This is a genomic window from Sodalis sp. RH24, assembly GCF_047324145.1.
In the GTDB taxonomy this organism is placed as follows: domain Bacteria; phylum Pseudomonadota; class Gammaproteobacteria; order Enterobacterales; family Enterobacteriaceae; genus Acerihabitans.
In genome coordinates this window covers 5210001-5267671 of record NZ_CP178729.1, presented here as the reverse complement: position 1 = coordinate 5267671, position 57671 = coordinate 5210001, and the positions used below count along the sequence as shown (strand labels likewise).

Annotated in this window: 52 protein-coding genes, 1 tRNA gene and 2 pseudogenes (1 of these 55 only partly in view); 14 read left to right on the top strand and 41 right to left on the bottom strand. The window is 58.9% G+C overall.

Annotation, left to right across the window (positions count from 1 at the left end):
* Positions 1 to 321: 321 nt before the first annotated feature.
* Both ACL2XG_RS23980 and yfbR read left to right on the top strand, forming a co-directional pair.
* Complete coding sequence (locus ACL2XG_RS23980) at positions 322 to 1536, top strand: pyridoxal phosphate-dependent aminotransferase (protein ID WP_410016764.1); 1215 nt, start codon at positions 322 to 324, stop codon at positions 1534 to 1536.
* 102 nt (positions 1537 to 1638) lie between these two features.
* Positions 1639 to 2238: a 5'-deoxynucleotidase gene (gene yfbR, locus ACL2XG_RS23975; RefSeq protein ID WP_410014204.1), complete on the top strand. Its 600-nt coding sequence runs from the start codon at positions 1639 to 1641 to the stop codon at positions 2236 to 2238.
* A gap of 48 nt (positions 2239 to 2286) precedes the next feature.
* Here the strand turns inward: yfbR and ACL2XG_RS23970 are convergent, their stop codons facing one another.
* The 4 genes from ACL2XG_RS23970 to yfbV form a co-directional block, all read right to left on the bottom strand.
* Entirely contained in the window at positions 2287 to 4161 is a 1875-nt protein-coding gene (locus ACL2XG_RS23970; RefSeq protein WP_410014203.1) for an SLC13 family permease, read from the bottom strand.
* A 54-nt stretch (positions 4162 to 4215) separates the two neighbouring features.
* Entirely contained in the window at positions 4216 to 4881 is a 666-nt protein-coding gene (locus tag ACL2XG_RS23965; RefSeq protein WP_410014202.1) for a sugar phosphatase, read from the bottom strand.
* 17 nt (positions 4882 to 4898) lie between these two features.
* Positions 4899 to 5393: a YfbU family protein gene (locus tag ACL2XG_RS23960; protein ID WP_410016763.1), complete on the bottom strand. Its 495-nt coding sequence runs from the start codon at positions 5391 to 5393 to the stop codon at positions 4899 to 4901.
* 214 nt (positions 5394 to 5607) lie between these two features.
* Entirely contained in the window at positions 5608 to 6063 is a 456-nt protein-coding gene (yfbV, locus tag ACL2XG_RS23955; RefSeq protein WP_410014201.1) for a terminus macrodomain insulation protein YfbV, read from the bottom strand.
* 363 nt (positions 6064 to 6426) lie between these two features.
* Here yfbV and ackA point away from each other — a divergent pair, with 363 nt between their 5' ends.
* Together ackA and pta are read left to right on the top strand one after the other, a co-directional pair.
* Positions 6427 to 7629: an acetate kinase gene (gene ackA, locus ACL2XG_RS23950; protein ID WP_410014200.1), complete on the top strand. Its 1203-nt coding sequence runs from the start codon at positions 6427 to 6429 to the stop codon at positions 7627 to 7629.
* Between the two features lie 78 nt (positions 7630 to 7707).
* Positions 7708 to 9858: a phosphate acetyltransferase gene (gene pta / locus ACL2XG_RS23945; RefSeq protein WP_410014199.1), complete on the top strand. Its 2151-nt coding sequence runs from the start codon at positions 7708 to 7710 to the stop codon at positions 9856 to 9858.
* A gap of 1661 nt (positions 9859 to 11519) precedes the next feature.
* Here pta and yfcD read toward each other — a convergent pair.
* Both yfcD and yfcE read right to left on the bottom strand, forming a co-directional pair.
* Complete coding sequence (yfcD, locus tag ACL2XG_RS23940) at positions 11520 to 12092, bottom strand: NUDIX hydrolase YfcD (RefSeq protein ID WP_410014198.1); 573 nt, start codon at positions 12090 to 12092, stop codon at positions 11520 to 11522.
* A 91-nt stretch (positions 12093 to 12183) separates the two neighbouring features.
* The gene (yfcE, locus tag ACL2XG_RS23935; RefSeq protein WP_410014197.1) at positions 12184 to 12738 is read right to left on the bottom strand and encodes a phosphodiesterase; all 555 of its coding nucleotides are present in this window, start codon (positions 12736 to 12738) and stop codon (positions 12184 to 12186) included.
* 155 nt (positions 12739 to 12893) lie between these two features.
* Here yfcE and ACL2XG_RS23930 point away from each other — a divergent pair, with 155 nt between their 5' ends.
* Both ACL2XG_RS23930 and ACL2XG_RS23925 read left to right on the top strand, forming a co-directional pair.
* Positions 12894 to 13526 carry a glutathione binding-like protein gene (locus ACL2XG_RS23930; protein ID WP_413723336.1) on the top strand — a complete coding sequence of 211 codons (633 nt, stop codon included), beginning with the start codon at positions 12894 to 12896 and terminating at the stop codon, positions 13524 to 13526.
* Positions 13527 to 13691: 165 nt separating this feature from the next.
* Entirely contained in the window at positions 13692 to 14594 is a 903-nt protein-coding gene (locus ACL2XG_RS23925; protein ID WP_410014195.1) for a TIGR01777 family oxidoreductase, read from the top strand.
* Between the two features lie 619 nt (positions 14595 to 15213).
* On the opposite strand, the gene hisP is transcribed toward ACL2XG_RS23925, so the two are convergent.
* From hisP to pdxB, 14 genes are all read right to left on the bottom strand, one after another.
* A complete protein-coding gene (gene hisP, locus ACL2XG_RS23920) occupies positions 15214 to 15987 on the bottom strand; it encodes a histidine ABC transporter ATP-binding protein HisP (protein WP_410014194.1) in 774 nt (257 codons plus the stop codon).
* Positions 15988 to 16011: 24 nt separating this feature from the next.
* Positions 16012 to 16719 (bottom strand): ABC transporter permease, encoded by a 708-nt coding sequence (locus tag ACL2XG_RS23915; protein WP_410014193.1) that lies wholly within the window; start codon positions 16717 to 16719, stop codon positions 16012 to 16014.
* The gene (locus ACL2XG_RS23910) at positions 16716 to 17402 is read right to left on the bottom strand and encodes a histidine ABC transporter permease HisQ (RefSeq protein ID WP_413723337.1); all 687 of its coding nucleotides are present in this window, start codon (positions 17400 to 17402) and stop codon (positions 16716 to 16718) included. The genes ACL2XG_RS23915 and ACL2XG_RS23910 overlap by 4 nt, the downstream gene beginning before the upstream one ends.
* Before the next feature lie 75 nt (positions 17403 to 17477).
* A complete protein-coding gene (gene argT / locus ACL2XG_RS23905; RefSeq protein ID WP_410014191.1) occupies positions 17478 to 18260 on the bottom strand; it encodes a lysine/arginine/ornithine ABC transporter substrate-binding protein ArgT in 783 nt (260 codons plus the stop codon).
* Between the two features lie 357 nt (positions 18261 to 18617).
* The gene (locus ACL2XG_RS23900; protein WP_413723338.1) at positions 18618 to 19190 is read right to left on the bottom strand and encodes a UbiX family flavin prenyltransferase; all 573 of its coding nucleotides are present in this window, start codon (positions 19188 to 19190) and stop codon (positions 18618 to 18620) included.
* A gap of 132 nt (positions 19191 to 19322) precedes the next feature.
* Positions 19323 to 20840, bottom strand: a complete 1518-nt coding sequence (gene purF / locus ACL2XG_RS23895) for an amidophosphoribosyltransferase (protein ID WP_162368015.1) — start codon at positions 20838 to 20840, stop codon at positions 19323 to 19325.
* Positions 20841 to 20861: 21 nt separating this feature from the next.
* Entirely contained in the window at positions 20862 to 21362 is a 501-nt protein-coding gene (gene cvpA, locus ACL2XG_RS23890) for a colicin V production protein (RefSeq protein WP_410014189.1), read from the bottom strand.
* A gap of 642 nt (positions 21363 to 22004) precedes the next feature.
* Positions 22005 to 22838 (bottom strand): cell division protein DedD, encoded by an 834-nt coding sequence (gene dedD / locus ACL2XG_RS23885; protein ID WP_413723339.1) that lies wholly within the window; start codon positions 22836 to 22838, stop codon positions 22005 to 22007.
* Positions 22828 to 24096 (bottom strand): bifunctional tetrahydrofolate synthase/dihydrofolate synthase, encoded by a 1269-nt coding sequence (gene folC, locus ACL2XG_RS23880; protein ID WP_410014187.1) that lies wholly within the window; start codon positions 24094 to 24096, stop codon positions 22828 to 22830. The genes dedD and folC overlap by 11 nt, the downstream gene beginning before the upstream one ends.
* Before the next feature lie 11 nt (positions 24097 to 24107).
* A complete protein-coding gene (gene accD, locus ACL2XG_RS23875) occupies positions 24108 to 25028 on the bottom strand; it encodes an acetyl-CoA carboxylase, carboxyltransferase subunit beta (RefSeq protein ID WP_410014186.1) in 921 nt (306 codons plus the stop codon).
* Positions 25029 to 25260: 232 nt separating this feature from the next.
* On the bottom strand, positions 25261 to 25914 hold the full coding sequence (locus tag ACL2XG_RS23870) for a DedA family protein (protein ID WP_413723340.1): 654 nt from the start codon (positions 25912 to 25914) through the stop codon (positions 25261 to 25263).
* Positions 25915 to 25954: 40 nt separating this feature from the next.
* On the bottom strand, positions 25955 to 26776 hold the full coding sequence (truA, locus tag ACL2XG_RS23865; protein WP_410014184.1) for a tRNA pseudouridine(38-40) synthase TruA: 822 nt from the start codon (positions 26774 to 26776) through the stop codon (positions 25955 to 25957).
* Complete coding sequence (locus ACL2XG_RS23860; RefSeq protein ID WP_410014183.1) at positions 26776 to 27786, bottom strand: aspartate-semialdehyde dehydrogenase; 1011 nt, start codon at positions 27784 to 27786, stop codon at positions 26776 to 26778. Before ACL2XG_RS23860 ends, truA begins: the two co-directional genes overlap by 1 nt.
* Before the next feature lie 108 nt (positions 27787 to 27894).
* On the bottom strand, positions 27895 to 29031 hold the full coding sequence (pdxB, locus tag ACL2XG_RS23855; RefSeq protein WP_410014182.1) for a 4-phosphoerythronate dehydrogenase PdxB: 1137 nt from the start codon (positions 29029 to 29031) through the stop codon (positions 27895 to 27897).
* Between the two features lie 222 nt (positions 29032 to 29253).
* Here pdxB and ACL2XG_RS23850 point away from each other — a divergent pair, with 222 nt between their 5' ends.
* The gene (locus ACL2XG_RS23850) at positions 29254 to 30156 is read left to right on the top strand and encodes a DMT family transporter (RefSeq protein ID WP_410014181.1); all 903 of its coding nucleotides are present in this window, start codon (positions 29254 to 29256) and stop codon (positions 30154 to 30156) included.
* Positions 30157 to 30286: 130 nt separating this feature from the next.
* Complete coding sequence (gene flk / locus ACL2XG_RS23845) at positions 30287 to 31321, top strand: flagella biosynthesis regulator Flk (protein WP_410014180.1); 1035 nt, start codon at positions 30287 to 30289, stop codon at positions 31319 to 31321.
* Between the two features lie 134 nt (positions 31322 to 31455).
* On the opposite strand, the gene fabB is transcribed toward flk, so the two are convergent.
* The gene (fabB, locus tag ACL2XG_RS23840) at positions 31456 to 32667 is read right to left on the bottom strand and encodes a beta-ketoacyl-ACP synthase I (protein ID WP_410014179.1); all 1212 of its coding nucleotides are present in this window, start codon (positions 32665 to 32667) and stop codon (positions 31456 to 31458) included.
* 155 nt (positions 32668 to 32822) lie between these two features.
* Here fabB and mnmC point away from each other — a divergent pair, with 155 nt between their 5' ends.
* Positions 32823 to 34841 carry a bifunctional tRNA (5-methylaminomethyl-2-thiouridine)(34)-methyltransferase MnmD/FAD-dependent 5-carboxymethylaminomethyl-2-thiouridine(34) oxidoreductase MnmC gene (gene mnmC, locus ACL2XG_RS23835; RefSeq protein ID WP_413723341.1) on the top strand — a complete coding sequence of 673 codons (2019 nt, stop codon included), beginning with the start codon at positions 32823 to 32825 and terminating at the stop codon, positions 34839 to 34841.
* A 7-nt stretch (positions 34842 to 34848) separates the two neighbouring features.
* Here the strand turns inward: mnmC and ACL2XG_RS23830 are convergent, their stop codons facing one another.
* From ACL2XG_RS23830 to prmB, 7 genes are all read right to left on the bottom strand, one after another.
* A complete protein-coding gene (locus ACL2XG_RS23830) occupies positions 34849 to 36921 on the bottom strand; it encodes a TonB-dependent copper receptor (RefSeq protein WP_413723474.1) in 2073 nt (690 codons plus the stop codon).
* 306 nt (positions 36922 to 37227) lie between these two features.
* Complete coding sequence (locus ACL2XG_RS23825) at positions 37228 to 37524, bottom strand: YfcL family protein (protein ID WP_410014177.1); 297 nt, start codon at positions 37522 to 37524, stop codon at positions 37228 to 37230.
* Positions 37525 to 37533: 9 nt separating this feature from the next.
* Complete coding sequence (locus ACL2XG_RS23820) at positions 37534 to 38109, bottom strand: elongation factor P hydroxylase (protein WP_410014176.1); 576 nt, start codon at positions 38107 to 38109, stop codon at positions 37534 to 37536.
* A gap of 16 nt (positions 38110 to 38125) precedes the next feature.
* On the bottom strand, positions 38126 to 38923 hold the full coding sequence (locus tag ACL2XG_RS23815; RefSeq protein WP_410014175.1) for a sulfite exporter TauE/SafE family protein: 798 nt from the start codon (positions 38921 to 38923) through the stop codon (positions 38126 to 38128).
* Between the two features lie 101 nt (positions 38924 to 39024).
* Positions 39025 to 39855 carry a penicillin-insensitive murein endopeptidase gene (gene mepA, locus ACL2XG_RS23810; RefSeq protein WP_413723475.1) on the bottom strand — a complete coding sequence of 277 codons (831 nt, stop codon included), beginning with the start codon at positions 39853 to 39855 and terminating at the stop codon, positions 39025 to 39027.
* Positions 39856 to 39859: 4 nt separating this feature from the next.
* Positions 39860 to 40945: a chorismate synthase gene (gene aroC, locus ACL2XG_RS23805; RefSeq protein WP_410014174.1), complete on the bottom strand. Its 1086-nt coding sequence runs from the start codon at positions 40943 to 40945 to the stop codon at positions 39860 to 39862.
* A gap of 37 nt (positions 40946 to 40982) precedes the next feature.
* Positions 40983 to 41915 (bottom strand): 50S ribosomal protein L3 N(5)-glutamine methyltransferase, encoded by a 933-nt coding sequence (prmB, locus tag ACL2XG_RS23800; RefSeq protein WP_413723342.1) that lies wholly within the window; start codon positions 41913 to 41915, stop codon positions 40983 to 40985.
* A 205-nt stretch (positions 41916 to 42120) separates the two neighbouring features.
* Between prmB and smrB the strand changes: the two genes are divergently transcribed.
* A complete protein-coding gene (gene smrB / locus ACL2XG_RS23795) occupies positions 42121 to 42651 on the top strand; it encodes an endonuclease SmrB (RefSeq protein WP_410014172.1) in 531 nt (176 codons plus the stop codon).
* A gap of 6 nt (positions 42652 to 42657) precedes the next feature.
* Here smrB and sixA read toward each other — a convergent pair whose 3' ends face one another.
* The 12 genes and pseudogenes from sixA to ccmA form a co-directional block, all read right to left on the bottom strand.
* Complete coding sequence (gene sixA, locus ACL2XG_RS23790; RefSeq protein ID WP_410014171.1) at positions 42658 to 43140, bottom strand: phosphohistidine phosphatase SixA; 483 nt, start codon at positions 43138 to 43140, stop codon at positions 42658 to 42660.
* Positions 43141 to 43659: 519 nt separating this feature from the next.
* The gene (locus ACL2XG_RS23785; protein WP_410014170.1) at positions 43660 to 43956 is read right to left on the bottom strand and encodes a YfcZ/YiiS family protein; all 297 of its coding nucleotides are present in this window, start codon (positions 43954 to 43956) and stop codon (positions 43660 to 43662) included.
* Between the two features lie 110 nt (positions 43957 to 44066).
* A complete protein-coding gene (gene mlaA / locus ACL2XG_RS23780) occupies positions 44067 to 44828 on the bottom strand; it encodes a phospholipid-binding lipoprotein MlaA (protein ID WP_410016760.1) in 762 nt (253 codons plus the stop codon).
* Between the two features lie 34 nt (positions 44829 to 44862).
* Entirely contained in the window at positions 44863 to 46077 is a 1215-nt protein-coding gene (gene ccmI, locus ACL2XG_RS23775) for a c-type cytochrome biogenesis protein CcmI (protein ID WP_413723343.1), read from the bottom strand.
* Positions 46074 to 46532: a cytochrome c-type biogenesis protein gene (locus tag ACL2XG_RS23770; RefSeq protein ID WP_410016759.1), complete on the bottom strand. Its 459-nt coding sequence runs from the start codon at positions 46530 to 46532 to the stop codon at positions 46074 to 46076. The genes ccmI and ACL2XG_RS23770 overlap by 4 nt, the downstream gene beginning before the upstream one ends.
* An 8-nt stretch (positions 46533 to 46540) precedes the next feature.
* Positions 46541 to 47092, bottom strand: coding sequence for a DsbE family thiol:disulfide interchange protein (locus ACL2XG_RS23765; RefSeq protein WP_410014168.1), 552 nt, complete (start codon positions 47090 to 47092; stop codon positions 46541 to 46543).
* Entirely contained in the window at positions 47089 to 49056 is a 1968-nt protein-coding gene (locus ACL2XG_RS23760) for a heme lyase CcmF/NrfE family subunit (protein WP_413723344.1), read from the bottom strand. The genes ACL2XG_RS23765 and ACL2XG_RS23760 overlap by 4 nt, the downstream gene beginning before the upstream one ends.
* 140 nt (positions 49057 to 49196) lie before the next feature.
* Positions 49197 to 49646, bottom strand: a pseudogene (gene ccmE / locus ACL2XG_RS23755) (cytochrome c maturation protein CcmE); the annotation flags it as partial.
* A complete protein-coding gene (gene ccmD / locus ACL2XG_RS23750) occupies positions 49643 to 49876 on the bottom strand; it encodes a heme exporter protein CcmD (protein ID WP_410014166.1) in 234 nt (77 codons plus the stop codon). The pseudogene ccmE and the gene ccmD, both read right to left, overlap by 4 nt.
* Positions 49873 to 50610, bottom strand: coding sequence for a heme ABC transporter permease (locus ACL2XG_RS23745; RefSeq protein ID WP_410014165.1), 738 nt, complete (start codon positions 50608 to 50610; stop codon positions 49873 to 49875). Before ACL2XG_RS23745 ends, ccmD begins: the two co-directional genes overlap by 4 nt.
* Before the next feature lie 60 nt (positions 50611 to 50670).
* Complete coding sequence (gene ccmB / locus ACL2XG_RS23740) at positions 50671 to 51330, bottom strand: heme exporter protein CcmB (RefSeq protein ID WP_413723345.1); 660 nt, start codon at positions 51328 to 51330, stop codon at positions 50671 to 50673.
* Positions 51318 to 51965, bottom strand: a complete 648-nt coding sequence (gene ccmA / locus ACL2XG_RS23735) for a cytochrome c biogenesis heme-transporting ATPase CcmA (RefSeq protein ID WP_413723346.1) — start codon at positions 51963 to 51965, stop codon at positions 51318 to 51320. Before ccmA ends, ccmB begins: the two co-directional genes overlap by 13 nt.
* Before the next feature lie 299 nt (positions 51966 to 52264).
* Between ccmA and ACL2XG_RS23730 the strand changes: the two genes are divergently transcribed.
* The 4 genes from ACL2XG_RS23730 to ACL2XG_RS23715 all read left to right on the top strand — a co-directional run bounded on the left by ACL2XG_RS23730 (position 52265) and on the right by ACL2XG_RS23715 (position 57358).
* Positions 52265 to 53206: a formate/nitrite transporter family protein gene (locus ACL2XG_RS23730; protein ID WP_413723347.1), complete on the top strand. Its 942-nt coding sequence runs from the start codon at positions 52265 to 52267 to the stop codon at positions 53204 to 53206.
* Between the two features lie 150 nt (positions 53207 to 53356).
* Positions 53357 to 53431 (top strand) — tRNA-Arg (locus tag ACL2XG_RS23725).
* A gap of 653 nt (positions 53432 to 54084) precedes the next feature.
* On the top strand, positions 54085 to 56823 hold the full coding sequence (locus tag ACL2XG_RS23720) for a hypothetical protein (RefSeq protein WP_413723348.1): 2739 nt from the start codon (positions 54085 to 54087) through the stop codon (positions 56821 to 56823).
* A gap of 1 nt (position 56824) precedes the next feature.
* Positions 56825 to 57358 (top strand): contact-dependent growth inhibition system immunity protein, encoded by a 534-nt coding sequence (locus ACL2XG_RS23715; RefSeq protein WP_413723349.1) that lies wholly within the window; start codon positions 56825 to 56827, stop codon positions 57356 to 57358.
* Between the two features lie 28 nt (positions 57359 to 57386).
* On the opposite strand, the pseudogene umuC reads toward ACL2XG_RS23715, so the two are convergent.
* Positions 57387 to 57671 (bottom strand): annotated as a pseudogene (umuC, locus tag ACL2XG_RS23710) (translesion error-prone DNA polymerase V subunit UmuC); it runs 982 nt beyond the window's last position.

Below are 57671 nucleotides of genomic sequence, written 5' to 3'. Positions count from 1 at the left end.
ACCGCCGCCCACCGCCTTTCATTTAGCAGAGTAACCTTTATCAGGTCCAAGTAGTATAAAAAATACGCAAAAAATCGCAAATTAACTGTTCTTATAGGATTTTAAAGCATTAAAATCTTGACATGATGGTGTTTTAATAGTTTTTTAATCTAAAAAATTAGCGAAGAAAATAAATTTTTAACTGTTTCTTATTTTCCATCTTAACATTCGATGCGCATCCACCCGTTATCCTTCAAAAAATCAGAGCGGAAGAGTACATTATGCAGAACGCGTGATTCCATGGTTGGAATACGTTTACCTGTGAGAAGGCCTAATATCGTGATTTCACCTGTAGAAAAATCCAGCAAACTGGAAAATGTTTGTTATGACATTCGTGGTCCGGTGCTGAAAGAAGCCAAGCGCCTGGAGGAAGAAGGCAATAAAGTCCTCAAATTGAATATCGGTAATCCCGCCCCGTTCGGCTTCGATGCGCCGGAAGAGGTACTGGTGGACGTTATCCGCAATCTGCCGACCTCGCAGGGCTATTGCGATTCCAAAGGCCTTTATTCGGCGCGCAAGGCGATTGTGCAGCACTACCAGGCGCGCAATATGCTCGACCTGACCGTCGAGGACGTTTTTATCGGCAACGGCGTATCGGAGCTTATCCAGCAATCCATGCAGGCGCTGCTCAATACCGGCGACGAAATGCTGATCCCGGCGCCGGATTATCCCCTGTGGACCGCCTCGGTGTCCCTCTCCGGGGGCAATGCCGTGCATTACCTGTGCGATGAAGAGGCCGGCTGGTTTCCGGATCTGGACGATATCCGCCGCAAAATCACCCCGCGTACCCGCGGCCTGGTGATTATCAATCCCAATAATCCGACCGGGGCGGTATACAGTAAGGAAATGTTGCTGGAACTGGTGGAAATTGCCCGCCAGCATAACCTGATCATCTTCTCAGACGAAATCTACGATAAAATCCTTTACGACGCGGCGCAGCACCACTCCATCGCCGCATTGGCGCCGGATCTGCTGACGGTCACCTTCAACGGACTGTCCAAGACCTACCGCGTCGCCGGTTTTCGCCAGGGCTGGATGGTGCTGAACGGGCCGAAAAAACACGCCCGGGGCTATATCGAGGGGCTGGAAATGCTGGCGTCGATGCGCCTTTGCGCCAACGTCCCCATGCAGCACGCCATCCAGACCGCGCTTGGCGGCTACCAGAGCATCAGCGAGTTCATCGCGCCGGGCGGCCGGCTGTATGAACAGCGCAACCGCGCCTGGGCGCTGATCAACGATATTCCCGGCGTGTCATGCGTCAAACCCAGCGGCGCGCTGTATATGTTCCCGCGCATCGACGCCCGGCGCTTCAATATTCTTGATGATCAGAAGCTGGTGCTCGATTTGCTGCTACAGGAAAAAGTGCTGCTGGTCCAGGGCAGCGCCTTCAACTGGCCGTGGCCGGATCACCTGCGCATCGTGACGCTGCCGCATGTCGACATCCTGGAAACCGCCATCGGCAAACTGGGGCGCTTCCTGCAGCATTATCATCAGTGACCCACGCCGTTCGGGCCAGCCCGGCACGGAACCGGCGGATTTGCATAATCCGCCGGCTGTGCGCACAATAGATCCCTTATTCACCTGCCGTAAGGGCGCATCATGACCCAAAGCCACTTTTTTGCCCATCTTTCCCGTTTGAAACTGATTAACCGCTGGCCGCTGATGCGCAACGTCCGCACCGAAAACGTCTCCGAGCACAGCCTGCAGGTGGCGTTTGTCGCCCACGCCCTGGCGGTGATCAACAACCGTAAGTTCGGCGGCGCCCTGAACCCGGAGCGCATCGCGCTGCTGGCGATGTACCATGACACCAGCGAAGTATTGACCGGCGATATGCCGACGCCTATCAAATATTTTAACGCGCAGATGGCCCACGAATATAAAAACATCGAGAAGATCGCCCAGCAGAAGCTGATTGACATGTTGCCGGCCGAGCTGCGGGACGACTACCGCGCCCTGCTTGACGACGATTATTACCAGCCAGAGGAAAAAGCGGTGGTGAAACAGGCGGATACCCTGTGTGCCTACCTGAAGTGCCTGGAAGAGATCTCCGCGGGCAATAATGAATTTACCATGGCGATGGCGCGGCTGGAAAAAACCCTGGAGCAGCGGCGCAGCCCGGAGATGGAGTACTTTATCCGGGTGTTTGTGCCCAGCTTCAGCCTGTCCCTGGACGAGATCAGCCAGGACACGCCGCTCTAGCCCCGTACCTCCGTCCGGATACAGTCGTGCCGGGCGCACGCCGTGAGATCAAAACGGGTAGAGTATCGGCACCAGCACCACGCTCACCACCATCACCAGCAGGGTAAACGGCACGCCGATACGGACAAAATCGCCGAACTTATAGCCTCCCGGCCCCAGCACCAGGGTATTGACCGGCGACGAGACCGGGGTCATAAACGCCGAGGACGCGGCGATGGCGATAATCATGGCGAAGGGATAGGGCGACACCGCCATCTCGTTGGCCGCGGCGACCGCGATCGGCGCCATCAGCACCGCGGTGGCGGTATTGGAGATAAACAAGCCGATAACCGCGCAGAGGATAAACAGGCTCAGCAGCATGATATGCGCCCCCGCCCCGCCCGAGATATCCATCAGCAGCCGCACCACCAGGTCCACCCCGCCGGTTTTCTGCAGCGCCAGCGCAAAGGGCATCATGCCGACGATAAGGATAAGGCTCGGCCAGTGGATGGCGCGATAGGCGCTTTCCATATCGATACAGCGGAACTTGCCCATCAGCACGCAGGCGATGAGGGCGGCGATGGGGTTGGGTATCTCCTCCGTCAGCATCATGGCCACCATCAGCGCCAGGCAGAAGAGCGCGTGGGGCGCCTGACTCACCGCCGGCGCCACGTCGTCCACCTCGGCCGGCAGGTTCAGTACGATAAAATTGTTTTTCTTCAGCTGCAGCTGGCGAATCAGCTTCCAGTCGCCAATCACCAGCAGGATATCCCCAAGCGTCAGCTCCTCGTCAATCAGCTTGCCCGCCATCGCCTCGCCGTTGCGACGGATGCCCACCACGTTAACGCCGTAGCGGCTGCGAAAGCCCACCTGGCGCAGCGTCTTGCCCACCAATTCGGAATCGGGAATCAGGCTCACCTCCGCCATGCCCACATCCCTGGCCTGTTCGGAGAAATACTCGCCGCGCAGCACCATGGGTTCCAGCTGCTGCTCGCTGCAAAACTGCCGCAGATCCATCTCGGAAGCGGACATATCGATTAATAACACATCGCGCTGGCGCAGTTCGGTATTGCCGCCGGCGCTTACCATTACCCGGCGGAATTTGCGCCAGCGCTCGATGCCGACCACGTTGGCGCCGTAGCGATCGCGCAGCCTGAGGTCGTCCAGGCGCTGGCCGATAAGCGGCGAGCCGGGGCGCAGGGCCAGGCGACGCGCGCGGCCGGTCAGCTTATAATCGCGGATCAGATCGCGGAACGTCCGGCGCTGCCACTGCTCCCGCTCATGGCTGGCCTCGCCGCCGCCCAGCCAGTAGCGCGCCACCAGCATATAGCCGACGCCCAGCGCCAGCACCACCACGCCCACCGGCGTAACGGCGAAGAAGCCGAAGCCCTCGGCGCCGTCGCGCACCAATTCGCTGTTGACCACCATATTGGGCGGCGTCGCCACCAGGGACATCATGCCGCTTATCAGGGCGGCAAAGCTCAGCGGCATCATCATGCGGCTGGGGGAGGTTTTCATGCGCTGCGACACGCTCAGCACTACCGGGATGAATATCGCCACCACGCCGGTGGAGCTCATAATGGCGCCCAGGGCGGCGACGGTGATCATCAGCAGGATCAGCATGCGGGTTTCGCTTTTGCCCGCCACCCGCATCAGCCACTCGCCGACCTGGTAGGCGATGCCGGTACGCACCAGGCCCTCGCCGACGACAAACATGGCGGCGATCAGTAAGACGTTGGGATCGCTGAAGCCGGCGGTGGCTTCCGGCAACGACAGGGTGCCGCTCAGGACAAAGGCGATGATCACCAGCAGCGCCACCACATCCATGCGCACTTTGTTGGTGGTAAAGAGAAAGATAGCGATCAACAGCAGGGCCAGCACCCAGATGAGTTCGTTATTCACAACGTTTTCCCGGATTATAAAGCGGTGTCTGCGGCCAATCATGCCATAAAAAAGCCCCGGAATGGCGGGGCTAAATCATTAAACAGTTGATTTCTCTCAAGCTGTGCGCAGGCTGACGCGCGCACCCTGGCCGTCGCGTTCAATCACCAGTTGTTCCAGGGAGGTCAGGAGCAGGCCGATCGCCTCTTTCTGCGGCGTTTCCGGCGGCGGATTGACCGCGATGACCGGACAGCCGGCGGCCAGGCCGGCCTGGATGCCGGCGATGGCATCCTCCACGACGATGCAGTCCGCCGGCGCAAACCCCAGTTTTTTCGCGCCCAGCAGATAGGCGTCCGGCTGGGGTTTGCCGCGGGCGACCTGCTCGGCGGTGATAAGCCATGCCGGCTGCGGCAGGCGCCCGGCCCGCAGCCGCGCGGTGGCCACCGGCATCGACCCGGAGGTCACGATGGCCCAGGGAATATCCAGCGCGTTGAGCCGGTTAAGCAAATCCACCGCCCCGGGCAGCGCCGTTACCCCGTCGATGCACTCCGCCTCGAACTTTTCCAACGCGCTGAATTCGGACTGGATGCGTTCTTCGCTTTCCCCCGGCATAAAATGGCGCAACGACGTAATAGCCTGTTTGCCGTGGATAAAGTTCAACACCTCGTCGACGGGAACCCCCCGCCGCCTGGCCCAATTTCCCCAGGCTAATTCCACCACCGGCAATGAATCAATCAAGGTTCCATCAAGGTCAAATAAAAAACCTTTACACAGCACAGGCATATCTCCGGGTTAAGCCGTCAGGCATTGATAATTTGCGTAATTTCCACCGCGCTGAGATGATATTGGCGCGGACAGGATTGCCAGACGGCCAGCATTCGCAGATATTTATCCCACATCTTGGTCTGGGCGTTGAAACCGTGGGTGCCGGAATCAAAGTGGGTGTAGCGTCCCTCGGTAAAGACCATAAAGCGTACATAGCCCAGGTAACGCGCCTCGGTGGCGGCGTCAAAGCCAAGGAACGCCAGGCGACGCTCGTCGATGTCCTGTTTTTCCTTCAGGTTCGACCAGGAGACCTGCAGCGCGTGGTGCAGTTCCATGATATCGATAATCGTGCGGCAGACGTCTTCGCTCAACTGGCCGAAATCACGGTCCAGCTCGCGCATCTGCAGGCCGTAGCCGCGTTCCACAATGGTTTGCTGACGGCGATAGCGTTCGCCGTTGTCCGGGTCCAGCATGGACATCATCTTATACTGGTTGGACAGAATTAACCGTTGGGCGTTTGTCATCTCCATCATCCACTCCTGATTGTATACCGTGGGGCGCCGAACTGTTCGCGCCAATGGCGAGCGCCGCCCCGTGGGTGCCTCTAGTCGTCTGGCGCTAGCATCGCATAATGCGTACGATGGCGGTACCGGAAGCCGGCGCTTTTTTGATTTAAGACAGCAGGTGGCGAAATATCGCCCGTCCGCCGCCCGGGAAGGCGGCTGGCGGACAGCGACATAACGCTTATAAATCGTCCAGGAAGGCTTTATCCAGCAGCTTAAACGCACGCTTAAGCACGTCGGCCAGCATTTGATAGGTCGGCACGCCTTCCACCGGCGCCAGCGCCTGACCAGCCTCGTTAAGCTGATGGCGTACTTCATGGAACCAGTGCAAAAGCGTGGGGGGCAGCGGCGTCACGGAGCGTTTACCCAGCCACCACAGCCCCTGCATCGGCAGGCTGCAGGCAAAGATGGCGGTGGCCACCGCCGGCCCAAGCTGGCCGCCGAGGGCGATTTGCCAGGTCAGGGTAAAGACCGCCACCGCCGGCATGTAGCGCACGGCAAAGCGTGTGGCCGCGATCATGCGGTTTTCAGGAAAAAGCGGCGCCAGGCGTTTCTCGGTCGGCCAGGTTTTCATATAATCTTGTCCGCGCTGGAAAATTTTGTACCAGCTTACCGAACCGGAAGGAATTGTCGCCATAGCGGGCCTCAACTTTACGAATAAAAATTAAAATTTTTGTGCAAAATCACAATCAAATTGTATAACTTTTAAATATATTTTGTCTTTACTACCGGCAATCGTTATCCTTATTGCCGCCTTATGGCTGGCCCCTACGCACCGTTTGCGCCGCCTGAGCAGCACGATTCCGTGTAATGTCGCAACGATTAACCGCGATAAGTAAACACGTGTTTCAAAAAAATGTTTAACTTCAACAGTTTTCGATTTCATGTCAAATAAAACGCACTTTGGCATGATGTTAATCATAAATCTCAACGGCGTAATGCGCTACGCTTTATAGCTGATTGATGATTTATTAACCATGCACAACAAATAGGTACTTCCATGTCGAGTAAGCTAGTACTGGTTCTTAACTGTGGCAGTTCATCCCTAAAATTTGCCATTATCGATGCTGCCAACGGTGAAGAACATCTCTCCGGCCTCGCAGAATGTTTCAACCTGCCGGAAGCGCGCATCAAATGGAAGATGGACGGCGGCAAGCACGAAGCTGCGTTAGGAAACGGCGCCGCGCACAGCGAAGCGTTGAGCTTTATTGTTAATACAATTCTCGCTCAAAAACCAGAATTATCAGCGCAGCTCACCGCAATCGGCCATCGCGTCGTTAATGTTGGCGAAAAGTATACCGCCTCCGCCCTGCTCTCGGACGATGTGCTGCAAGCCATCAAGGATTCCATCCCGTTTGCGCCGCTGCATAATCCGGCCCATATCATCGGCATCAACGAAGCGCTGAAGGCGTTTCCAAAACTGGCCGACAAAAACGTCGCCGTGTTCGATACCGCCTTCCATCAGACCATGCCGGAAGAGTCGTTCCTGTATGCCCTGCCCTATGCGTTATATGAAGAGCACCGCATCCGCCGCTACGGCGCCCACGGCACCAGCCACTACTTTGTGACGCATGAAGCGGCGCGCATGCTGGATAAACCGGTGGAAGACGTCAACCTGATCACCTGCCACCTGGGCAACGGCGGTTCGGTTACCGCAGTGCGCAACGGCAAGAGCGTTGACACCTCCATGGGCCTGACCCCGCTGGAAGGCCTGGTGATGGGCACCCGCAGCGGCGATCTCGATCCCGCCATTATCTTCTTCTTGCATAATGCCATGGGCATGTCGGTTGAACAAATCGATAAACTGCTGACCAAGGAATCCGGCCTGCTGGGCCTGACCGGCGTCACCAGCGATATGCGCTGGGTTATCGACAATTACGATACGAAACCTGAAGCCAAGCGCGCCATGGATGTCTTCTGCCACCGCCTGGCGAAATATATCGGTTCCTATACCGCCCTGATGGACGGTCGCCTGGACGCGGTGATCTTCACCGGCGGCATCGGCGAAAACGCCGCCAAGGTGCGCGAACTGACCCTGGGCAAACTGGCCCTGCTGGGCTTTGAAATCGACCAGAAGCGCAACGAAGCGGCCCGTTTCGGCAACAGCGGCGTGATCACCACCGACGCCAGCCGTCCGGCGATTGTCATCACCACCAATGAAGAACTGGTCATTGCCCAGGATGCCGCCCGTCTGACGGCGTAACAGTATCTCCGTTCCGCCGGACAAGCGCCGGCGGAATACTTGTTTGACTAACGAGCAACCGTTGAAAGAGGTTTAGCCGTGTCCCGTACAATCATGTTGATCCCAACCGGCACCAGTGTCGGCCTGACAAGCATCAGCCTGGGTGTCATTCGCGCCATGGAGCAGAAAGGCGTGCGCCTGAGCGTGTTCAAGCCGATCGCGCAGCCCCGTGCCGGCGATGACGGTCTTGACGCCACCACCAATATTATCCGCGCCAACTCCACCATTCCATCCGCCGAACCGCTGCGCATGAGCTATGTGGAGTCGCTGCTGGGCTCCAACCAGCAAGACGTGCTGATGGAAGAGATCATCGCCCGTTATCATGACAATACCAAAGACGCGGAAGTGGTATTGGTGGAAGGCCTGGTGCCGACCCGCAAACATCAGTTCGCCAACGCGCTGAACTATGAAATCGCCAAGACGCTGAATGCGGAAATCGTCTTTGTGTTGTCGCTTGGCAACGATTCGCCCGATCAGCTGAAGGAACGCATCGAGCTGGCCCGTTCCAGCTTCGGCGGCAGCAAGAATAAAAGCATCGTCGGCGTTATCGTCAATAAACTGAACGCGCCGGTGGACGAACAGGGCCGCACCCGTCCGGACCTGTCGGAAATCTTTGACGACACGCCCAAGGCCAGCGTCGCCAATATCGATCCGAAGCAGCTGTTTGAAAACAGTCCGCTGCCGGTACTGGGTTGCGTACCCTGGAGCTTTGACCTGATTGCCGTGCGCGCCATCGACATGGCCAGGCATTTGGGCGCCACCATTATCAACGAAGGCGATATCCAGACCCGTCGCGTGCGTTCGGTGACCTTCTGCGCGCGCAGCCTGCCGAACATGCTGGAGCATTTCCGCCCGGGTTCGCTGCTGGTGACTTCCGCCGATCGTCCCGACGTGTTGGTTGCCGCCTGTCTGGCGGCCATGAACGGCGTGGAACTGGGCGCCATCCTGCTGACCGGCGGCTATAAGGTGGATGAACGCATCCAACGCCTGTGCGATCGCGCCTTCCTGACCGGCCTGCCGATGTTCACCGTGCAGACCAATACCTGGCAGACCTCGCTCAGCCTGCAGGGCTTTAGCCTTGAAGTGCCGGCCGACGACCATAGCCGGGTGGAAAAAGTGCAGAACTACGTTGCCGGTCATATCGACAACAACTGGATCGAGTCCCTGACCGCCAGCTCCGAGCGTTCGCGTCGCCTGTCGCCGCCGGCGTTCCGTTATCAGCTGACCGAGCTGGCGCGCCAGGCCGGCAAGCGTATCGTGATGCCTGAAGGTGATGAACCCCGTACCGTGAAAGCGGCGGCTATTTGCGCTGAACGCGGCATCGCGCATTGCGTGCTGTTGGGCAATCCGGACGAAATCCATCGCGTTGCCGCCGTGCAGGGCGTGGAATTGGGTAAAGGCATCGAGATTATCGACCCGGAAGTGGCCCGCGAACGTTACGTGGCCCGTCTGGTGGAGCTGCGCAAGAGCAAAGGCATGACCGAAGTGGTCGCGCGCGAGCAGTTGGAAGATAACGTCGTGCTGGGCACCCTGATGCTGGAACAAGGCGAAGTTGACGGCCTGGTATCCGGCGCGGTTCACACCACCGCCAATACCATCCGCCCGCCGCTGCAGTTGATCAAGACCGCGCCGGGCAGTTCGCTGGTGTCCTCGGTGTTCTTTATGCTGCTGCCGGAACAGGTGCTGGTGTATGGCGACTGCGCCATTAATCCGGACCCGACCGCGGAACAACTGGCCGAAATTGCCATTCAGTCCGCTGATTCCGCCGCGGCCTTCGGCATCGAACCGCGTGTGGCGATGATCTCCTACTCCACCGGCACGTCCGGCGCCGGCAGCGATGTGGAAAAAGTGCGTGAAGCCACCCGTCTGGCGCAGGAAAAACGTCCTGACCTGGTGATTGACGGTCCGTTGCAGTACGACGCCGCCATTATGGCCGATGTGGCGCTGTCCAAAGCGCCGAATTCGCCGGTTGCCGGTAAAGCCACCGTGTTCATCTTCCCGGATTTGAACACCGGCAACACCACGTACAAAGCAGTGCAGCGTTCAGCCGATCTGATCTCCATCGGGCCGATGCTGCAAGGGATGCGCAAGCCGGTTAATGACCTGTCGCGCGGCGCGCTGGTGGACGATATCGTTTATACCATCGCCCTGACCGCCATCCAGTCCAAACAGGCTGAAACGGCTAAATAATAAATAAGCCCGCTGGCCCTGTCAGTAGTAAGCACAACGCCGGCGCAAGCCGGCGTTTTTATTTGTGCGGGTAGCCTTGATACGCCTTGTCTGGGATGGGTGGTTACGCGCCTGCCGCGCCAGGGGACTTCGGTCGGGTGGTAAATCCGTGTCCGGTTCCCCTCCTGTTGGCATGCACTTCCCTTAACACGCCGGGTGTAGGTTCCGCGATCGCGGCCCCGGGTCCTGGCGGGCTATGGGAGTCCTAGGGTCGGGCCCTCTTGGGCATCCGTGAAGGTCAACGTCGCCACGTCGATGTCGCCGGGGCGGGGGTTGCGCTGGCGGCGTGCGGGAGATGTAGGTTGCTGTGGCGGGGGTTGCGCTTGCCGTGCGTTCGGCGGTTATATGGAATGCCGGGTGCCGGCAAGCGACAAAGAGGCCGTACCGCGACGGCCTCCTTGACCTCCGCGCGCCCGGCAGGTCGCGCGTCGCTGCGCGATGCCTTCCGTCGCCCATGCTCCCGTGATGCACCGGCCCGGTTAGCGCGCTTTATGCCGGGGCATATGTCGCTGTTGGTAATGTATTTTTTTAAGCGATAGCGGCGCTGTTGTGTTGGATAGGGTCTGGCGTCGGGATAGGTTAACCTGCTTGCGGGGAGGTTTATGTTGCCGTGGCGGGGGTTTCGCTTGCCGTGTGTTCGGCGGTTATATGGAATGCCGGGTGCCGGCAAGCGACAAGGAGGCCGTACCGCGACGGCCTCCTTGACCTCCGCGCGCCCGGCAGGTCGCGCGTCGCTGCGCGATGCCTTCCGTCGCCCATGCCCCCGTGATGCACCGGCCCGGTTAGCGCTCCCGGCGCCACCGGGCCTTTCGCCGCTCCCGGCGGCTCATGCCGGGGACACAGGCGCCGTCAGCGCGCTTTATGCCGGTCCACATGTCGCTGTTCGCACGGCATATTATGTAGCAATAGTGGCGCTGTTGTTTTGGATAAGGTCTGGCGTCGGAATGCGGTTGACGGTTCTGGAATACAACGGGTATGGAATGTCTCTGGCACAGCGAAAAGTTGGACATGCAGTCATGCAGTCATGCAATAAGACATTCATCATTCAGTTTTAAGTTTTAAGTTTTAACAGTAAGCGGTAAGCCATCAGCCATCAAACTGTAAACTTTAGCGCAAAATGTATACTGATACCTTTCCCGGTAATCACATACCGCGATGGACCCCAAAACGCTGTTTTTCTCACAGGCGATGGTGTTGACCTGGTGCCGGCATAGAGTGCGCCGGCGGCGCGCAGCGCGGCTGGATGAGCCGCCGGGAGCGGCGAAAGCCCGGATTGCGCTTGGAGCGCATATCGGGCGGTCCAAAAGCCGGGATGCGGCGTTGCCGGGAACCGCGCAGCGGCGCACGATCTGCCGGACGCGCGGAGGTCAAGGAGGCCGTCGCGGTACGGCCTCTTTGTCGCTTGCGGGCACCCGGCAATACCTATGAACACCTCACGCACGGCAAGCGAAACCTTCGCCGTGGCGACATATACCCGGCCACAAGCCAACCAAGCCATGGCAAGCAAAACCCCCGCCACGGCAACACAAATCACCCCGCACGGCAAGCGAGACCCACGCCCGATTCAGCCGCCAAGACAGGTATTACCTTTAACATGCCCAGATTAGCCTTGAGGCAGACAGTTACTCTTCTGCGGTTTTTTGCTCCGGGGCGGAGGGAGGTAAAGGCTTGCCGTGGCTTTGCTGGTTATTGCGGCTCATCCAAAGCGAAAGCGCCTTGAGGGAGTCCGGGGTGAATTCATCGCAGCGGGCGGTGATTTCCTCCGGGCGCAGCCATTTGACCGCCTCCACTTCTTCAGCCTGTAGGGCAAACGGACCGTGGGTGACGCAGCTGAACAGCGCGCCCCAGACCCGGCAATGGTCGTTTTCAAAGTAGAACAGCCCGTGCTCAGCAAACGGCACGCCGGCGATGCCCAGCTCTTCTTCTGCTTCCCGGCGGGCGGAATCAAGCATATTTTCACCGCTTTGCACCACGCCGCCGGCGGTGGCATCCAGATAACCCGGGTAAAAATCCTTGGTGGCGGTACGGCGCTGCACCAGGATATTGCCCATGCCGTCATGGACCACGATGTAGCTGGCGCGGTGCCTGAGACGTTCTGCGCGCATCTGCTGACGGCTGGCCTGGGCGATGACTTCATTCTCTTCGTTGACGATGTCAACCCATTCCACGCCAGCAGCCTGACTCTGTTCCACCATCTTTCGAATCCCTTGTTAACGAGACGCGGGAGAGCCGCGCACCTTAATTGTAATAAAATAAAAAAATTTGCACGAGTGGATCCGTCATAACTTAGTGGTTAATCGCCACTTGCGCAATAGTCTCGCTCGTTTCCAATGACACAACTCGTAATATTTCCTGTTCCAGGAGACCGTAGCTGGCGGCGAAGCCGCCTTTGGGGAGACTGACCGAGCCGGGATTGAAACACAGGATATCCTCCCGCCGCTCCGCCTGCGGAATATGAGTATGGCCGTAGACCACCACGTCGCCACGCCGCAGCGGGGGATGGCTGGCGGGATTGAAAAGATGCCCGTGGGTGACGAACAGCCGGGTATGATTCTCCAGCAGGACCTGCTGCCAGGGCGCGGTAATAGGGAACGTTAACAGCATTTGATCCACCTCGCTGTCGCAGTTGCCGCGCACCGCGATGATACGATCGGCATAGCCGTTCAGGAGCTCCGCCACCGCCGCCGGCTGGTATTCCTCCGGCAGGGCGTTGCGCGGGCCGTGATAAAGCAAATCGCCCAGCAGCACCAGCCACTGGGCGCCGCTGGCGTCATAGGCCGCCAGCATACGGCGGGTAGCGGCAAGCGAGCCGTGTATATCGGCGGCAAACATCAGTTTCATGGCAGCATCCTCTGGTTGTTCATCATCTCTCAAGCTTAACAAACTTACCGGCGCCGGTAACGGCGCTATGATGCGGCGGCCGGAACGGGTGGTGATTTCAACGGGCATTTGTTCTAGAGTGTCATCACGCGGCTATACATTCACAAGGAGCTTCTATGATTGACCTCTATTACGCGCCCACGCCCAACGGCCATAAAATAACGATTTTCCTGGAAGAAACCGGCCTGCCTTATCAAATCCATCCGATCAATATCTCCGCCAACCAACAGTTCGCGCCGGAATTTCTCGCCATCTCGCCCAACAATAAAATACCGGCGATCGTCGACCAGCAGCCCGCCGACGGCGGCGCGCCGTTAAGCCTGTTTGAATCCGGGGCGATTTTGCTTTATCTGGCGGATAAAACCGGCCAGCTTATCAGCAAGGATTTCCGCGAGCGCCAGGCCACGCTGCAATGGCTGTTCTGGCAAATGGCGGGTTTTGGCCCCATGCTGGGCCAGAACCACCATTTCAGCCATTACGCGCCCAAGCCGGTGCCTTACGCCATCGAGCGCTACCAGCTTGAGACCGTGCGCCTGTACGGCGTTTTAAACCGGCAACTGGCCCGCCATGCCTATATGGCCGGCGACAACATCAGCATTGCCGATATCGCCACCTATCCCTGGGTCGTTTCCCACGAGCGCCAGCATATCGATTTAGCGGATTTCCCGGCGGTGCGGCGCTGGTTCGACAGCATTCGCTCCCGCCCCGCGGTCGAGCGCGCCTATCAGATACCCGCGCAAAAAGCCTAGCCCACGCGCCGCGCCGCCCAGCCGGCGGCGCGGTTTATTTTACCGGTTTAATTGTCAATTTATTGTCAGTTCAGGGGTTTTGTTCACTCATTTTCCCGCAAAAATGGCCTATGCTTGTAACCAAGCTGTTAATTGACGTGCGCATTGCGGGAAGCGAGGGCAAATATGAAAATTTTGATCACCGGCGGAACCGGGCTTATTGGACGGCACCTGATCGCCAGGCTGCTGACATTGTCGCACCAGATCACGGTACTGACCCGCGATCCCCAGCGTGCCCAGCAAAAACTGGGTACCCACGTGACCACCCTGACCACGCTGGCCTCATGTCCCCACCTGGATGCGTTTGACGCGGTATTCAATCTGGCGGGCGAACCTATTGCCGATAAGCGCTGGACCGAGGAACAAAAAGATCGTCTTTGCCGCAGCCGCTGGGACGTGACCGAACGCCTGAGCCAGCTGATACGCCAGGGGGACGATCCGCCCCGCGTATTTATTTCCGGATCGGCGACGGGTTTTTACGGCAACCAGGATCAGATCCTGGTCACCGAGGACGAACCGCCGGTCGCCGAATTCACCCACACCTTATGTCAGCGCTGGGAAGAGCTGGCGCTGAGCGCGCAAAGTCCGCGCACGCGCGTCTGCCTGTCGCGCACCGGCGTGGTGCTGGCGGCGGACGGCGGCATACTGGGCAAACTGCTGCCGCTGTTTAAACTGGGGCTGGGCGGACCTATCGGCAACGGTCGCCAGTTCCTGTCCTGGATCCATATCGACGACATGGTGGATGCGCTGATCTTCCTGCTGAACACCGACGGGTTAAGCGGCCCGTTCAACCTGGTGGCGCCCTACCCGGTGCATAATGAACAATTCGCCGCCACCCTGGGCGAGGCGCTGCACCGCCCGGCCTTAATGCGCGCTCCGGCGGCGGCGGTAAAGCTGATGATGGGCGAAGGCGCCACGCTGATGCTGGGCGGCCAGCGGGCGGTCCCCAAACGCCTGGAAGCGGCCGGATTTACCTTTCGCTACATGGAGCTCAGGGACGCGCTGGCCGATATCGTTAAAGACGAATAAATCCCGAGCGCCCCATGGCACGGTATGCCCGCCAACACTTATCTCAACGCAGACGTGTTCAAGGGAGAGCGTGCCTATGGGGTCGAATCGGGCATGATTTTCCCGACCGACCGAGGCCCCGTGGCATGGTAGGCCCGCCAACACTTATCTCAAAGCAGACGTGTTCAAGGGAGAGCGTGCCTATGGGGTCGGATCGGGCGTGTTGTTCCCGCCCGACCGAGGCCCCATGGCAGGGTAGGCCCACCAACACTTATCTCAACGCAGTCGTGTTCAAGGGAGAGCATGCCAATGGGTCGAATCGGGCGTGATTTTCCCGCCCGACCGAGGCCCCATGGCATGGTAGGCCCGCCAACACTTATCTCAACGCAGTCGTGTTTAAGGGAGAGCATGCCAATGGGGTCGAATCGGGCGTGATTTTCCCGCCCGACCGAGGCCCCATGGCTGGGTAGGCCCGCCAACGCCGAACTCAACGCAGACGTGTTCAAGGGAGAGCGTGCCAATGGGGTCGAATCGGGCGTGGTTTTCCCGCCCGACCGAGGCCCCATGGCATGGTAGGCCCGCCAACACTTATCTCAACGCAGTCGTGTTGGAGGGAGAGCGTGCCTATGGGGCGTCCGTTCTATTTGAGGGCGCCGGACAAGAATTGCTGCAACCGGGCGCTCTTCGGGCTCCCGAACACATCGGCCGGTGTCCCCTCTTCCTCGATAACCCCCTGGTGCAAAAATATAACGTGATTGGACACATGCCGGGCAAACTCCATCTCATGGGTCACCACCACCATGGTTTTACCCTCTTCCGCCAGCTTCTGCATAATACGCAGCACCTCGCCCACCAGCTCGGGGTCCAGCGCGGAGGTCGGTTCATCAAACAACAGCACATCCGGTTCCATCGCCAACGCGCGCGCGATGGACACCCGCTGCTGCTGCCCGCCGGACAGATTGATCGGATATTTCGCCTGGGCGCGCGCGTCAATGCCCACCTTATCCAGATACAGCACCGCCCGCTCGCGCGCCTCGCTCTTACTTAATCCCAACACCTGCACCGGCGCTTCCATCACGTTTTCCAGCACCGTCATATGGCTCCACAAATTAAAATGCTGGAATACCATGGTCAGCCGGGTCCGCAGCAGCTGCAGCTGTTTTTTATCGAACACTTTCAGCTGCCCGTCCCGATCCCGCACCATATGGATATCGATATTATTGACGCTTATCGACCCCTCGCTCGGTTTTTCCAGGAAGTTGATACAGCGTAAAAACGTACTTTTACCCGACCCCGAGGAGCCGATAATGCTGATAACATCCCCCGCGCGCGCCTCCAGCGAAACCCCTTTCAGGACTTCCTGATCGCCGTAGCGCTTGTGCAGCTCCTTAATCAACAGTTTGGTATCTTGCATAGTCATATCCTGCGCGTAATGGGATTATTGCGGCTTAACGTGGCGCAGCCAGCGTTTTTCCGCCCGGCGAAACAGCCCTATCAGCACAAAAGAGATCATCAGGTAAATCACCGCCGCGATACCGAAGGCGTAAAAAGGCTGGTAGGTCGCCGCGTTGATGTCGCGCGCAATCTTCAGCACGTCGGGAACCGTGGCGGTAAAGGCCAGGGCGGTGGAGTGCAGCATCAGGATCACCTCGTTACTGTAGGCCGGGATGGCGGTACGCAGCGCGGAGGGCAGGATGATGCAACGGTACAACTTAAACCAGGTGAACCCATAGGCCCGCGCCGCCTCGATTTCGCCGTGCGGCACCGCGCGAATGGCGCCCGCGAAGATTTCAGTGGTATAGGCGCAGGTATTCAGCGTCAGCGCCAGTATGGTGCAATTCAGGCCGCTGCGAAAAAAAGCGTTAAGCATATCCGTGCCGCGCACAATCTCCAGACTGTACATGCCGGAATAAAATACCAGCAGTTGCACATACAGCGGCGTACCGCGAAAGATATAGGTAAACAGCCAGACCGGGAAACGCACCCAGGGACGCGGCGACACGCGCGCCACCGCCATAAAAACCGCCAGCACCCCGCCGATAACCACGGAAGAAATCAGCAGCCACAGTGTTACCGCCAGTCCGGTAAAACGATAACCGTCGCTCCATAACAAAGCCGGACCATATTGCCGCAGGATCTCAATCATAACTCGGCCTTCTTAACGCCCATGGAATAACGCCGGGTCAGCCATAACAGCACCCCGTTGGACAAGGTGGTGAAAATCAGGTAGACCACCCCCGCCACGATGGCGAAATAAAAGGGTTGATAAGTACCCTTGCCGGCCAGCTGCGTGGCCTTGACCACATCGTTAAGGCCCAGCAGCGAGACCAGCGCCGTGGCCTTGAGAATAACCTGCCAGTTGTTGCCGATGCCGGGCAGCGCGAAACGCATCATGGCCGGAAACATGATGCGGCGGAAAATCTGCGCGCCGGAAAAACCAAAGGCGGTGGCCGCTTCTATCTGGCCGCGCGGCACTGCCATAAACGCGCCGCGAAAGGTTTCGGTAAAATAGGCGCCGTAGATAAAACCGAGGGTAATGATGCCGGCCGCCATGGGGTCGATATCAATCTGGTCCATGCCGATGGCTTCGGTCAGGCTGTTCAGGGCGATTTGCAGGCCGTAGAAAATCAGCAGCATCAGCACCAGATCGGGTACGCCGCGAATGAGCGTGGTATAGCCGTCAAAAATGCCTGCCAGGGTACGGCTGCGGGAAAGTTTTGCGCCGGCGCCGATCAGGCCGATGATTACCGAGAGCACCACCGACGTAAGCGCCAGCTCAAGGGTAACTAGGGCACCGTTAATGATGAGTTGCGAATAACCATAAAGCATCGATCATATCCTGTCCTGGCGGAGGATAACAACTATTCGCCCGCGCAAGGCGCGGGCAAACACAAAATGACAGGATTAACCGCCGTACACGTCAAAATCAAAATACTGCTTGGCAAATTTATCGTAGGTGCCGTCTTTGCGCATCTCGGCAAAGGCTTTGTTCAGCGCGGCCTTCAGATCGGTTTCATCTTTACGCAGGCCCATGCCGGTGCCGACGCCGAAGAATTTATCGTCTTTAACCGCCGGACCGGCGAAGACATAGCCTTTACCGGCAGGCTGTTTCAGGAAACCTTCGCTGGCGGCCACTTCATCCTGGAACGCGGCGTCGACACGGCCGGCGGCCAGATCGGCATAGATCAGATCCTGGTTGGCATAGGCGACGACGTCAATGCCCTTCGGCGCCCAGTTGGCGTTGGCATAGGCTTCCTGGGTGGAGCCTTGCAGCACGCCGACGCGTTTACCCTTCAGGGCATCCAGGGTCGGGGTAATGGTGGTGCCGGCCTTGGCGATCAGGCGGGCATTGGCGGCATACAGCTTATCGGTAAAGTCGATTTCCTGTTCGCGTTTTTCAGTGATGGACAGCGAGGAGATGATGGCGTCGATTTTTTTCGCTTTCAGCGAGGGGATCAGGGCGTCGAAATCACTTTCCACAAAGGTGCATTTAGCCTGGATGCGTTTGCAAAGCTCTTTGGCGAGGTCAATATCAAAACCAACCAGTTCGCCGCTGGCATTTTTCGATTCGAACGGCGCATAGGTGGGATCGGTGCCGATTTTAATATTTTTGGGCACGGCGGCATACGCGCTGCCGGCAGCGGCCAGAGCAAATACCAGAGGAAGGACTTTAACCAGCTTATTCATACATTACCCTCGGAATAATTTTAATTAGGCACACACCGTGATGTTTTCAGCGGAATGAGTTGCACTTTTCGTGCCATTTCAGCGCAAGTGGCCAATAGCCCGACCACCTGCGCACAAAACCGGCTGACCTGCTTATTTACTACCCGGGCCGGGGCGAACCCGCGCCGTTTCCAGCCTGAGGGCATAGCGTCAGGGCGGGTGCCGCGGGGCGGCTGCACCATAAAAAAACACAGCCTGATCACTATTGGTGCAATGTTATCAGAACGCGCCATCAGGTTGCGTCGCTATGCTGGAAACAACCTATAAAAATGCCGGCGGCTTCACATCCCGCGAATAAATCCGGCAGGATTTTCACCGTCAGTTAGCGCCCTGCCAGCGCTGGAACAGGTCCTGCGGCAGCGCGATATCGAATTGGTCCAGCACCCGGTTGACGGTCTGGTCGACCACGTCGTGCAGGGTGACGGGACGGTGATAAAACGCCGGCACCGGCGGCATGATGACGGCGCCCATTTCCGCGGCGGCGGTCATCAGCCGCAGATGGCCCACGTGCAGCGGCGTTTCGCGCACGCCCAGCACCAGGGTGCGCCGCTCTTTTAACACCACGTCGGCCGCACGCGTGAGCAGGCCGTCGCTGTAGCTGTTGACGATGGCCGACAGGGTTTTCATTGAACAGGGCAGAATCACCATGCCGGCGGTGTGGAAGGAGCCGGAGCTGATATTGGCGGCAATGTCGCGGCAATCGTGGAACTCATCCGCCAGGGCCTGCAAATCGCGCACGCTGTAATCGGTTTCAAGCGCCAGCGTCTGGCGCGCGGCGTTGCTTAGCACCAGATGGGTTTCAATGCCGTCCAGCGCCTTGAGCACCTGCAGCAGCCTGATGCCATAAATGGCGCCGCTGGCGCCGGTAATACCGACGATCAGTCGTTTCATGTCAGTTCTCCCTGTCGCGGACGCCGGATGGATCGGCGCCGCCCATAATAAAAACACCCGGCGCGTGTTACCGCCCGGGTGCATATATCGTCTACCGGTTAACCGCCGGGGGATCGGTGCGGGTTGCGCCCCTCACCCTTCGTTATACATCTCCAGGTTTTCGACTTCGTTTTGGCGCTGGACGGCTTTGACGTCGTCGTTGCGTAACGATTCAAGATAGTCGAGATAACGCTGGTCGACATCCTTGGTGACGTAAATACCGTTAAATACCGAGGATTCAAATTGTACCACATCCGGGTTATCTTCCCGCACCGCCGCCTCGAGGTCGCCGAGGTCCTGGAAGATCAGCGCGTCCGCGCCAATCAGCGCGCGGATTTCGTCCACTTCGCGGCCGTGGGCAATCAGTTCGGTGGCGCTTGGCATATCAATGCCGTAGACATTGGGGAAACGGATTTCCGGCGCCGCGGAGGCCAGGTAGACATTACGCGCCCCGGCTTCGCGCGCCATTTCCACGATCTGTTCGGACGTGGTGCCGCGCACGATGGAGTCGTCCACCAGCAGTACGTTTTTATCGCGGAACTCGGCGCGGTTGGCGTTGAGTTTGCGGCGTACCGATTGGCGGCGCACCTGCTGGCCGGGCATGATAAAGGTACGGCCCACGTAGCGGTTTTTTACAAAACCCTGGCGGTAAGGCAGGTTGAGGATGCGGGCGATTTCGAGCGCGATATCGCAGGATGTTTCCGGGATGGGGATCACCACGTCGATATCCAGGTCTTCCCATTCACGGGCGATTTTTTCGCCCAGTTTTTGCCCCATGCGCACGCGGGCGCTGTAGACCGAAATTTTATCGATAAAGGAATCCGGGCGGGCAAAATAGACATATTCGAACAGGCACGGATGGCTTTGGGGGTTTTCGGCGCACTGGCGGGTGAACAGTTGGCCCGCTTCAGTGATATACACCGCCTCGCCCGGCGCCACGTCGCGCAGGAACTCAAAGTCCAGCGTATCAAGCGCCACGCTTTCGGAAGCCACCATGTATTCGTTGCGTCCGTCGGCGAGGGTGCGCTTGCCGATAACCAGGGGGCGGATGCCGTTCGGATCGCGAAACGCAATCAGGCCATGGCCGATAATCATGCCGACCACGGCATAGGCGCCGCGGATCTGCTGGTGGGTGGCCGCAACCGCCGCGAAGATATCATCGGCTTCCAGCGGGTAGTCCGGAAAGCGGTCCAGTTCGCTGGCCAGGATATTCAGCAGGATTTCCGAATCGGACGTGGTATTGATATGCCGGCGTCCTTTTTCGAATAATTTTTTGCGTAATTCGTGGGCGTTGGTCAGGTTGCCGTTATGCGCCAGGGTGATGCCGAACGGGGAATTGACATAGAAGGGTTGCGCCTCGGAGGCGCTGGAACTGCCGGCGGTGGGGTAACGTACATGGCCGATGCCCATGTTCCCCTGCAAACGCTGCATGTGGCGTGCTTCAAATACATCCTTCACCAGGCCATTGGCTTTGCGCAGGCGAAAGCAATCCAATGCATCAATGGTGACGATGCCTGCGGCATCCTGCCCACGGTGCTGGAGCACCGTTAACGCGTCATAAATCGACTGGTTGACCGGCATAAATCCGGCGATACCGACAATACCGCACATAATGTCATTTCCTCATCAGCGTTACCGAAGCGTGAGATGCTTGGGTAAGAAACTCGACGTGCTTTGCAGATAGTCGAAGAACCATCTGATAATACCGCTGAATTGCGGTATAAGCTGGGACTGCTGCCAGTCCGCGCTCTGGGAGAAGCCGGTGAAGGTATCCAGGAAGAATAGCATGGCCGATACGACCAGTATGCCCCTGAGTGCGCCGAAACAGACGCCCAACACGCGGTCGGTGCCGGATAAACCGGTCCGCTCCACCAGAGAGCCAATCACGTAGTTGACGATTGCCCCGACGATCAGGGTAGCCACGAACAGCAAGGCAATCGCGATACCGTTACGAACCAGCTGATCTTCAAAGCGGGTAAAATAGATAGCAAGATAAACATAATAGTGGCTGGCCACAAAAAACGCACATGCCCATGTCACTAATGATAATGCTTCACGTATAAACCCGCGAATCAGACTTATCAGAGCAGAAAATACGATGATGCCAATAATGACGTAATCAACCCAGATCATGCATGCATCCCTTGGTCATCCGCCCCGAAGCTGGTTCGCGGCGAATTCTATCAGAAAACGAAAACGTTTGCGCAGCGGAATTCCTGCCCAAAGTTAAATAAATAACGGCGATTAAAAAAAGCCAATCGCCGCAGGAAGATAGGCCGGCGACGGCACGCTCTCCCTTTAACACGCCTTGTGCAAGGACGGTGCTAGCGGGCCTACCGCGCCATGGGGCGCTCGGTCGGGCGGGAACACCACGCCCGATTCGACCCCATTGGCACGCTCTCCCTTTAACACGCCCTGTGCAAGGACGGTGCTAGCGGGCCTGCCGCGCCATGGGGCGCTCGGTCGGGCGGGAACACCACGCCCGATTCGACCCCATTGGCACGCTCTTCCTTTAACACGCCTTGTGCAAGGACGGTGCTAGCGGGCCTACCGCGCCATGGGGCGCTCGGTCGGGCGGGAACACCACGCCCGATTCGACCCCATTGGCACGCTCTTCCTTTAACACGCCTTGTGCAAGGACGGTGCTAGCGGGCCTGCCGCGCCATGGGGCGCTCGGTCGGGCGGGAACACCACGCCCGATTCGACCCCATTGGCACGCTCTCCCTTTAACGCGCCCTGTGCAAGGACGGTGCGAGCGGGCCTGCCGCATATCTATTACCGGGGCTGGTAAGCCCGCAGCTGGCCGCTCAGGCCGCTGAGCTGGTTCATTTCAGGCAGCGAGCTTTGCAGCTTTTGCTTCGATGCGTCCGGCCCGACGAAAATGCGTGTAATCTGCCCCGCCACCGGCGTCGACGGCACGGTATAGACCCGGTAACCGGACAAGCGCAGCTTGCCGACAATTTCCGTTACCTTGGTCGCGTTTTTCAGCGCCCCGAGCTGCACTACCCAGGCTTGTCCCTGTGGCGCCTGTTCCGGGGTTTCCTTTTCCACCGGCTTAGGCGCGGCGACCGGTTTGGCTTCAGGGGCCGCGTCCGTGCGCGGCGCAACGGGTTTGGCCTCGGCGATTTCCGTGCGGGCCTCGGGTTTCGCGGCCGGCTTGGCCGGTTCCATGCGCGGCGCGGGCGCGGCGACGGGTTTGGCTTGCTCAGGTCGCGCGGTGGGTTTGACCGGCTCCTGGCGGGCGGCGGCGGTGGGTTTGGCCGGTGCGGCCTTTACCGTCTCGCGCGGCGGGGCCTTGGGCGCTGCCTTCACCGGCGGCGACGCTGGCTGCGGGGCGTCCGGCGTGTCGGAGTCGTCCGCATCCGGCGCCTGGCTGGCCTGCTCTACCGCCGCCCCCGCGCCTTCCGGCGGCTGGCTGGGCAGGGCCTGGTTGGCCTGCGGCGAGGCATCCGCCTCGTCGCTGTCGCCGGGTTTAGGCACCAGGGGAATAGCGGCAAACTCGTCCTGGTAGTGCTTTTTTTTGCCATCCAGCAGCCCGGGCAGGACAATAACCCCCAAGGCGACGATGATGATGGTTCCCACCAAGCGGTTTTGAAACTTACTCGCCACGTTCTTTCTCCGGGTCTGTTATCGCAACGATCGGCGCCACGGTATGAAATGAACCAAACACCAGCACGCAGTCATCGGCGTCGGCATCCTGCAACGCCTGTCGCCAGGCCGAGGCCACATCGTCAAATTGCCGGGCATGATCGAGATGGGCCGCCAGCTGCGCCGCGGTGGCGCCGCGCGCATCAATCAGGGTGGCGCAATACCATTCAGCCACCTGCCCGCGCAGGCAGCCCAGGGTGCCGGCAATATCCTTGTCGGCCAGCATGCCCACCACGGCGCGCACTTTCCCCCGGATTTTCAGGGTTGCCAGCCGTTGCGCCAGATACCCGGCGGCGTGTGGATTATGCGCCACATCCAGGATGCGCAGCGGCCGTTGGCCGACGACCTGGAAACGGCCCGGCAGGGACGCCTCGGCGAGTCCCCGGCGGATGGCCTGGTCGGAGACCGGCAGGGGAAAACGCCGGAGCGCCGCAAGGGCGGTGGCGGCATTTTCCAGCGGAATCAGCGGCAGCGGCAATCCGGTCAGCGCCGACTGCTGGTCGCGCCAGTCCCAGGTATCGCCGTCCCGGCTGAAGCGCCAGTCGCGATCGCGGCAGTACAGCAGCGCGCCCACGGCGAGCGCCGTGCTGTCGATTGAGGCGGGTCGATCCGGTTCGCCGACCACAGCCGGGCGGCCCGCCCGCAGGATACCGGCTTTTTCCCGGCCGATACTCTCGCGATCCGGCCCCAGCAGTTCGGTATGATCAAGGGCGATGCTGGTGATCACCGCCACATCGGCATCAACGATATTGGTGGCATCCAGCCGCCCGCCCAGGCCGACCTCGAGCACCGCCACGTCCAGCCGTGCCTGCTTGAACAGCCAAAAGGCCGCCAGGGTGCCGAACTCGAAATAACTTAGGGAAGTGGCGCCGCGCCCCGCTTCAACCGCCGCCATGGCCGCGCTGTGCTGCGCCTCGGGCAGTTCCCGCCCCTGGATGCGCACCCGTTCGGTATAATGCAGCAGATGGGGAGAGCTGTAGACGCCGACCTTGAATCCCGCGGCCAGCAATACCGCCTCGATCAGCCGGCAGGTGGTGCCTTTGCCATTGGTGCCCGCGACGGTAATAACCCGGGGGGCGGGACGCAGCAGGGCCATATCGGCGGCGACCAGGCCTACCCGATCCAGGCCGAGGTCGATGGTCTTGGCGTGCAGGCGTTCAAGATAATGCAGCCACGCCGCCAGCGGCGAGGTGGCTTGTGGAGCAACAAGGTTTTCCATAGGCCCCGTCCTCAGACTTCGTCCGGACGCTCTTCGTGGATCGTCTCAGGCCTCGCCTCATGGGAATGTTCCGCTTCCGGCTGCGGCCTGCCGGTCATTTTGGCCAGCAGTCCCGCCAGTTTAAGGCGCATCTCCGGCCGGCGGATAATCATATCAATGGCGCCTTTCTCCAGCAGGAATTCGCTGCGCTGGAACCCGGCCGGCAGTTTTTCCCGTACCGTTTGTTCAATGACGCGCGGCCCGGCAAAACCTATCAGCGCCTTGGGTTCGGCGATATTCAAATCGCCGAGCATGGCGAGACTTGCGGATACGCCGCCCATGGTCGGATCGGTAAGCACCGAAATATAAGGCAAACGGCGCGCGCGCAGCTTCGCCAGCGCGGCGCTGGTTTTCGCCATCTGCATCAGCGATATCAGCGCTTCCTGCATACGGGCGCCGCCGCTGGCGGAAAAGCAGACCAGCGGGCATTCGTCTTCCAGCGCCTGCTCGACGGCACGGACAAAACGCGCCCCGACCACCGACGACATAGAGCCGCCGATAAAGGCGAATTCAAAAGACGCCGCGACCACCGGCATAGCGTATAGGGTGCCTTTCATTACCACCAGCGCGTCTTTTTCATCGGTGGCCTTTTGCGCCGCCGCCAGGCGATCTTTGTATTTTTTCGAGTCCTTGAACTTCAGGATATCCCGGGGTTCCAGCTCGCTGCCCAACTCCACCTCGCTGCCTTTATCCAAAAAGGCATGCAGGCGGGCGCGGGCGGTCATGCGCATATGATGATCGCATTTGGGGCAGACCTCGAGGTTGCGCTCAAGCTCGGCACGGTAGAGTACCTGCCCGCAGCTATCACACTTGGTCCATACGCCTTCGGGGATATTCGCCCTGCGCGCCGGGGTGATAGTGCTCTTGTTAAGTATTCGTTCAATCCAGCTCATCGATAACCTTTCTGTTTGAACCTGGCAAGCGCCAGTCCGCTATTCATACCTTGGCCGCGGCGCGGCAGGACGTCCGTCGTTGTCTTGCCGCCGCCTTATTCAACGCGCCTGGACGGCGCGATGAAGAGCCTTTGAAAATGTCGCCCATTAAACCATAACCGCCAACGAGTTGGGATAGAAAACTCTGCCCGTCGCTCACAAATCATCCATGGCGCGGACAAATCCCGCGCGTTTATCTGCGGGCGGCGGCGCGCCTGTGGCGCCATACCTCAATCACCCCGGGCAGGATAGACAGCAGAATGATGGCGACAATCAATAATTTCAAGTTTTCCTGCACCACCGGCAGATCGCCGAACAGGTAACCGGCATAGGTAAACAGGACTACCCATATGACGCCGCCGGTAATATTGAACAGGGCGAAATGGCGATAGGACATATGTCCCATGCCGGCGACGAAGGGCGCGAACGTCCTGACAATCGGCACAAACCGGGCCAGGATAATGGTTTTACCACCGTGACGCGCGTAGAACTGGTGGGTCTTGTCCAGGTAGCTGCGGCGGAAAATCCTGGAATGGGGATTACTGAACAGTTTTTCACCGAACAGCCGCCCGATGGTGTAGTTGACCGCATCGCCCAATATCGCGGCGGCGGCCATCAGCAGCGCCATCAGATGCACATCCAGGCTGCTGCTCGGCAAAGCCGCCAGCGCGCCCGCGACAAACAGCAGCGAATCGCCGGGCAGGAAGGGCGTCACCACCAGACCGGTTTCACAAAACAGAATGAGAAACAGGATGGCGTAGACCCAGATGCCGTACTGCGCCACCAATTCCGCCAGATGGACGTCAATATGCAGAATAAAATCAATAATAAATCTTATAAATTCCATGTTCAGAATTCCGGAAGCGCAAATGATATGTTCAGTACCGTCAATCCAGCAGGAATAACGGTCCCATGGGAGGATACGGCAAATCGAACTGGCCAGGGTAGTCCACCGCCACCAGATAAAGCCCTTCCGCCCTGGCAGTAGCGGCGGCCAGGGCGCGATCCCGTGCTTCCAGTAATTCGTTCATCCACTCCAGCGGACGGTTGCCGCAGCCTATTTCCATCAGGCTGCCCACGATATTACGCACCATATGATGCAGGAAAGCGTTGGCCTTGATATCCACCACGATATAAGCGCCGTGGCGCGTGACCTGCAGATGTTTTAGATTGCGCCAGGGCGTGCGCGACTGGCACTGCAGGGCGCGGAACGATGTAAAATCATGTTCGCCCAGCAGACATTGCCCCGCCCGCTCCATGATATCCGCATCCAGCTGATGGTAATAATGCGTCACGCCCCGGGATAAAATTGCCGGGCGATAAGGATGATTATAGATAATATAGCGGTAACGACGCGCCGTGGCGCTAAAACGCGCGTGAAATTCGCCCGCGACGGCGCGGACCCAGCGCACCGCCACGTCCGGCGGCAGGTTGGCGTTAACGCCCAGGGTCCAGGCGGAGTCTTCGCGCCGCGCGCCGGTGTCGAAATGCACCACCTGGCCGGTGGCGTGCACTCCCGCGTCGGTACGCCCGGCGCACTGCACCGCGATCGGCTCGTTGGCGACTTTGGATAAGGCCTGCTCCAGGCAAGACTGGACGCTGACGACTTCCGACTGGCGCTGCCAGCCGTAGAAACGGCTGCCGTCATATTCAATGCCCAGCGCTATCCTGGACGTTGCCGGCTGACCGGCGAATACTTCCCGGGACATTAATAAAAGTACTCCGCCACCAGCAGCTCCGCGGTCAGCAACGCCATCAGCGCGCCGCCGAAGCGGACATTATCCGCCACCGACCAGAATTGCAGCAGATCCGGCATGCCGTAATCGTTGCGCAGGCAGCCGATGCTAAGGTGCGCCTGTCCCGAGGCATCCTCCACCTGGGTGGGATACTCCCCTTCCTCGCTGACATTGATGCTTTCGCCCGCCGTTAACGCGTCGCGCGCTTCCTCAGGGCCCATCGGCCGCTGGGTTTCCAGATGCACCATCTGGGCGTGGCCGTAAAATACCGGGGCCTGGACGCTGCTGACCGCAATCGGCAATCCCTCGTCCTGCAGAACCTTGCGCACTTCATCCACCAGGCGCCGCTCAACCTGGACGCTGCCCAGTTCGTCCGCCACCAGAGGCAACATATTAAACGCCAACTGGCGGCTGAAGAAGCCCGGCTCGGTGGGCAGGCCGTTCAGCAGCCTGGCGCTTTGGCCCGCCAACGCGTCCACCGCCGCCTTGCCCTGGCCGGAAGCGGAGAGCAGGTTGACGACATGCAGCCGGGCGATGCCGGCCAGGTCGGTAAGCGGCCTCACCGCCAGCAGCAGCTGGCTGGTCAGGCTGTCGGCGACCGCCACCAGGTTGCGGTTGCGATAATCCGCCAGCACCGCGTCATTGACGCCGGGCACCACCAGCGGCACGTCCGGCTCCAGTGCGAACAGGCCGCTGGAATCGATAACCACGCAGCCCGCGGCGGCGGCGGGTTCAGCATAAAGCGCGCTGGCGCCGCTGCCCGCCACGAAAAAAGCCAGTTGCGCCTGAGTCCAGTCAAACTGCGCGGCGTCGGCGACCAGGATACTTTTGCCGTCGTAACGCAGGGTTTCACCGGCGCTGCGCTCGCTGGCCAGTAAAAACAGTTCACCTACCGGGAACTGCCGCTCTTGCAGCAATTCCAGCAGCGCCGTACCGACCGCGCCTGTTGCGCCCAAAAGGGCGATATTCCAGCCGTCAGACATAACAACTCTCCAAAGCAATGCATCATCGGGGCGGGGAGGCAGAGCCTGCCCGCGCAATAAGGTTATACCAGCCATACTTCACGTTAGGGTATAGGTACGGTCGGGTGTCTAGCGGGCGCCGGCCAGCAGGGCGTTAAAACCGAGTTCGCGCAGCGTCGCCGCCGCCGCGGCGTCATCGCTTTCAACACACAGCGACGACCATTCGCGTCGGTCATGGTACTGCCTGCGCAGCCGGTCGAATTCTCCCGGCATGGCCGCCACCCGGCGCAGGGACGCATCATCGCGGCGCACATCATACACCAGATGGACCAACTGGCGGAGCATCGCCTCGTCAAGGCCGCCGTGCAACCGTACCCGCTCTACCGACGGCCGGGGCAACAGCTCGCCGAGCGGCGCCCGCAGCGGCGTGCCGAGAAAAGCGCTGTATGCCTCGAAAACCTGGGTGGTGCCGCGCGCCTTGCCTTCGAGCGTATAGCCGGCAATATGCGGCGTGCCGATATCGACACGAGACAGCAGCGATGGCGACAGCGCCGGCTCCGGTTCCCAGACATCAAGCACGGCGCGCATTTTTTTCCCGTGCTCCAGGGCGGCCAGCAGCGCGGCGTTATCCACCACCGCGCCGCGGCAGGCATTGATTAAAATACGGCCGTCGGGCAGCGCCGCCAGCAGTTCCGCATCCACCTGATGCCAGGTGCGATAAGGCCCGGACATGTTCAAGGGGGTATGGAACGTCAGCACGTCCGCCTCGCGCACCAGGGTTGCCAGCGGATGGAAATCCCCGTCATCGCCCCGATCGGCGCGCGGAGGATCGCACAACAGGGTGCGGATGCCCAGCGCCTTAAGGCGGCGATCGAGCCGCCCACCCACGTTGCCTGCGCCGATAATGCCGACGGTTTTATCACGCAGGGAAAAGCCGTCGCGCTCCGCCAGCATCAGCAGGGAGGAAAAAACATACTCCACCACCGCGACGGCATTACAACCCGGCGCGGCGGAAAAAGCGATGCCGGCCTGCTCCAGCCAGGCTTCATCCACATGATCGGTGCCCGCGGTCGCCGTGCCGACGAATTTCACGCCGCTGCCGGCCAGGAGCCCGGCGTTAACCTGAGTGACCGAGCGCACCATCAGCGCATCGGCGCCCGCAAGCGCTGCGGCCGACAGCTGGCGTCCGGCAACCGGCACGACCTCGCCCAACCGGCTGAACAATTCGTGGGCATAGGGCATGTTTTCATCGACCAGTATTTTCACATCCGACTCCGGAAGCCAGCGGCCTGCGTGTTAAAAAGGGGGAATATTTTGCCACCGAACGGGGAAAAATCCCAATGCTATCGCGCACGGGATTGGCACAACATATTAATACCGTATTATTATTGCCCGCTTATGTTTAGGATGCCCTAAGAAAAACCCTTTTATCCGCCAGGCTACTCTGAGAACCGTATCATGGCGGATTGACGTTAAAAGGACCGTCGCATGACTATTTTTTATCCCCTGCTGGCCGTGCTGATCTGGTCGGTCAACGCCATCGTCAGCAAAATGTCCGCCAGCGCCATCGACCCGGCGGCGATTTCCTTTTACCGTTGGCTGGTGGCCCTGGTGATACTGACGCCCTTTGTCCTGCCCGGCGTGCTGCGCAACCGCCGCGTCGTGCGCGCCCAGGGCTGGCGCCTGCTGGTGCTTGGCCTGCTGGGCATGGTGTTGTACCAAAGCCTGGCTTATTATGCCGCGCACAGCGTGAGCGCACTGTTTATGGGGATACTGAATTCGCTGATTCCGCTGCTGACGGTGCTATTGAGTATCCTGCTGCTGCGCGCCGTGCCGACGCTGGGCGTCTTGCTGGGCACCCTGCTCTCGTTCGGCGGCCTGGTCTGGCTGGTCAGCGCGGGGCATCCGCGGGTGCTGCTGAGCCACGGCATGGGCGGCGGCGAGCTGATGATGATAGGCGCATCCGCGTCCTATGCCCTGTACGGGGTACTGACCCGGCGCTGGACGATACCGCTGCCCAATTGGCAATCGCTTTATATCCAGGTGGCGTTCGGCGTGCTGCTCCTGCTGCCGGGGTTCCTGCTGGCGCCGGACGTTGGCCTGACCGCGCGCAATATTCCGCTGGTGATCTTTGCCGGTATCGCCGCGTCCCTGATCGCGCCTTACCTGTGGATCCAGGGGGTAATGCGGCTGGGTGCCAATACCGCGTCGATATTTATGAACCTGGCGCCGCTGTTTACCGCCGCCATCGCGGTACTTTTTTTACATGAGCGACTGCACAGCTATCACGTCGTCGGCGGTGGGATTACACTGTTGGGAGTTATATTGGCACAACGGCTGCGCATTCCCCTGATACGCAGGCCAGGTAAAGAGCAGAAAATGCCTTCCTGACGCGTGCCGCTACCGCAAGCCACGGCGGCTTGTTATCATTCGCCGCATTGTTGATCTGAGCGCACGATGCCATAACGCAGTTGCTATGGCCGGGCTGGACGACAGCGCCCTATGCTAAAGGATGAGTCATATGCAACCTGTAAGTGGCCCCGGTACACCTTTACAGGGCGATCCGCCCCATGGCGCCGCGGGCAGCGCACCTTTAGGGCCGGAGAGTGAAAAGCCGCTGACCACGGCGCAACGCACCGCCCTGGAACGTCTGATTATCAAGATCATGGCGTTAAGCAACAGCAAGGCCCCGGAGATCTGGGCCGCATTGCGCCATCAATTGAATATCGCCAACGACGGCGAGCTGACGGCGGGCCATTTCCAGCCCGCCGAACAGCTGCTGCAAACCAGGCTGGGCCAGGCACAGCAAACCCACGCCGGGCGCCAGCTTATGCAACAGCTCACCGAACTGCTGCCCCAGGGTAACAACCGCCAGGCGGTCAGTGATTTTATTCGCCGGGAATATGGTCATACCGTGCTAAGCCAGCTTGGCCCCGAGCAGTTACTGCAGGTGGTGGCGTTACTGCAAAACGGCCAGCTGAATATCCCGCAGCCACAGCAGTCCGCCATTACCGATCGCACGCTGTTGCCGGCCGAACATCATGCCCTGAACCAGCAGATTACCCGCCTGGCGGCGGTCACCGGCGAATCCCCGGCGGAAATCTGGCAAAGCGTGATGACCATGATGGGCCTGAAAGCGGGCGATCCTATCCCGGCGCGCCATTTCCAGCTGCTGATGCAATTTCTGCAGGGACATATGACGCTGTCGCAGCAGGCCTCCCCTACCCTGGCATCGGTGCAGGCCACCCTGAAACAGCCGACCAATAGCGATGAACAGCAGGCAATAGAAGCGTACTGCCAACAGCATTTCAACGCGCTGCCCCAGAGCGTGCTGACGCCGGCGCAGGTGGGCGCGGTAATGCAGTTCCTGTTTATCTATCGCCTTACCCGCACGCAAAGCCAGCATCAAACCCCCGACCCCCGTCTGCTGCAGCCGGCCATGAGCCCGCTTATCGCCACCGAACCGATGACGCCGGCGGCAAAAACCATCCGCTCGCGCTGGATCATGGCGATTGCCGTGGCCGGAGTCCTGTTGCTGATCTGGATCCTGATCTGAGCTGATTGGCCGACAAAAAAACCATCCTGCATGCGGACACGCCGGCAGGATGGTTTTTTAATTACGGTCAGGGAGAGGATATTCCCGCATGCCCGATAGACGTTGCCTAACGCACGCCCAAGGGCATCGGCCCGTTAGAGATACTTGCGCATGACCAGGGTGGCGTTGGTGCCGCCGAACCCGAAACTGTTGGTCATTACCGTGGTCAGCCGCCGCTCGGTGGGTACGGTGATGACATTCATGCCTTCGGCCTGCGGATCGAGCTCATCGATATTAATGCTCGGCGCGATGAAGTTATGCTCCAGCATCAGCAGGGTATAGATGGTTTCATGCACCCCCGCCGCGCCCAGGGAGTGGCCGGTCATGGCTTTGGTGGAGGAAAACGCCGGCTGCTGGCTGCCGAAGGTTTCACGGATGGCCCACAGTTCCTTGACATCGCCCACCGGCGTGGAGGTGCCGTGTACGTTGAGGTAATCGATCGGGGTATCGACGTCTTTCAGCGCCATCTGCATGCAGCGGATAGCCCCTTCCCCGGAAGGCGCCACCATGTCGGCGCCGTCGGAGTTGGCGCCGTACCCGATAATTTCGCCATAGATATGCGCGCCGCGCGCCAGCGCGTGTTCCAATTCTTCCACCACGACGATACCGCCGCCGCCGGCGATGACAAAACCGTCGCGGTTGACGTCATAGGTACGGGACGCCCTGGCCGGGGTCTCGTTATAGCGGGTAGACAGCGCGCCCATGGCGTCGAATTCGCAGGCCATTTCCCAGCACAATTCCTCGCCGCCGCCGGCAAACACCACGTCCTGCTTGCCCAGTTGGATCATTTCCACCGCGTTGCCGATACAGTGCGCGGAGGTGGAGCAGGCGGAGCTGATGGAATAGTTGACGCCACGGATTTTAAACGGCGTCGCCAGGCAGGCGGACACGCCGGAAGCCATGGCCTTGGTGACCATATAGGGGCCGACGCCGCGCAGGCCGCGCGCGCGCATGCCGTCGGAACCGGCAACCTGGTTGCGCGGCGAGCCGCCGCCGGAACCGACGATGAGGCCGGTGCGATCGTTGGAAACCTGCTCGGGGCTTAGCCCGGAATCCTGGATAGCCTGCTCCATGGAAAGGTAGGCATAAATGGAGGCATCACTCATGAAGCGCGCAATTTTACGATCGATCAGCCCGTTAGTATCAAGTTTAATATCCCCCCACACATGGCTGCGCATACCGGAATCTTTCAATTCCTGGGAAAAAGTGATTCCGGAGCGGCCTTGTTGCAGAGATGCCAGGACTTCTTTCTGGTCATTACCAATACTCGATAAGATCCCCAGGCCGGTAATCACTGCACGTTTCATTTAATACCTCTTGTATTTATATATAAGATTCTGTGACGCACTTTAGCGTACAGTTGTACGCTGAACAAGTCCGATCAGACGAAGTTTGCAAAATTTGCGCCGCAAAGCACACCTCGTTAAAATCTCAACATTTCTTGACAAAAGAGTCTTACGCCGTGAATCGCGCGCCTATCTGCAACGCCATCCTTAATTGGAATGAAGACGGTACACCTGTATCCCGACAGTTTGATGACATCTACTTTTCCAGCCAGGATGGACTGGAAGAAACCCGCTATGTTTTTTTAGCCGGCAACGGACTGCCGGAGCGGTTTGCACAACATACGCGGGCATCGTTGGTGGTGGCGGAAACCGGCTTCGGCACCGGACTTAACTTTCTGGCGCTGTGGCAGGCCTTTGACCAGTTCAGACGGCGGCGGCCCGACGCGCCGCTGCGACGCCTGCACTTTATCAGCTTCGAGCAGTTCCCCCTGAAAATCGAGGATATGGCGCAGGCCCATGCGCGCTGGCCGGAGCTGGCCGGCTATGCCGCCGGGCTGCGCAGCCTTTGGCCGTTGCCGACGCCCGGTTGCCACCGGCTGATCCTGGCGGACGGCGCCGTCACGCTGGATTTATGGTACGGCGAGATCAACGCGTTGCTGCCGCTTCTGGACGACAGCCTGTCCGGCCGGGTGGATGCCTGGTTCCTGGACGGCTTCGCCCCGGCGAAAAACGCCGGCATGTGGAGCGAAGCCTTGTTTCACGCCATGGTGCGATTCGCCGCGCCGCAGGGGACCTTCGCCACCTTTACCGCCGCGGGATTTGTGCGGCGCGGCCTGCGCCAGGCGGGATTTACCGTCCTTAAGCCGCCGGGTTTCGGCCGCAAGCGGGAAATGCTGGCCGGCAGCCTGGCCGCGCCGCTGGCGACAGCGCCACGCGCGCCCTGGTACGTCCGGCGCCCCGCGCGCGACCCGCTTGAGGTGGCGATTATCGGCGGGGGAATTGCCGGCGCCCTGGCGGCGGAGGCCCTGCAGCGCCGCGGGTCGCGGGTGACTCTTTATTGCGCCGATAGCGGCCCGGCCCAGGGGGCGTCAGGCAATCGCCAGGGCGCCTTATATCCACTGCTGAATAATGAGGATGACGAGCTGGCGCAGTTTTTTGCCATCGCTTTTCCTTTCGCGCACCACTATTACCAGGAGTGCGCACGCCAGGGGGTCATCTTTGAGCACCAGTGGTGCGGCGTCACGCAACTGGCCTATGACGACCGATCCCGGCGCAAGCTGCGGCAAATCCTGGCCACGGACTGGCCCGCGCAGCTCATCAGCGCGGTGGCCTGCGAAGACATGCCCGCGCTGACCGGGCTTGCCACCGGCAGCGGCGGGGTCACCTATCCGCTGGGAGGCTGGCTCAACCCCGCCCAATTCACCGCCGGCATCATCGCGCGCGCGCAGTCCCGCGGCATGGCGGTGCACTACGGCCATGAGGTGCGGGGATTAAACGCCGGCGCGGACGATTGGTTGCTGGATTTCGGCGCGGGGCGCCAGGCCCGCCATGCCACGGTGGTGCTGGCCGCCGGGCACCGCATGCTGCAATGGCCGATTACCGCCCCGCTGCCGTTGACCAGCGTGCGCGGGCAGGTCAGCTATGTTCCCGACCAGCCGGCGCTGCGGACCTTGAAGCAGGTGCTGTGTTATGACGGTTACCTGACGCCCGCAAGCCCCGGCTTTCGCACCCACTGCCTGGGCGCCAGCGCCCGGCGCGACGACGAGGACATGACTTACCGCCCCGATGAGCAGCGGGCCAACCGCGACCGGTTAATCGCCTGCCTGCCCGGGCAATCCTGGGCACAGTGCGTTGATGTCAGCGCCGGCGAGGCACGCGCCAGCATACGCAGCAGCGCCAGGGATCATCTGCCCATGCTGGGCGGCGTGCCGGATTTTGCCGCCACCCAACGCGCGTATGGCGATCTGCCCGGACGCCTGCTGGCCGGCGAGGCGGTGGCGGACGCGCCGGTGTATGCCAATCTGTTTATGCTGGGCGGCCTGGGGTCGCGCGGTTTATGCACCGCCCCCTTGGCGGCGGAGATCCTGGCCGGCCAGATATTCGGCGAGCCACTGCCGCTAAGCCTGGCGCAATCGGCGGCATTAAGTCCCAATCGTTTTTGGCTGCGTAAAGTGTTAAAGGGGCGGCCGCTCTGACGCCTGTTCAGAATACCATATTCACCCTGCCCCACAGGGTCCTGCCCGGCTCGGTAATCGGCCTATCGGCCGCGTAGCCGAAGCCGCTGTTGCCCGCCAGGTTGAGGTGCTCGCTGTAGCGCTTGTCGAGGATATTGTCGACGCCGCTGCTGAGCTTGATGCCTTTGGTTAATCTGTAGGCCACATTGGCCGACAGGACGCCGAAGCCGGGGCTGGCGGCAAAATCCTTACCCGCCGCATTGCCCTGGTTGGCGGCGATGCGGCGCTGGGCGCTGACCACGCGCCATAGCGCGGTGCTGCTAAAGCGTTGCCGTTCATAGGTCAGGCCGGCACGGGCGTCCAGCGGCGGCATCTGCGGCAACGGACGGCCGTCGCGGGTATTTTTGCCCCACGACCCGGCAAGGCTGGCGTCGGTTTTCCAGTGTTCGGCCAGCCGATACCCCAGGCCCAGCTCCGCGCCCATGATATGGGCGCTGATATTGACCGCCTGGCTGCCGTAGGCATTGTTCGGGTCGTATTTGACTAAAATAAAATCATCCACCCGTCCGGCATAACCGGACAGCCACCCGTTAAAACCGCCATTCACGTAGTGCCAGCCGGCATCGATCTGGGTGGTTTTTTCACTTTTCAGCGCGGCAAAGGGATCGGATCCCGGCCGCGGTCCGGCTTTGGGTTTGAATAATTCCCAATAATCCGGAAAACGTTCGGTATAACCTATGCCCGCATACCACAGCAGCGGCGCGCTCAGCTGCTGCTCGTAACGGATAAAGCCCGCGGGCAGGATTGCGGCGCGCGACCGCGACCCAGTATCATCGTATTTGTCCGCCAGGCTGCGATCGAGGCGCGCGCCGCCGATAATACGGTTATGCCCGGAGGCATGCCAGGTCAGCTCGCTGAACACGCCGTAATCCTGAAAACGCGCATCCCGGTCCCAGCCGGTGCTTTTTTTGACGCGATGCGTGTTGGTTTGCATGTCCGCGCCGGACTGCAGCTGGAAATCGGTCCACAGCCAGGTGCCGGCGGCGCGCCCCCCCAGGGTGCGACGATCCGGGTTACTGCGCCGGGCGGCGTTTGAAGGCCCCTGGCGTGCGCGCATCGTGCAGCAGCGGGCGGCGGCCGGCTGCTGCACGGGAGAGCGCAGGCTGGTGTTGTCCATGACATGATTGGCATAGCTGTAGTAGAGCTGGGCCTCGACCCGGTCCAGCACATCACCGATACCGGTTTTCTCAAAGCGCGCGCCCAGGCTTTCGCGTTTGATTTGCGCGCCGTCCATGCCCCGGCCCGCATAACTGGCCTCGCCGTTGCCCCGGCCCAGGGTCAGCTCCATCCGGGTGGCGTCATCCGGCGTCCAGCCCAGCGCCAGGTCGCCGTTCCATTTATCCCAGCGCGAGGGCACGCGCCGTCCCGCGCCGTCGCGATAGTCGCCGGCGCGGGACTGGTTGGCGGACAGTTGCATATAGCCCAGCGCATTGCCCACGGCGGCCTGGACAGTTTCATCCCGGCGCCCGTTGGATCCCGCCAGCAGGCCAAGCTGGGTTTTTACGCCGGCCTTATCGAAATGCGGAAAGACGCGTTCGAAACGCAGGGTGCCCGCCGAGGAGCCCGGCCCCCACAGAACGGTTTGCGGGCCTTTGACCAGGGTCAGGACATCATAGCTTTCCGGGGAGATATAGGCGGTCGGCGCATCCATGCGGCTTGGGCAGGTACCGAGGATTTCCGCGCCGTCGGCGAGTATTTTCAGCCTGGATCCGAACATGCCGCGAAAAACCGGATCGCCGTTGGTGCCGCCGTTGCGGATCTGGGCGAAGCCGGGAATGGTTTTAAGGTAACCGGCGCCATCGCTGGCCGGCAACGGCTGGCGCGGCGTCTTAGGGGACGTGACGACGGTCAGCGGGGAATGCAATGGCGCGGTTACCGTTATCACATCGCTGTCGGCGATGACCGGCGGCGCGGCGGCGGACGGCGCGGGCACAGGATGGGCGACGGCGTGGTGGGCCGCCACCAGGGTAAATAACGGTATCAGGCCGGTCAGACGGCGCGGCGGACAGGTGTCTTTAGGGTGTATGGGGTAGCCAGACATCATCGTTCCTTGTGATTGAGTTTCTGCTTCCTGATAAGACGGAGGTAAGGGTGCTACCGGCGCGGACGGCCAGGCCTGTCAATGTCCGGCGGAAGGGGATGGCGCGTTGGCGTGATTCAGGGGGGAACGGGTATGTGCCGGCGGTACGCGCGGCAGGGATACACGGGCGTTCACGCGGCGAGCCGCAGGAAATAACGCCGCAAATGCTACTGTAACAAGGTCTGTAAATTGGCGCCATCAGCCTGAAAAACGTCCATCACGTTAATGCCGGATTGTACGTGATAGGCCAGGATGGCGTGTGATAACTTAAATTTCGTTTATCGTTGGTACGGCTTTGGCCTGTTCATACAGCCGGTGCCACATGCCCAGCACCAACACCTGATCCGGCGGCGACAGTTCACCATTGCCGATAGCCTTGGCCAGGCAGGCCTGTACCCGATCGTGCAGCGCTTCAAGGGTATGCTCGTTATTTTCCTCCGCTTCGGCGACCGCCAGCGTCAGGTGGCCGCGCAAATAGCCGCCGGCAAATAATTCATCGTCGGTGGCATGCTCCACCATATCGTCAATTAACGCCAGGATACGCGTTTCAAAAGTTACGATCATCGAATGTCCTCATTCATTATGCAACGTCGGGGCGGCATCTATCGCGACCGGGGAACGGAACTGGCTCCGCGTTAACGGCGGGGTATGGTAAAACGCATGCAACGCCTGGATAAAACAGGCCGCACGGTCAGGAATACCCTGGTCGAGATAGCGGATGACCTGCCCATGCACCAAGCGCTGGAACGCGATACGGTCCGGCTCGCTATCGCCATTGAGATTATCGCAGCTGACATTGAAGGGAAACCCCGCCGCCGCACAAAATAGCCATTCCAGGGCCTGGGGCTTGATTTCCACCTGCTCGAACTGGCGCTGCGTGGTGTCGTCGCGCCCGTCCGGGCAGTACCAATAGCCAAAATCCACCATTAGCCGGCGCCTGGCGCCGGCGATACACCAATGGGAGATTTCATGCATGGCGCTGGCGTAATAGCCATGGGCAAAAACAATGCGGTGAAAAGGCAGATCCCCATCGGCCGGCAGGTAAATGGGTTCGTCGTCGCCCCTGATTAGCCGGGTGTTAAGCGTGTCGGCAAAACAGCCGTCGAACAAGGCGATCAAGTGCTGAACATCATGGGTTTCGCTAGACATAATCTCGGTTCGGTTATCACAATGAAGACAGCCAGAGCGCAATCGCCGCGCCATGGCTATCGTACAAAAGTTTCAGGCTCATCAGGAGCGATACCACCACGATGGTCGGGCGTATCAGCCGTTGCCCCTTGGTCAGCACCATGCGGGCGCCCAGGCGCGCGCCCAGGATTTGCCCGGCCAGCATGACAACGCCCACGCTCCACACCACCTTGCCGGCAAAGATAAACAGCAGCAGTCCGCCCAGGTTGGAGGTGAAGTTAAGCACCTTGGCATGGGCCGTGGATTTCGCCAGGTTAAAGCCGCACAGCGTCACGTAGGCCAGCGCATAAAAAGAGCCGGCGCCGGGGCCGAAAAACCCGTCATAAAAGCCGACGCCACACCCTGCCACCAGCGCAAACGGCCAGGCGGACAGGCGGCGCTTGCGATCGTCCTCGCCGATATGCGGCATCAGCAGAAAATACAAGCCGATGCCTATCACCAGCAGCGGCAATACTTGGCGCAACAGGTCGGCGCGCAGATGCTGGATCAGTATCGCGCCGGTCATCGAGCCAATAAACGTCATGGCGATGGTCAGCTTCTGGTTGCCGATATCCACCGCCCGCTGGCGCACAAAATAAAGACTGGCGGAGAAGGAACCGCCCACCGACTGCAGTTTGTTGGTGCCCAGCGTCTGCGCCGGCGACAATCCCGCCGCCAGCAGCACCGGCAGGGTAATTAACCCGCCGCCGCCGGCAATGGAGTCGATAAACCCCGCCAGCATGCTGACGAAAAACAACAAGGCAAACACCAGCGGGGAAACCGCTAACCAATCCATGAATGAATCCAGTGGTAAAAAACCCATATCCGCCCGGCATGAAGCCGGGCGGCGCCAACCGGCGCCCGTGCCGGACGCTCCCCGGCCCGCGGCGGCGTCGGCTATTGCGTGATCAGATGGCGATCCAATAGCGCCTGACAGGATGCCGGCAGCGGCGGCGGCGTTTTTTTCACCGGCGGCACGCCCGGTTTCGGCGGCAGGAACCAGCTGTCGAGCTCGGCGCCGCAGCCGTCGCCGGCGGGCGGCGGCGCCTGCTCACGGCATTCCAGGCTGTCGGCGGGACAGCGCAGGCGCACGTGCATATGGGCGCGATGGCCAAACCACGGGCGTACCTTGGTCAGCCAGCCGCGATCATCGCCCGCCACCCGGCACAGCTGCTTTTTAATCGCCGGGCTGACAAAAATCCGCGTGACCTCGCTGTCTTCGGCGGCCAGTTTGATCAGCATCGTGGTTTGCGGCTGCCATACCGCCGGATTAACATCGCGGCCGTTAGCCGTCACCAGATCCAGGGGCTGCGGTTTGAGCAACTGCTGCGCCGTCCAGCGCTGGCGCGGCAGCTGCAGCCAGATATCCACGTCCAGGCCCGACTGATGGCTGGCGTGGCCGCTGCCGAAACGGCCGCCCGCGGGCATGGCCATATCGCCCACCAGCAGCACGTCGCCCAGGTTGAGATGGCGGATCTGATTGCTCAGGCGCAGGATAAACATCAGCAGATCGGGATGGCCGTAAAAGCGCCGCTGGTCCGGGCGCAAGACCTGGTAGTTGGCCGCCTGCAGCTGCAGCGGCTGCGCGCCAATAATGCAGCCGTTGGCGAACTCGCCGATGGCCTGCGCCGGTCCGGGAACCGGATGATTGATGCTCTGCCACGGCGTTGGCGCCGCAAACACCTGGACGGAGGCCAGGGCCAGTAATCCGACTATCCATTGCCGCATCATATTACCACTGAGGAAGGGTTGAGTTGACATCGCCGCACTGCGCGCGCTGGCGCAGGAAGTGGTCCATTAATACCATCGCCATCATCGCCTCGGCGATGGGCACCGCCCGGATGCCCACGCAGGGGTCATGGCGGCCGCGCGTCACCATTTCCACCTGCTCGCCGGCGCGGTTAATGGTCTGGCCGGGCACCATGATGCTGGAAGTGGGTTTCAGCGCCAGATGGGCGAGTATCGCCTGGCCGCTGCTGATGCCCCCCAATACGCCGCCGGCATGGTTGCTGGTAAATCCCCGCGGCGTGATTTCGTCGCGGTTTTCACTTCCCCGCTTGGCCACCACCGCAAAGCCGTCGCCGATTTCCACGCCCTTCACCGCGTTAATGCTCATGAGGGCATGGGCCAAATCGGCGTCCAGACGGTCGAACACCGGCTCGCCGAGGCCCGCGGGCACATGCTCCGCCACCACCGTGACTTTGGCGCCGATGGAGTCGCCCTCTTTCTTCAGGGCGCGCATCAGTTCGTCCAACGCCTCCAGCCGGTCCGGATCGGGACAGAAAAAAGGATTTTGCCCGACCTGGTCCCAATCTTTCAGCTCGCAGGCGATGTCGCCCATCTGCGCCAGGTAGCCGCGCACCGTCACGCCGAATTTTTGCGCCAGGTATTTTTTAGCAATCGCACCCGCCGCCACCCGCATGGCGGTTTCCCGCGCCGACGAGCGGCCGCCGCCGCGATAATCGCGCACGCCGTATTTCACCTCGTAGGTGTAATCGGCATGGCCGGGACGGAAGACATCCTTGATGGCGCTGTAGTCCTGCGAGCGCTGATCGGTGTTTTCAATCAACAGGCCGATGCTGGTGCCGGTCGTCACCCCCTCGAACACGCCGGACAGGATCTTCACCTGATCCGCCTCGCGCCGCTGGGTGGTATAGCGCGAGGTGCCGGGCTTGCGCCGGTCCAGATCCTGCTGCAGGTCTGCCTCGGTCAGGGGCAGGCCCGGCGGCACGCCGTCGACGACGCACCCCAGCGCCACCCCATGGGATTCACCGAAGGTGGTGACGCGAAATAATTGGCCGATACTATTCCCTGCCATCAGGACGCCTCTCTCAATGTGTTAACACGCATACCGGTTAATCCTGGAATATTGTAAAGTAATCGCTGCAGGCCACAAGCTGTTCGCGGGTCAGTGAGAATACCCCCTCGCCGCCGTGGTCAAACGTCAGCCAATTAAACGGGACGTCGGGGAACTGCTCGATCAGATGCACCATGCTGTTGCCCACTTCGCAGATCAGCACGCCGTCGTCATTCAGGTACTGCGGCGCGCAGGCCAGGATGCGGCGCACCAGTTTCAGGCCGTCGCGGCCCGCCGCCAGCCCCAGCACCGGCTCGGCGTGGAACTCCTGCGGCAGGTCGTTCATATCCTCTTCATCCACATAAGGAGGATTGGTGACAATCAGATCGTAGCGCAGGGCCGGCAGTTCGCGAAACAGATCGGAACGCAGCGGCGTGACCCGTTCGTCGAGTCCGTACGCCTGGATATTGTGCTCGGCCACCGCCAGAACGTCGGTGGAGATATCCACCGCGTCCACTTCCGCCTCCGGAAAGGCAAAGGCGCTGGCAATGGCGATACAGCCGCTGCCGGTGCACATATCCAGGATATGGCCGGGCGGATGCGGCAGCAGGTCGCGGTAGCGATCGTCGATAAGCTCGCCGATGGGCGAACGGGGGATCAGCACCCGTTCATCCACATAGAATTCCAGGCCGCAAAACCAGGCTTTGTTGGTAAGGTAAGGCACCGGGATACGTTCATTTATCCGGCGCACCACCCGCTCCACGATGCGGTAGCGCTCGCTGGACGTCAGCCGCGACCCATACATGTCCTTCGGCAGGTCCAGCGGCAGGAACAGGCTGGGCAATACCAGCTGCAACGCCTCGTCCCAGGGATTGTCGGTGCCGTGACCGTAGAAAATCTGCGCGGCGTTAAAACGGCTGACCGTCCAGCGCAGCAGATCCTGAATACTGTGCAGTTCGGCGACGGCCTCATCCACAAAAATTTTGTCCAATTATTTCACCCCAGGGCATGATGCGGTTCTAAGGACATAGTTTGCCATGAAGCGCACGACAAAGCAGCAGGCATCGCCCCGTCATGCCGCGTGATGGCCGACATTTTTTACCGCTGGGGGAAAATGGCGCCGGAAATGGAAAATTTCGCCGGAAAATGACAAGACGGGGTAAACTTGCATAAAAGCAGCAAACGCAGAGCAGGGAATGAAAAAAAGATACCAACTGGCCGATGAAGAACGCCATCTGTTCCGGGAATCCATCGCCGGTACGCGCCCGTTGCGCCAAGATACCGTCAAGCCCCCCAAGCCGCGTCGCAGCAGGGCCGTCCTGCCCGCCCGTCGCTTGATGCAGGAACAGGTGGACGCCAGTTTTTATTTTTCCGATGAGTTCCAGCCGTTGCTGGACAGTGAAGGGCCGGCGCGTTATGTACGCCCGGACGCCAGTCCCTATGAGGTGAAAAAACTGCGGCGCGGGGATTATACCCCCGAGCTGTTCCTCGACCTGCACGGGCTGACCCAGGCGCAGGCTAAAGAGGAACTGGGGGCGTTGATTGCCGCCTGCCGGCGGGAACATGTGCACTGCGCCTGCGTCATGCACGGCCACGGTAAACATATCCTGAAACAGCAAACGCCGTTATGGCTGGCCCAGCACCCCGATGTGCTGGGCTTCCACCAGGCGCCGAAAAACTTCGGCGGCGACGCGGCGCTGCTGGTCCTGATTGAACTTAGCGCATAACGCGCCTTAGACTTTCACCAGCAATTGCGCCGGGCTGACCTGCCACTCCAGTTTGCCCTGGCCGCTTTCGCCCTCCAGGGTGACGCAGGCCACCGCCGAGGTGGCGAACATCGGCGCCTGCTCGTCGGGGCATAAATCAGCGACCAGATAGCCCACCAGCGGCAGATGGGAAACGATCAGCACCGATCCCAGGCCTTCATTCGCCAGCGCCTGCAGATAACAACACACCAGGTCGACGTCGCCGCCCGGCGTCAGCTCGGGCAGGCTTTCCTCGCCGTCCGGCAACACCAGTTCGTCACGCAGCACGTCCAGCGTTTGCCGGGCGCGCAGATAAGGACTGACCAACACACGATCGGTATCGAGGATCCTGGTACTTAACCAACATGCCATCAGGCGTGATTCATCACGACCGCGAACTGTCAGAGGCCTTTCCGCATCACTGGCCGCTTCGAGCTGAGCGTCGCCGTGCCGCATAATTAAAACTTGCATAGTGCACCGTTGTTGTTTGACAAAAACGCGAAAGATAAACGCAACGACCGGGCCTTTGCGCTCGAAATCGCGTAAATAAAACGCTGCTTTTTACATCAATACCCGCCATGGAGTCAACACATGGACGTTAATTGATCCTCCGCCGGGCTTTTCCATAGGGGAAAAACCCGCAGCAGACTGAGGCTATTAGCGTATGACAACTATTACCGGTAAAGGTGCAGGCTAAGTAACATATTTACGAATATCCCCCGGAGAGTGGCCGGAACCGGTAATTCAGCAAGCGGCCACGGGCCAATCCGCTCATAAGCTTAATATTGGCATGACGGCACGAAAAATAAAGCGTAGCGCCAGGGATCACTACGTCTGGAACGACGCCGCGGGCGCCGGCCCACGGTAAAGTAAGCCATAATTGCGCGCCCGGGCGCGATAACGACAAGGACGGATAGGGTTATGGCGCCGGTATAATCTTGCCCATGGGTCATCAAACGCAGGCCCGGTCACGGGCCTGTCATGAGCGGATTAACGCAAACCGAGCTGGAAAATCAGCGTTTCAGCCTGGCAGCTGAAGGTAAAATCAGCGTTTAGCTCAACGCCGCCCTTAACGGGTTCGATGCGGCTGCTGATGTCGCAGGGATCGGATTCCACCGCGCGCGCTTTTTCCGTCAGCATCGCCAGCATGGCTTCCGCTTCCTGGCGCTGTTCAAACACCTTGCTGAACGACGCCGTGCAGTCTTCGTTATCAATGATAGTGCCGACATCGACACAGCAACAGGCGGCGGTTTCTTCAGCACTGCATTTGTTAATAGAGTGAGTCATTGCAATCTTCTCCACAGGATTTACCTGTTTGACAATAATAAGCCGTTCAAAAGTATCTACGGCTTATCATACTCCTGTACACCCAACGTTGATAGGGCCGGCTCCGCCGGCTATTGCGAATCGATATCCTTCAGATCGCCCTGTATCGCCTGGGCGTTGGGGTTTTCCTGCGGTTTCAGCCGGCCGCCGCTGGCCAGGAAATCATGCCGCTGGAAATAGGCGGCGCGCACCAGCGCATAAGGATCGGCGGAATTGCGCAACAGGCTGTCGGAGTCCAGCAGCTGCGCGCGGGTTTCCACGCCTTCGAATACCCATTTACCGGCGGACATCCACCAGGTGAGATAACTTAACACCGGATAGAAGTTGTCCACCGCCCCGCCCAGATCCTCGCGCGGGGTAAAGCTGCCGTAACCCGGCAGCACCACATAAGGACCGTAGCCGACGCCATAGGTGCCAAGGGTACTGCCGAACCGGCGCGGTTGCTCCTTAGCCAGCTTGGGATTGGCCATGGACGCCACGTCGATCAGGCCGCCCATCCCCAACAGGGTATTGAGGAAAAAACGGTTGAAGTGGATCATAGCTTCATAGGGCTTGCCGATGGCGAAATAGTTGACCATGGAGGCCGGTTCTTCAAGGTTGCTCAGAAAATTACCCAGGCCGTTGCGCGCGGGCTTGGGCACGTAATCGCGCCAGGCCACCGCCACAGGACGCACCACGTACGGATCCAGGACATTGTAGTTAAAATCAAACATCGTACGGTTAAACCCTTCCAGAGGGTCCGAACGCTGCTGTGAAGACGGATCGGTTTTATCGCTGGCGCATCCCAGAAGCAATACGCTGGCCAGCGCCAAACCTGACAGGCGGTAATTCATCATTCAACTCCATTTATTATTGTTATGCCGGCCGCTAGGGCATGTGTTGATCTATGCGCACGGCGATCCGGCCGGTGCCGCTGAAATCCTGCAACGCGCTCTCGCCAAACCAGTCGCCGGGCCTGGCGTCGGCGCCACCGTCACGGGCAATCCTCACCCGTACCTTTACCTGTCGCTGGGCGGAAAGCAAACGCTCCGGCAACATGGCATTGCTGTCATCCAGCGTTAACGATAACGGAAAGCGGCTCAATGGCAAAGTTTTAACCGCAACCGGTACCGGACTTTTTCCGTCGGTGACCGAAATAAACAGCGTTCCCTGTGCCGGCGGTTTATCGTCCAGGGCCGGCGCCAAAGTAACATCCACGGTAAGTTTCGCCGTCTCCTGGCCTGACAACGCGCGCGCCTGGTTAATCACGCGCCTGATGGCGTCGCCATGGACATCGCCCGCGGGCAGCAGGGTCAATACCTGGCGCCACAGGCTTATCGCCTGCGCGTAGTCGCCTTGTTGATACAGGCCGACCGCCAGCAGGTTAAGCGCCGTGATGTTGCCCGGCTGCCGTTTGAGCAGCGCGCGCAGCAGGCTGTCGCCTTCCTGGTTGTCGCCCGCGTCGGCGGACCGGGTCAATACCCCGGCGTAATCGAGCGTAATCGCGTCATCGTCCGGGGCCAGACGATGGGCGCGTTCAAACGCCTGGGTGGCCATGGCCGCATCATTCATTACCACGCCGATGCGCCCGAGGATCAGCCAATCCTGGGTCTGTTGCGGATGTTCGCGCAGCGAGGCGCGCAGCCCGACCGCAAACCGCGCCAGCTCCTGCGCCGACAGCGGGCTGGCATGCGGGTCCATAATGCGCGCCCGCAGCGCCGGCATCTCCGCCACCGTCTGCTGCCAGCGCCATACCTGGAACGCGCCGCCGGTCCAGGCGTAAAACGCCAGGGTAACCAGCACCAGAGCCGCCGCGCCCGGGATCAGGACCCACGCGCCCAGCGGCGGTCTGGCCGGCGCCGGCGCCACGGGGATATCCGACAACAGGTTTTGCTGCAGCTCCTCAATATGCAGGGTACGCTCAGCCACCACGCCCTGCGCCTCATCCTGGGCCAGTTCATCCAGCCGGTGCGTAAAAAACGCCTGGTTCAGGCTGTCGCGGGTTATCGCGCCGCCTTGCCGGCGGTAGCGCAGCGCCGGCAGCACAAACAGCGCGCAGGCCAGCGTCAGCAGTAGGGTAAAGGTCATGCCGGCTATTATCATGGCTGTTCCCGATTGGTTTTTTCCAGCAACCGCGCCAGACGCTGCCGTTCCTCGCTGGATAGCGGACTGCGTCCGCCACGCCGCGACGCGCGCAGCACCACCGTCAAACCGCCGGCGATCACCACCGCGAGCGGCCCGAGCCACAAAAAAATCGTCAGTGGATTAAGGGGCGGCACATAAGTCACGAAATTACCGTAGCGCGCCACCATGTAAGCGATGATCTGCTCCTTGCTCCTGCCCTGCATCATCAGCTGATAGACCTTGGCGCGCATATCGGCGGCAATAATCGCATTGGAGTCGGCGATACTGTTGTTCTGGCACTTCGGGCAGCGCAGTTGCTGGGTCAGTTCCCGGTATTGCTGCTCCTGCGCCACACTGTTGAACTGCCGGGTATCTATCGCCGCGCCGGCGCTAAAACCCAGGCAAAGGCACAGCAACAACATAATGCATTTTATCGCCATGCTCATGTCCCCTTGGCGTATTGCTGGTACAAGGGCAGCACCTCGCGCCGCCAGACGTCGGCATTCAGATCGCCCGCGTGGCGATAGCGTATTATCCCCCGGCCGTCGATGAGAAACGTTTCCGGCGCGCCATAGACGCCCAGGTCCAGCCCCAGCATGCCGTCGCCGTCGTACAGGCTCAGCGTGTAGGGATTACCCAGCGTATTCAGCCAGTTAACCGCTTTGAGGCGATCGTCTTTGTAATTCAGGCCCACCACCCTGACCCCCTGGGCCGCCAGGGTATTGAGGAACTGGTGCTCGGCCCGGCAGGTGGGACACCAGGTGGCCCAGACGTTAAGCAGCATCGGCCGCCCGTCGCGCAGTACCGAGCGATCGTAGGTCCTGGCGGGATCGTCAAGGGACGCCAGCCGGAAATCCGGCACCGGCTTGCCGATCAGCGCCGATTCCAGCAGCGTGGGATCATCGCCATGGGCATTGCGTGACAATTGCACGATAAATGCGGCGGCCAGCAGCAGGAACAGCACCAGCGGAATATACAGCAGCTTTTTTTTCATAGTGGCACCCGACGTGCGGCCCGGCGGGCTTTTTTGTCGGCCCGGTAACGGGGGTCGGCCAGGCAGCACAGGCCGCCGGCCACCATAAACAGACCGCCCAGCCATATCCAGCGGACAAAGGGTTTATAATAGAGCCTGACCGCCCAGGCGCCGTCATCCATCTCCTCGCCCAGCGCGGCATATAAGTCGCGGGTCAACCCACCGCTGATGGCCGCCTCGGTCATCACCGTGCGGCTGACGCTGTAAAAGCGCTTTTCCGCCCGGAGCATGGCTTCCGGGTGGTTATGGCGCGTCACGTCAAACACCGCCGCGGCGCCGGTATAATTAGGGCCGCGCAAATCCTCCACGGCGCGGAAGACGAAGTGATACGCCTTGATGTCCACGCTGTCGCCGGTTTTCATGCGCACATCGCGCTCCAGGCTATAGTTCTGGCTGAAGGTGATGCCGATAACCGTCACCGCCACGCCAAGATGGCCGAGCACCATGCCCCAATGGCTACGGGTAAGATGGGCCAGCCCGCGGATAAAGCGGTGGCGATGGGTGGCGCGCTCGTGCACCTCCATCAGCGTCAGGATAATCACCCACAGCGACATCATCAGACCCACCACCGTCATGGCCTCGATCTCATCGCCCATCAGCCGGGGCAGCAGGATGGAAAGCGCCAGCGTGGCCGCCATGGCCAGCGCCAGGCGTTTAATCAGCGTTTTCGCCTCGTCCCGGCGCCAGCGGATTAACGGCCCGATACCGAGCAACAGGGCAAACGGCGCCATCAGCCAGGTAAACATACTGTTGAAAAAAGGCTCGCCGATGGAGATGCTGCCCATGCCAAGCTGTTTATGGATAAGCGGCAGCAACGTGCCGAGCAACACCACCAGCATCGCGGCCATCAGCAGCACGTTGTTGCCCAGCAGGAAGGTCTCGCGGGAGAAAACCTCGTGCTGCGCGCGGCTCCTTACCTTGCCGCCCTTGATGGCGTATAGCAGCAGCGAACCGCCGATCACCAGAATCAGGAACGCCAGGATAAACATGCCGCGCGCCGGGTCCGAGGCAAACGAATGCACCGACACCAATACCCCGGAACGCACCAGAAAGGTCCCCAGCAGGCACAGGGAAAAGGCGGCGATGGCCAGCAGCACCGTCCAGGATTTGAAGGTGCCGCGTTTTTCGGTCACCGCCAGAGAGTGCAGCAGCGCCGTACCAGCAAGCCAGGGCATAAACGAGGCGTTTTCCACCGGATCCCAAAACCACCAGCCGCCCCAGCCCAGTTCATAATAGGCCCAGGCGGACCCCAGCACGATGCCCAGCGTCAGGAAAATCCAGGCCGCCTGGGTCCAGGGACGGGACCAGCGGGCCCAGGCGGTATCCAGCCGGCCGGCAATCAGCGAGGCGATGGCGAACGAGAACGCCACTGAAAAACCCACATACCCCATATACAGCAGTGGCGGATGAAAAATCAGGCCGATATCCTGCAGCACCGGGTTTAAATCATGCCCGTCGATGGGAATATCCGGCAGGGTACGCGCAAACGGGTTGGACGTGAGCAAAATAAACGCCAGAAATCCGCTGTTGATCATGCCCATCACCGACAGCACCCGGGCGACGGCCTCATCCGGCATGCTGCGGCTGAACAGCGCCACCGCCAGCGTCCAGCAACTGAGCAACAGCACCCACAGCAGCAGCGATCCCTCATGGGCGCCCCAGGTGGCGGCGACCCGGTAATACACCGGCAGCGCGGTATTGGAATTATTCACGACATAAGCCACGGAAAAATCATTGACCACGAACGCATAGACCAGACAGGCAAAGGCGCCGGCGATGGACGCAAACACACCGTAGGACAACGGCCTGGCCACCGCCATCAGCCTGGCGTCCTGCCGCGAGGCGCCCCAGAGCGGATACACCGCCAGCAACAGCGCCAGGCCCATAGCCAGGCACAGCAGGAAATTACCGAGTTCCGGCATCATGGCTGTTCCTTAGACGGCGCGGCCTGGGCCGTATCCTGCCCGGGGTAGGGTATTTCGCCGCGCGCCAGGCGTTGCGTCCGGTCCTGGGGTTGGCCAGTCATGCCGGCCTGCACTGCGCCTTCGGCCATGGCGCGTTGACCGGCGGGCCGAGAATGGGTTTTCATCGCATCCTTCACTTCGGGCGGGGTATAGTTTTCATCATGTTTGGCCAGGACTTCACGCGCCTGGACCAGATTGCCCGCGCCCAGCACGCCCTGCGCCACCACGCCCTGCCCTTCGCGAAACAGATCCGGCAAAATGCCGTCATAGGTGACCGGTACGGAGCCGACGGCGTCATAGATCCTGAAGGTGACCTTCAGGGTATGGGCATCGCGCTTTACCGATCCCGGCATGACCATGCCGCCGATGCGCAGGCGCTGCCCGATATGCGGCAACTCCTGCCGCTCGCCCTTGCCCTCGAGGATCTCGCGCGGCGTATAGAACAAATCGATATTGGAACTGAGCGCGTAGAGCACCAGCGTAACTATCAGCGCGGCGCCCATCAGCATCACGACGGCCAGGTAAAGACGGCTTTTACGGCGCGGCGTCATCGGGCATCCCCCCGACGCGCGGACGGATCGGCCGGCGCGCCGCCACGGCGCATACGCAGGGCGCGCGCCTGCTGCCTGCGGATAGCGTCGAGCAGCTGTTGCCGGCGCCACAGGGTATGGGCTATCAATCCGGCCAGCGAAGCCAGGGTAACCGCTACCGCCAGCCAGACGTAGAAACCATAGCCGCCCATGGCGAAAAACGCCGTCCAGGAGGTGAAAGCCGGGCTCACGATCGCCGCGCCTTATCAGCCAGCGCCACCGCCCACGGGCGATGGCGGTCCTGTTGCAATATCAGGTTGCGTAAACGCATCAGCGTCAGGGTGGCGAAAAACAGCAGATAACCGAAGATCGCCCAGCGCAGCGGAGTGCGCATGCTGGGATCAATGCTTTGTTGCATATTGGTCGAGCCTTGATGCAGGGTATTCCACCACTGCACAGAGTAATGAATAATCGGGATATTGACCACGCCCACCAGGATCAGAATGCCGGCGGCGCGCCCGGCCAGGCGCCGATCTTCAAACGCGTTGTACAGCGCCATAACGCCGAGGTAGAGAAACAGCAATACCAGCTCCGAGGTCAGCCGGGCGTCCCATACCCACCAGGTACCCCACATGGGTTTGCCCCAGGCGGAGCCGGTAACCAGCGCGATAAAGGTAAACGCCGCCCCCACCGGCGCCATGGCCGCCGCCGCCAAATCGGCCATCTTCATCTGCCAGACCAGGCCGATAAACGCGGCAACGGCCATCGCGGCATAGATACCCATGGACCACATGGCGGCGGGCACATGGATATACATGATGCGGACACTATCGCCCTGCTGATAGTCCGGCGGGGCGAAACCGAATCCCCAGCCCCAGCCGAGCAACAGCGTCGCCGCGCTCGCCAGCGCCAGAACCGGTATCAGCCGGCCGCACAGCTGGTACAGCCGCTCCGGCTTCGCCCACAAATGTAGTGTCTTCCACATTATTGTTTTGCTCACAGTAAAAATACATAACACGGCCTGTTCTTGCCGGCAGGCCGCAGGTTATTGCAGACTCACGCGCAGCGCGGCGGCGGCGGCGAAAGGCGCCAGCAGCGCGCTTCCCGCCAGCAGGGCGCCGAGGATCGCCAGATAGCCGTCAAAGGGCAGCCCCTGCGCGGCGTTATCCAGCGCGGCGGTGGCAAATATCAGTACCGGTATAAATAATGGCAGCAACAGCAGGCTTAGCAGCACCCCGCCTTTACGCAATCCCAGGGTCAGGCCGGCGCCGATAGCGCCGATCAGGCTCAGGGTGGGCGTTCCCAGTAATAACGACAGCGCCATTGCCTGCCAGGTGTGGCGGTCCAGCGCCAGGAACAGGGCCACCAGCGGCGATAGCAGCAGCAGCGGCAACCCGGTGACCAGCCAATGCGCGCAAATTTTGCCCATCACCACCAGCGGCAGCGGCAGCGGCGACAGCAGCAACTGCTCAAGCGTGCCGTCATGAAAATCATCGCGGAACAACCGCTCCAGCGACAGCAGGCAAGCCAGCAGAGCCGCCACCCAGATGATGCCCGGCGCGATCCGCCGCAACAGCTGCGGTTCCGGCCCCACCCCCAGCGGGAATAGCGTAATCACGATCAGGAAAAACCACAGCGGATTCACGATATCGGCGCGGTTGCGCAAGGCCAGCCGCAGCTCGCGGCGCACAATCAGCCAGAACATGGCGCCGCCTCCTCCTGCCGTGCGCCCAGGGCCATTTTGCGCACCCGCGCATGCGTGTCCGGCAGCGCCTGATGGGTGGTCAGCAGCACGCTGCCCCGCGCGTCGGCGTGCGCGGCAAACAACGACATCAGCTGCGCCACGCCTTGTTGATCGATGGCGGTCAGCGGTTCATCCAGGATCCACAGCATCGCGGAGCTCAGCCACAAACGGGCCAGCGCGATACGGCGCTGCTGGCCCGCGGACAACCCCGTCGCGGGCAGGTCCTCGTAGCCCGACAACCCCACATGCTCCAACGCCCGCCACAGGTCCGCCTCATTGCGTCCGCCGCCGCCCAGCGCCTGGAAGAACGCCAGGTTTTCCAGCGGCGTCAGGGACAAATTAATCCCGGATAGATGGCCGATAAAAAGCATCTCGCGGTGATACAACCCGCGCTCGCGGCGAATCGGTTGCTGCCGCCAGCTGACCTGGCCCTCGTCCGGCTGCGCAAGCCCGGCCAGGATCCGCAATAAAGAGGTTTTACCGGCGCCGTTGGCGCCCTCGACCTGGACAATATCCCCGGGGGAAATGCGGAAGCTCAATCCGGAAAACAACACGCGATCATCACGAATACAGGACAGGTTGTTTGCTTCCAGCATCAGAAACCCAATTCATCATTAATTGTATGGCGATCATAGCATAGGCGACTATCGCAGCGCTGTTCATCGCCATTGCATTCTTTTTCGGTCCAAGAAGGATTGTATTAGATCAATAAAACGCAACAAATACCAGCAAAGTTAAAATTTTGTTACGTATTGCCCCCCGCTGGTGACAATTCTACCGGCGACTCCGCCGACCCGGCGGACTTCTTTTAGCGCCGCCGGAACAAAATACCGCTACGCTTATTGATTAACAGCGAATGTATTAATAACCCGACGGATACGGATGAGGAATGCGGATGAGCGAGACCAACAAACATGATGATCCCGGCGTCGCCGTGGAGAGTGACGAGCATGACGCCAATACCGATATCGAGGTGAAAGAACAGAATCTTCCTTCGCGCGCCGCCGCCATACATGAAATGATCCGCGAAGAGGGTGAAAAGGAGCTGGAACGCGACGGCCAGGCGCTGCTGTGGTCGGCGGTGGCCGCCGGCCTGTCGATGGGCGCGTCGCTGATGGCCAAGGGTATCCTGCATGCCCATCTGCCCGAGGGCGCCGCGGGCTTTTTGCTGGAAAACCTGGGCTACACCCTGGGTTTTATTATTGTCATTATGTCGCGCCAGCAGCTGTTCACCGAGAACACCCTGACCGCAGTGCTGCCGATTATGCAAAAGCCCACCGGCCATAATATCCTGATCCTGCTGCGATTGTGGGGCGTGGTGCTGCTGGGCAATCTTGCCGGCACCGCGGTGGTGGCGTTTGCCTTTCTCCATATGCCGATTTTTAATCCGGCCACGCGCGAGGCCTTTGTCGCCCTATCGCAGGCAATCATGGTCAATCCTCCCGGCGATATGTTCGCCAACGGCATTATTGCCGGCTGGATTATCGCCTCCATGGTTTGGATGATGCCTTCCGCGGGCAATGCCAAAATCCTGGTGATTATCCTAATGACCTACCTGGTGGGGATTGGCGATCTTACCCATATTGTCGTGGGTTCGGTGGAAGTGTTCTACCTGGTCTTTAACGGCGATATCCCCTGGCATCACTTTATCTATCCGTTCGCCCTGCCCACCCTTGCCGGCAATATCGTCGGCGGCACCTTTATCTTTGCCCTGCTCAGCCATGCGCAGATCCGCAACGACCTCAGCCGCCAGCGCAAGGAAGCGCTGAAAAAAGACGCCGCCCGCGACGGGCAACGGAAAGACCGCCGCCAGAAGGTGGATACCGGTGAGGAGTAGCACGGCAGGGCCTGGCGGCGGAGGCCCTGACTGCCGCGCCGCGCGCGGGCAAACGGATTTTTTTGCCCGCGTTTGTCGAAGGAATGAGCAAACGCGCCGTTAAGTGCTTATTTTCGGTGCATAATCGGGTATAATCATGCCCGCTACAGGGTCCTCGTAGTTAAACGGATATAACAAGCCCCTCCTAAGGGCTAGTTACAGGTTCGATTCCTGTCGGGGACACCAACACCGCCTAAATCCGCATAATTCCAGCTAAACAAATCCCGTCTCGATTCGCGTCACGTCTGCATGCGAACTAAACCCACCTGAAACTCAAGCAAAGAGTCGATCTTCTTCGCCGCGATAAGCCGGTTTCACCCTGATGCGCCGCAAGACGACGGCTTTATTATCGTTACGGCGGCCAGTAAAAGGGCTGGTATATATCCACGACCGCCATCCCTTAGCGATGACGCGGGAGGTACGCCTCTAATGGCTATCGCCCAAGACAACGCTGGGAAACGCCGAAGAGCTGGCGCACGATTTCACCATACCGGCTGAAAATTTTCTTTCAACCCTGTCAGTCAAGCTATCGGCAATACTCACAACGACAAAGTAGGGATTATCAAATAGACCGATAATCATGAGCTGTAACCGCCGATTCATTTCATGAATTTGTATTCCCCCATTGTTCTACTTCCGTAATGCGAATAACTTGTAATTATTACCCCACAGATAATTTTTTATTCACCCTAGAAAAATTTTACTATCTGCACACCATTTATCTTTCTGTGACCCTCATTGTGATTAATTTAAGTTTTTAAGCAAACAATGCATTCGAAGAGCGTGCAAGCTATTAAGCATCGAAAGTAATAATTCACAAATCAATACTGGGTAAAAGTATGGAAGAAATACTCACTGTTTATGCCAATCCACCAGCAATAACAAAAAATTGTATAGATATTCCTTTTGACCGTTCAAAACCGTTCAGTAGTATATTATGTGGAGTTTATAACGCCTCTGATGCTGTTTTCCAAGAAATAAATGCCAATTTATCACATATAGAAAACGTTGTGCCTATTCATAAAAATGCCAGAGAACAAATTGAACAGGCACAAAAGGATATTATCGAGGCAAAACTGGCACACTTAAAATTAATGGCTACCGAATCAACCAAGCTGGACGCGCATCAGCAACAAGTGAAAAAATTGATTGAAGATCAAAAAATTTCTTTAAATCACAGGAACGCCGACTTGGAGAGAGTGAGGAATTTACAGACAAACCTACATAACAAAATGCAAGTTTCTCTAACAAAACAACGAGAAATTTCTAACTCTATTGTGGCAACAAGCGTACAAAGCACACAGGCACAATTCCGTACACAGATGGCAAAAAGTATGGCATCTATGCAACTCGCTGGTGACTTGCTTGGAAAATCTAGAGCTTTTCAGCAAGCAAAAAAAATAGCGGAAAAACAAAGGCAAGAAGATGAGCACCGGTTGCAGGAATTAGCTAGAGAAAATGAAAAACTTCAAATGCAACTGCTTGAATTGCAGAAAAATGAACAAGAAATACAAAGATATTCTTACAGGCGTAATTTTGAACTAGAAATAATCAAATCACAATACAATTCTGCGGAAACCCATCAACAGGCCGTTAAGAGTCGCCACGAGGAAGCGGCAGAGCGTTATAAATTATATAATAAAGAAATTCATAGCATTAAAAATTTGGTTAATATATTCGGAGTTAAAATTGACTCACATTCTTCAGTTGCGCAAAAAGATATTGAAATAAAAAACAACATCATCACTCTTAAAGAAAAAGCACAGCAAGTTGAACAATGGCTTAAAGAAACCCATGCAAGGCTTGCATTACAACAAAGCCACCCATCTATGATAAATCATCATTTTGATCATTGCATTAATGACCTAAATAACTCAGATCTTGAACCCGAGCCAAAAGAACGCCTGATTAAAAAATGGGACGAGTTGCGTCATACGGAACTAAACAACAAGAAAATAATAATATCAGGCTCAGAACTTGAATTAAGCAATATAACTCATATCCATAATCAAATTAATGAATGCATTGTATATTTCAAAGAAAAAGAAGAACAGTTGAAAAGATATGTTGCCAGGCGCGATTTCGAGCTAAAAATAATAAAATCACAATACGAATCAGAAGAAATCCATCATCGAGCCGTTAAGAATCGCCACGAGGAAGCGGCAGAGCGCAACAAATTATATAATAATGAAATTGATAGCATCAAAAATTTGATTGATATATTCAGAGTTAAAATTTACTCTCATTTATCAGTTACGCAAAAAGATATTGAAATTAAAAACAACATCTTCACTCTTAAAGAAAAAGCACAAAAAGTTGAACAATGGCTCAATGAAACTCATGCGAGACTTGCATTACAACAAAGCCATCTATCAATGATAAATCATCATTTTGATCATTGCATTAACGACGTTAATAACTCAGATCTTGAGCCGGAGCCAAAAGAACGCTTGATTAAAAAATGGGATCAGTTGCGTCACACTGAGCTAAATAATAAAAAAATAATAATTTCACGCTCAGAACTTGAATTAATAAATATAACTAATATCAATAGTAAAATTGATGAATACATTGCATATTCCAAAGAAAAATCAGCCAAAGTTGACTCATTGATTAATAAACTTAGCTTTTTGAACACTAAGCAACAAACCCTGAAGAAAAATGAAGTTACCAATTGTGAGACATTGGTATGTGACCTGGGCACGCAGGCTAAATGGGCATCGATTGAGGCAAGTCAGACGCTCGCTTTTGCCGGTGGAATAGCCGCGGGTGTCCCCGCTGAGCTGAACGACACCGTAAATGGAATAATCCATGCTGGAATGCATTACTCTGAAACGTATGCCGCACTTAAAGCGCTCGTTAATAGCGGTGACGTACTTGGTAACGTATCCGAGGCTATGAAGGATAAATGGGTAGCTCATCTCGACAAAATGGTTGCAGCCCAAGAAAGAGGCGGTGTTGCTGAATTTTTTCAGGCAGGAGTGGAAGGGGGCAAGCTTGTTACTGATGTTGTCACACTAGGCGCGGCTGGCGTTGGCGCCGTGAAGCTCACTAAAGCTGCTGCAAACGCTGGAGTTTCAGCGGGTCAGCGCATCGCAGCAAAAGTTGCGTCGCGAATGGATGCATCACCACCAGGAACAAAAACTGTTAAGCAAGCAGATACCGGAATGGTTTGGGGTGAAGGAAACATGAAGCAAGGTGATCCATTTGAAACTTTCATCGGTAAAGAGTATTTGCCCGAAAGTATTCAATCACCTAAACCATTTGAAGCTTTCGATTTTCATGATAAATTAACTGGCGTAGCGGTGAGCGTTAAAACATTAGATACTCTCACGCCGTCGATACTTAAAAAGCCAGCAGGTATATATAGCAGGTTAACCAGGTATGTTAACAAAGCGAAGAATTTCAAGCAGCAACAAATGAAGGATTTCTCTCTTACTTCTGAAGAAATTTCTTCACGGGAAATATTCTTAGGTGTGCCAGCAAAAACTCCTACGGCGCAGTGGGAACAGATTAATAAAGCCATCAAGTATGGTGAAGAGAATGGCATAAAATTCACAATATTCAAGGTGGAATAATATGAGTGCCTTTGTAAAATCAGAATGGGCAACCATCCTTTCTAACCAAGATTTTATCTGTATAAGCACTTGCTCCGGCTACAGAGGGGGCCAGCGCGATCCCAAAGGGGTTCAGCACATTATAGATCCTAAAAGCGCGGACGATGATGTTGGTTTGCTTATTTTAGATGCGTTATCACATAGCAGGCTTGTCCTGCCACGATTTCGCCAGGATGTTGTAATCCACCCGGATACAGTTTTCGAGCCTGAATTTTATGACAATAAACTCATGGAAGAAAGATATGATGCATGGGTGGAATATATCATGAAGAGGTTTTCTTATAAAAACGAAAACCAAATGTATAAACAGTTGAAAAACTGCTCTTTGACCCGGACTAATGGTCAGATCATCTTTACTCCCTGGCATCACAAAAAATTAGCAAACTGGGATGGTGACGGCCTAACAGATGCCGATAAGGTCATCATCCCCGCCAGTAGTGTTCCCACGGAGATAGGTGCCGGACTGCGCCTCGCATTGAGCCGATGCACTGGTTGAAAAACAGCCTCGGCTTATGCCGGGGCTTTTATTTGGCTTTAACAACCGGCAAGTCTTTATACTGCGTCGTGTAGCGCGGTGAAAGCAATGTGCGCTTCATCCTCCAGGCTTGCTGTATTCCCTGCCCCGCAAACCATACTTTCCCTATACCAGAGTGGTTTATCCCGTCCAAGACCTTCATAAGCGCCTCGCTGTTAACCCGCGGCTTATGTTCATCGAATAGCGCCAGTTGAGCCACCCCCAGACCGTAAAAATCCCCCAACATAACGCCGGCTTTCTGATAGCGCATTCCTGGCAAGAAAATCCTGTCCAG

Bases quoted from the DNA above. Each gene is read 5' to 3' on its own strand.
- fabB (WP_410014179.1), bottom strand. From the start codon at position 32,667: ATGAAACGTGCAGTGATTACCGGCCTGGGGATCTTATCGAGTATTGGT.
- ACL2XG_RS23785 (WP_410014170.1), bottom strand. From the start codon at position 43,956: ATGACTCACTCTATTAACAAATGCAGTGCTGAAGAAACCGCCGCCTGT.
- ACL2XG_RS23820 (WP_410014176.1), bottom strand. From the start codon at position 38,109: ATGTCTAGCGAAACCCATGATGTTCAGCACTTGATCGCCTTGTTCGAC.
- hisP (WP_410014194.1), bottom strand. From the start codon at position 15,987: ATGCAAGATACCAAACTGTTGATTAAGGAGCTGCACAAGCGCTACGGC.
- purF (WP_162368015.1), bottom strand. From the start codon at position 20,840: ATGTGCGGTATTGTCGGTATCGCCGGATTTATGCCGGTCAACCAGTCG.
- ACL2XG_RS23930 (WP_413723336.1), top strand. From the start codon at position 12,894: ATGATTGACCTCTATTACGCGCCCACGCCCAACGGCCATAAAATAACG.
- ACL2XG_RS23915 (WP_410014193.1), bottom strand. From the start codon at position 16,719: ATGATTGAGATCCTGCGGCAATATGGTCCGGCTTTGTTATGGAGCGAC.
- ACL2XG_RS23730 (WP_413723347.1), top strand. From the start codon at position 52,265: ATGAGCGAGACCAACAAACATGATGATCCCGGCGTCGCCGTGGAGAGT.
- cvpA (WP_410014189.1), bottom strand. From the start codon at position 21,362: ATGATCTGGGTTGATTACGTCATTATTGGCATCATCGTATTTTCTGCT.
- ccmI (WP_413723343.1), bottom strand. From the start codon at position 46,077: ATGATAATAGCCGGCATGACCTTTACCCTACTGCTGACGCTGGCCTGC.
- ACL2XG_RS23870 (WP_413723340.1), bottom strand. From the start codon at position 25,914: ATGGAATTTATAAGATTTATTATTGATTTTATTCTGCATATTGACGTC.
- mlaA (WP_410016760.1), bottom strand. From the start codon at position 44,828: ATGAATTACCGCCTGTCAGGTTTGGCGCTGGCCAGCGTATTGCTTCTG.
- argT (WP_410014191.1), bottom strand. From the start codon at position 18,260: ATGAATAAGCTGGTTAAAGTCCTTCCTCTGGTATTTGCTCTGGCCGCT.
- ackA (WP_410014200.1), top strand. From the start codon at position 6,427: ATGTCGAGTAAGCTAGTACTGGTTCTTAACTGTGGCAGTTCATCCCTA.
- ACL2XG_RS23970 (WP_410014203.1), bottom strand. From the start codon at position 4,161: ATGATTGGCCGCAGACACCGCTTTATAATCCGGGAAAACGTTGTGAAT.
- sixA (WP_410014171.1), bottom strand. From the start codon at position 43,140: ATGCAAGTTTTAATTATGCGGCACGGCGACGCTCAGCTCGAAGCGGCC.
- flk (WP_410014180.1), top strand. From the start codon at position 30,287: ATGCAACCTGTAAGTGGCCCCGGTACACCTTTACAGGGCGATCCGCCC.
- aroC (WP_410014174.1), bottom strand. From the start codon at position 40,945: ATGGCAGGGAATAGTATCGGCCAATTATTTCGCGTCACCACCTTCGGT.
- folC (WP_410014187.1), bottom strand. From the start codon at position 24,096: ATGGAAAACCTTGTTGCTCCACAAGCCACCTCGCCGCTGGCGGCGTGG.
- ACL2XG_RS23745 (WP_410014165.1), bottom strand. From the start codon at position 50,610: ATGTGGAAGACACTACATTTGTGGGCGAAGCCGGAGCGGCTGTACCAG.
- ccmB (WP_413723345.1), bottom strand. From the start codon at position 51,330: ATGTTCTGGCTGATTGTGCGCCGCGAGCTGCGGCTGGCCTTGCGCAAC.
- ACL2XG_RS23715 (WP_413723349.1), top strand. From the start codon at position 56,825: ATGAGTGCCTTTGTAAAATCAGAATGGGCAACCATCCTTTCTAACCAA.
- ACL2XG_RS23910 (WP_413723337.1), bottom strand. From the start codon at position 17,402: ATGCTTTATGGTTATTCGCAACTCATCATTAACGGTGCCCTAGTTACC.
- ACL2XG_RS23720 (WP_413723348.1), top strand. From the start codon at position 54,085: ATGGAAGAAATACTCACTGTTTATGCCAATCCACCAGCAATAACAAAA.
- ACL2XG_RS23850 (WP_410014181.1), top strand. From the start codon at position 29,254: ATGACTATTTTTTATCCCCTGCTGGCCGTGCTGATCTGGTCGGTCAAC.
- ACL2XG_RS23925 (WP_410014195.1), top strand. From the start codon at position 13,692: ATGAAAATTTTGATCACCGGCGGAACCGGGCTTATTGGACGGCACCTG.
- accD (WP_410014186.1), bottom strand. From the start codon at position 25,028: ATGAGCTGGATTGAACGAATACTTAACAAGAGCACTATCACCCCGGCG.
- ACL2XG_RS23965 (WP_410014202.1), bottom strand. From the start codon at position 4,881: ATGCCTGTGCTGTGTAAAGGTTTTTTATTTGACCTTGATGGAACCTTG.
- ACL2XG_RS23860 (WP_410014183.1), bottom strand. From the start codon at position 27,786: ATGTCTGACGGCTGGAATATCGCCCTTTTGGGCGCAACAGGCGCGGTC.
- smrB (WP_410014172.1), top strand. From the start codon at position 42,121: ATGAAAAAAAGATACCAACTGGCCGATGAAGAACGCCATCTGTTCCGG.
- truA (WP_410014184.1), bottom strand. From the start codon at position 26,776: ATGTCCCGGGAAGTATTCGCCGGTCAGCCGGCAACGTCCAGGATAGCG.
- ACL2XG_RS23815 (WP_410014175.1), bottom strand. From the start codon at position 38,923: ATGGATTGGTTAGCGGTTTCCCCGCTGGTGTTTGCCTTGTTGTTTTTC.
- mepA (WP_413723475.1), bottom strand. From the start codon at position 39,855: ATGCGGCAATGGATAGTCGGATTACTGGCCCTGGCCTCCGTCCAGGTG.
- ACL2XG_RS23830 (WP_413723474.1), bottom strand. From the start codon at position 36,921: ATGTCTGGCTACCCCATACACCCTAAAGACACCTGTCCGCCGCGCCGT.
- ACL2XG_RS23960 (WP_410016763.1), bottom strand. From the start codon at position 5,393: ATGGAGATGACAAACGCCCAACGGTTAATTCTGTCCAACCAGTATAAG.
- ACL2XG_RS23760 (WP_413723344.1), bottom strand. From the start codon at position 49,056: ATGATGCCGGAACTCGGTAATTTCCTGCTGTGCCTGGCTATGGGCCTG.
- ccmA (WP_413723346.1), bottom strand. From the start codon at position 51,965: ATGCTGGAAGCAAACAACCTGTCCTGTATTCGTGATGATCGCGTGTTG.
- yfbR (WP_410014204.1), top strand. From the start codon at position 1,639: ATGACCCAAAGCCACTTTTTTGCCCATCTTTCCCGTTTGAAACTGATT.
- ACL2XG_RS23900 (WP_413723338.1), bottom strand. From the start codon at position 19,190: ATGAAACGACTGATCGTCGGTATTACCGGCGCCAGCGGCGCCATTTAT.
- ACL2XG_RS23825 (WP_410014177.1), bottom strand. From the start codon at position 37,524: ATGATCGTAACTTTTGAAACGCGTATCCTGGCGTTAATTGACGATATG.
- ACL2XG_RS23765 (WP_410014168.1), bottom strand. From the start codon at position 47,092: ATGAAAAAAAAGCTGCTGTATATTCCGCTGGTGCTGTTCCTGCTGCTG.
- yfcE (WP_410014197.1), bottom strand. From the start codon at position 12,738: ATGAAACTGATGTTTGCCGCCGATATACACGGCTCGCTTGCCGCTACC.
- yfcD (WP_410014198.1), bottom strand. From the start codon at position 12,092: ATGGTGGAACAGAGTCAGGCTGCTGGCGTGGAATGGGTTGACATCGTC.
- yfbV (WP_410014201.1), bottom strand. From the start codon at position 6,063: ATGGCGACAATTCCTTCCGGTTCGGTAAGCTGGTACAAAATTTTCCAG.